The 57,671-nt window shown below is 43.0% G+C and carries 56 protein-coding genes, 6 tRNA genes and 1 pseudogene (2 of these 63 only partly in view); 43 read left to right on the top strand and 20 right to left on the bottom strand.

Translation table 11 applies throughout. The features are described from left to right. The 5 genes from EFA47_RS13240 to EFA47_RS13220 form a co-directional block, all read left to right on the top strand. Window positions 1-745 carry the 3' portion of a glycosyltransferase gene (locus EFA47_RS13240; RefSeq protein ID WP_122643710.1) on the top strand. Its footprint begins 617 nt before the window's first position, so only the last 745 of its 1,362 coding nucleotides appear in the window; its start codon lies beyond the left edge, outside the window; it ends in the stop codon at window positions 743-745. Continuing rightward, window positions 678-1,307, top strand: coding sequence for a lysophospholipid acyltransferase family protein (locus EFA47_RS13235; RefSeq protein WP_206215531.1), 630 nt, complete (start codon window positions 678-680; stop codon window positions 1,305-1,307). The genes EFA47_RS13240 and EFA47_RS13235 overlap by 68 nt, the downstream gene beginning before the upstream one ends. Window positions 1,308-1,430: 123 nt before the next feature. Beyond that, window positions 1,431-2,129 (top strand): response regulator transcription factor, encoded by a 699-nt coding sequence (locus tag EFA47_RS13230; protein WP_122643709.1) that lies wholly within the window; start codon window positions 1,431-1,433, stop codon window positions 2,127-2,129. After that, window positions 2,101-4,608, top strand: a complete 2,508-nt coding sequence (locus EFA47_RS13225; RefSeq protein ID WP_122643708.1) for a sensor histidine kinase — start codon at window positions 2,101-2,103, stop codon at window positions 4,606-4,608. The genes EFA47_RS13230 and EFA47_RS13225 overlap by 29 nt, the downstream gene beginning before the upstream one ends. Before the next feature lie 314 nt (window positions 4,609-4,922). Beyond that, the gene (locus tag EFA47_RS13220) at window positions 4,923-5,855 is read left to right on the top strand and encodes a type II CAAX endopeptidase family protein (RefSeq protein ID WP_122643707.1); all 933 of its coding nucleotides are present in this window, start codon (window positions 4,923-4,925) and stop codon (window positions 5,853-5,855) included. A gap of 114 nt (window positions 5,856-5,969) precedes the next feature. On the opposite strand, the gene hydF is transcribed toward EFA47_RS13220, so the two are convergent. The 4 genes from hydF to EFA47_RS13200 form a co-directional block, all read right to left on the bottom strand. Next, window positions 5,970-7,211: a [FeFe] hydrogenase H-cluster maturation GTPase HydF gene (gene hydF, locus EFA47_RS13215; protein WP_122643706.1), complete on the bottom strand. Its 1,242-nt coding sequence runs from the start codon at window positions 7,209-7,211 to the stop codon at window positions 5,970-5,972. 16 nt (window positions 7,212-7,227) lie between these two features. Beyond that, window positions 7,228-8,649 (bottom strand): [FeFe] hydrogenase H-cluster radical SAM maturase HydG, encoded by a 1,422-nt coding sequence (gene hydG / locus EFA47_RS13210; RefSeq protein WP_122643705.1) that lies wholly within the window; start codon window positions 8,647-8,649, stop codon window positions 7,228-7,230. Window positions 8,650-8,811: 162 nt separating this feature from the next. Next, on the bottom strand, window positions 8,812-9,864 hold the full coding sequence (gene hydE / locus EFA47_RS13205; protein ID WP_122643704.1) for a [FeFe] hydrogenase H-cluster radical SAM maturase HydE: 1,053 nt from the start codon (window positions 9,862-9,864) through the stop codon (window positions 8,812-8,814). A gap of 67 nt (window positions 9,865-9,931) precedes the next feature. After that, on the bottom strand, window positions 9,932-10,192 hold the full coding sequence (locus EFA47_RS13200; protein ID WP_122643703.1) for a TM1266 family iron-only hydrogenase system putative regulator: 261 nt from the start codon (window positions 10,190-10,192) through the stop codon (window positions 9,932-9,934). 622 nt (window positions 10,193-10,814) lie between these two features. Between EFA47_RS13200 and EFA47_RS13195 the strand changes: the two genes are divergently transcribed. The 4 genes from EFA47_RS13195 to EFA47_RS20075 all read left to right on the top strand — a co-directional run bounded on the left by EFA47_RS13195 (window position 10,815) and on the right by EFA47_RS20075 (window position 16,635). Then, the gene (locus EFA47_RS13195) at window positions 10,815-11,723 is read left to right on the top strand and encodes a trans-4-hydroxy-L-proline dehydratase activase (protein ID WP_122643702.1); all 909 of its coding nucleotides are present in this window, start codon (window positions 10,815-10,817) and stop codon (window positions 11,721-11,723) included. A gap of 4 nt (window positions 11,724-11,727) precedes the next feature. Next, complete coding sequence (hypD, locus tag EFA47_RS13190) at window positions 11,728-14,103, top strand: trans-4-hydroxy-L-proline dehydratase (protein WP_122643701.1); 2,376 nt, start codon at window positions 11,728-11,730, stop codon at window positions 14,101-14,103. A 461-nt stretch (window positions 14,104-14,564) separates the two neighbouring features. Next, complete coding sequence (locus EFA47_RS13185; RefSeq protein WP_122642273.1) at window positions 14,565-15,866, top strand: IS110 family RNA-guided transposase; 1,302 nt, start codon at window positions 14,565-14,567, stop codon at window positions 15,864-15,866. Window positions 15,867-16,152: 286 nt separating this feature from the next. Next, window positions 16,153-16,635 (top strand): ureidoglycolate lyase, encoded by a 483-nt coding sequence (locus tag EFA47_RS20075; RefSeq protein WP_122643700.1) that lies wholly within the window; start codon window positions 16,153-16,155, stop codon window positions 16,633-16,635. A gap of 25 nt (window positions 16,636-16,660) precedes the next feature. Here EFA47_RS20075 and EFA47_RS13175 read toward each other — a convergent pair whose 3' ends face one another. Beyond that, window positions 16,661-17,296, bottom strand: a complete 636-nt coding sequence (locus EFA47_RS13175; RefSeq protein WP_122643699.1) for a GntR family transcriptional regulator — start codon at window positions 17,294-17,296, stop codon at window positions 16,661-16,663. A gap of 404 nt (window positions 17,297-17,700) precedes the next feature. Here EFA47_RS13175 and EFA47_RS13170 point away from each other — a divergent pair, with 404 nt between their 5' ends. From EFA47_RS13170 to trxB, 6 genes are all read left to right on the top strand, one after another. After that, on the top strand, window positions 17,701-17,970 hold the full coding sequence (locus EFA47_RS13170; protein ID WP_122643698.1) for an acylphosphatase: 270 nt from the start codon (window positions 17,701-17,703) through the stop codon (window positions 17,968-17,970). Between the two features lie 183 nt (window positions 17,971-18,153). After that, window positions 18,154-18,948 carry a pyrroline-5-carboxylate reductase gene (gene proC / locus EFA47_RS13165; protein WP_122643697.1) on the top strand — a complete coding sequence of 265 codons (795 nt, stop codon included), beginning with the start codon at window positions 18,154-18,156 and terminating at the stop codon, window positions 18,946-18,948. 500 nt (window positions 18,949-19,448) lie between these two features. Further along, window positions 19,449-20,039 (top strand): TetR/AcrR family transcriptional regulator, encoded by a 591-nt coding sequence (locus EFA47_RS13160; RefSeq protein ID WP_122643696.1) that lies wholly within the window; start codon window positions 19,449-19,451, stop codon window positions 20,037-20,039. Between the two features lie 67 nt (window positions 20,040-20,106). Then, a complete protein-coding gene (locus tag EFA47_RS13155; RefSeq protein ID WP_122643695.1) occupies window positions 20,107-20,802 on the top strand; it encodes an anaerobic ribonucleoside-triphosphate reductase activating protein in 696 nt (231 codons plus the stop codon). 271 nt (window positions 20,803-21,073) lie between these two features. Continuing rightward, window positions 21,074-23,440 (top strand): ribonucleoside triphosphate reductase, encoded by a 2,367-nt coding sequence (locus tag EFA47_RS13150; protein ID WP_122644538.1) that lies wholly within the window; start codon window positions 21,074-21,076, stop codon window positions 23,438-23,440. Between the two features lie 62 nt (window positions 23,441-23,502). Continuing rightward, window positions 23,503-24,411 carry a thioredoxin-disulfide reductase gene (gene trxB / locus EFA47_RS13145; RefSeq protein WP_122643694.1) on the top strand — a complete coding sequence of 303 codons (909 nt, stop codon included), beginning with the start codon at window positions 23,503-23,505 and terminating at the stop codon, window positions 24,409-24,411. Window positions 24,412-24,548: 137 nt separating this feature from the next. Here trxB and EFA47_RS13140 read toward each other — a convergent pair whose 3' ends face one another. The 3 genes from EFA47_RS13140 to EFA47_RS13130 all read right to left on the bottom strand — a co-directional run bounded on the left by EFA47_RS13140 (window position 24,549) and on the right by EFA47_RS13130 (window position 27,153). Further along, entirely contained in the window at window positions 24,549-25,049 is a 501-nt protein-coding gene (locus tag EFA47_RS13140; protein WP_122643693.1) for a DUF6106 family protein, read from the bottom strand. Window position 25,050: 1 nt separating this feature from the next. Further along, window positions 25,051-25,959 (bottom strand): PucR family transcriptional regulator, encoded by a 909-nt coding sequence (locus EFA47_RS13135; protein WP_122643692.1) that lies wholly within the window; start codon window positions 25,957-25,959, stop codon window positions 25,051-25,053. A gap of 81 nt (window positions 25,960-26,040) precedes the next feature. Beyond that, window positions 26,041-27,153: an ABC transporter ATP-binding protein gene (locus EFA47_RS13130; RefSeq protein WP_122643691.1), complete on the bottom strand. Its 1,113-nt coding sequence runs from the start codon at window positions 27,151-27,153 to the stop codon at window positions 26,041-26,043. A 382-nt stretch (window positions 27,154-27,535) separates the two neighbouring features. Here EFA47_RS13130 and EFA47_RS13125 point away from each other — a divergent pair, with 382 nt between their 5' ends. The 17 genes from EFA47_RS13125 to EFA47_RS13045 all read left to right on the top strand — a co-directional run bounded on the left by EFA47_RS13125 (window position 27,536) and on the right by EFA47_RS13045 (window position 43,322). Beyond that, the gene (locus tag EFA47_RS13125) at window positions 27,536-28,402 is read left to right on the top strand and encodes a DMT family transporter (RefSeq protein WP_122643690.1); all 867 of its coding nucleotides are present in this window, start codon (window positions 27,536-27,538) and stop codon (window positions 28,400-28,402) included. A 23-nt stretch (window positions 28,403-28,425) separates the two neighbouring features. Then, window positions 28,426-29,028: a hypothetical protein gene (locus EFA47_RS13120; RefSeq protein WP_122643689.1), complete on the top strand. Its 603-nt coding sequence runs from the start codon at window positions 28,426-28,428 to the stop codon at window positions 29,026-29,028. A gap of 116 nt (window positions 29,029-29,144) precedes the next feature. Next, a complete protein-coding gene (locus tag EFA47_RS13115) occupies window positions 29,145-29,663 on the top strand; it encodes a peptidylprolyl isomerase (RefSeq protein WP_122643688.1) in 519 nt (172 codons plus the stop codon). A 5-nt stretch (window positions 29,664-29,668) separates the two neighbouring features. Continuing rightward, window positions 29,669-30,616 carry a DMT family transporter gene (locus EFA47_RS13110; protein ID WP_122643687.1) on the top strand — a complete coding sequence of 316 codons (948 nt, stop codon included), beginning with the start codon at window positions 29,669-29,671 and terminating at the stop codon, window positions 30,614-30,616. A gap of 37 nt (window positions 30,617-30,653) precedes the next feature. Next, complete coding sequence (locus tag EFA47_RS13105; RefSeq protein ID WP_122644537.1) at window positions 30,654-31,505, top strand: energy-coupling factor transporter ATPase; 852 nt, start codon at window positions 30,654-30,656, stop codon at window positions 31,503-31,505. Continuing rightward, complete coding sequence (locus EFA47_RS13100) at window positions 31,490-32,338, top strand: energy-coupling factor transporter ATPase (protein WP_122643686.1); 849 nt, start codon at window positions 31,490-31,492, stop codon at window positions 32,336-32,338. Before EFA47_RS13105 ends, EFA47_RS13100 begins: the two co-directional genes overlap by 16 nt. After that, window positions 32,331-33,155 carry an energy-coupling factor transporter transmembrane component T family protein gene (locus EFA47_RS13095; protein WP_122643685.1) on the top strand — a complete coding sequence of 275 codons (825 nt, stop codon included), beginning with the start codon at window positions 32,331-32,333 and terminating at the stop codon, window positions 33,153-33,155. The genes EFA47_RS13100 and EFA47_RS13095 overlap by 8 nt, the downstream gene beginning before the upstream one ends. 9 nt (window positions 33,156-33,164) lie before the next feature. Beyond that, the gene (gene truA, locus EFA47_RS13090) at window positions 33,165-33,923 is read left to right on the top strand and encodes a tRNA pseudouridine(38-40) synthase TruA (protein WP_122643684.1); all 759 of its coding nucleotides are present in this window, start codon (window positions 33,165-33,167) and stop codon (window positions 33,921-33,923) included. Window positions 33,924-33,996: 73 nt separating this feature from the next. Next, on the top strand, window positions 33,997-34,728 hold the full coding sequence (gene nagB, locus EFA47_RS13085; RefSeq protein ID WP_122643683.1) for a glucosamine-6-phosphate deaminase: 732 nt from the start codon (window positions 33,997-33,999) through the stop codon (window positions 34,726-34,728). 48 nt (window positions 34,729-34,776) lie between these two features. Next, window positions 34,777-35,895 carry an N-acetylglucosamine-6-phosphate deacetylase gene (gene nagA, locus EFA47_RS13080; protein ID WP_122643682.1) on the top strand — a complete coding sequence of 373 codons (1,119 nt, stop codon included), beginning with the start codon at window positions 34,777-34,779 and terminating at the stop codon, window positions 35,893-35,895. Beyond that, window positions 35,892-36,932, top strand: coding sequence for a hypothetical protein (locus EFA47_RS13075; protein WP_122643681.1), 1,041 nt, complete (start codon window positions 35,892-35,894; stop codon window positions 36,930-36,932). Before nagA ends, EFA47_RS13075 begins: the two co-directional genes overlap by 4 nt. A 390-nt stretch (window positions 36,933-37,322) precedes the next feature. Beyond that, complete coding sequence (licT, locus tag EFA47_RS13070) at window positions 37,323-38,159, top strand: BglG family transcription antiterminator LicT (protein ID WP_122643680.1); 837 nt, start codon at window positions 37,323-37,325, stop codon at window positions 38,157-38,159. 18 nt (window positions 38,160-38,177) lie between these two features. Then, entirely contained in the window at window positions 38,178-38,666 is a 489-nt protein-coding gene (locus tag EFA47_RS13065; protein ID WP_122643679.1) for a PTS sugar transporter subunit IIA, read from the top strand. A 96-nt stretch (window positions 38,667-38,762) separates the two neighbouring features. Further along, on the top strand, window positions 38,763-40,199 hold the full coding sequence (nagE, locus tag EFA47_RS13060; RefSeq protein ID WP_122643678.1) for an N-acetylglucosamine-specific PTS transporter subunit IIBC: 1,437 nt from the start codon (window positions 38,763-38,765) through the stop codon (window positions 40,197-40,199). Between the two features lie 200 nt (window positions 40,200-40,399). After that, window positions 40,400-41,152, top strand: a complete 753-nt coding sequence (locus EFA47_RS13055; RefSeq protein ID WP_122643677.1) for a copper homeostasis protein CutC — start codon at window positions 40,400-40,402, stop codon at window positions 41,150-41,152. A 395-nt stretch (window positions 41,153-41,547) separates the two neighbouring features. After that, complete coding sequence (gene tyrS / locus EFA47_RS13050; RefSeq protein ID WP_122643676.1) at window positions 41,548-42,771, top strand: tyrosine--tRNA ligase; 1,224 nt, start codon at window positions 41,548-41,550, stop codon at window positions 42,769-42,771. Window positions 42,772-42,815: 44 nt separating this feature from the next. Beyond that, entirely contained in the window at window positions 42,816-43,322 is a 507-nt protein-coding gene (locus EFA47_RS13045) for a flavin reductase (RefSeq protein ID WP_122643675.1), read from the top strand. A gap of 64 nt (window positions 43,323-43,386) precedes the next feature. Here the strand turns inward: EFA47_RS13045 and EFA47_RS13040 are convergent, their stop codons facing one another. Beyond that, window positions 43,387-44,697: an alpha-amylase family glycosyl hydrolase gene (locus tag EFA47_RS13040; protein WP_122643674.1), complete on the bottom strand. Its 1,311-nt coding sequence runs from the start codon at window positions 44,695-44,697 to the stop codon at window positions 43,387-43,389. 159 nt (window positions 44,698-44,856) lie between these two features. Here EFA47_RS13040 and EFA47_RS13035 point away from each other — a divergent pair, with 159 nt between their 5' ends. After that, window positions 44,857-45,585, top strand: a complete 729-nt coding sequence (locus tag EFA47_RS13035) for a hypothetical protein (protein WP_164690000.1) — start codon at window positions 44,857-44,859, stop codon at window positions 45,583-45,585. 148 nt (window positions 45,586-45,733) lie between these two features. Continuing rightward, on the top strand, window positions 45,734-46,936 hold the full coding sequence (locus EFA47_RS13030; RefSeq protein WP_330512233.1) for an IS256 family transposase: 1,203 nt from the start codon (window positions 45,734-45,736) through the stop codon (window positions 46,934-46,936). A gap of 372 nt (window positions 46,937-47,308) precedes the next feature. Here EFA47_RS13030 and EFA47_RS13025 read toward each other — a convergent pair whose 3' ends face one another. Together EFA47_RS13025 and EFA47_RS13020 are read right to left on the bottom strand one after the other, a co-directional pair. After that, window positions 47,309-48,286 carry a hypothetical protein gene (locus tag EFA47_RS13025; RefSeq protein ID WP_122643671.1) on the bottom strand — a complete coding sequence of 326 codons (978 nt, stop codon included), beginning with the start codon at window positions 48,284-48,286 and terminating at the stop codon, window positions 47,309-47,311. Between the two features lie 5 nt (window positions 48,287-48,291). Beyond that, window positions 48,292-49,077: a hypothetical protein gene (locus EFA47_RS13020; protein WP_122643670.1), complete on the bottom strand. Its 786-nt coding sequence runs from the start codon at window positions 49,075-49,077 to the stop codon at window positions 48,292-48,294. A 480-nt stretch (window positions 49,078-49,557) separates the two neighbouring features. On the opposite strand from EFA47_RS13020, the gene EFA47_RS13015 reads away from it, so the two are divergent. The 9 genes and pseudogenes from EFA47_RS13015 to EFA47_RS12970 all read left to right on the top strand — a co-directional run bounded on the left by EFA47_RS13015 (window position 49,558) and on the right by EFA47_RS12970 (window position 55,636). After that, on the top strand, window positions 49,558-49,821 hold the full coding sequence (locus EFA47_RS13015) for a CD3324 family protein (protein ID WP_206215530.1): 264 nt from the start codon (window positions 49,558-49,560) through the stop codon (window positions 49,819-49,821). Between the two features lie 129 nt (window positions 49,822-49,950). After that, a pseudogene (locus EFA47_RS20500) lies at window positions 49,951-50,580 on the top strand (CatB-related O-acetyltransferase). A gap of 11 nt (window positions 50,581-50,591) precedes the next feature. After that, the gene (locus EFA47_RS13005) at window positions 50,592-51,323 is read left to right on the top strand and encodes an alpha/beta hydrolase (RefSeq protein ID WP_122643668.1); all 732 of its coding nucleotides are present in this window, start codon (window positions 50,592-50,594) and stop codon (window positions 51,321-51,323) included. A gap of 40 nt (window positions 51,324-51,363) precedes the next feature. After that, window positions 51,364-51,552, top strand: a complete 189-nt coding sequence (locus tag EFA47_RS13000; protein WP_122643667.1) for a cysteine-rich KTR domain-containing protein — start codon at window positions 51,364-51,366, stop codon at window positions 51,550-51,552. Window positions 51,553-52,005: 453 nt separating this feature from the next. Continuing rightward, window positions 52,006-52,428, top strand: coding sequence for a sigma-70 family RNA polymerase sigma factor (locus EFA47_RS12990; RefSeq protein ID WP_122643665.1), 423 nt, complete (start codon window positions 52,006-52,008; stop codon window positions 52,426-52,428). Window positions 52,429-52,527: 99 nt separating this feature from the next. Continuing rightward, entirely contained in the window at window positions 52,528-52,995 is a 468-nt protein-coding gene (locus EFA47_RS20070; RefSeq protein ID WP_330512232.1) for an RNA polymerase sigma factor, read from the top strand. A gap of 17 nt (window positions 52,996-53,012) precedes the next feature. Next, window positions 53,013-53,267: a hypothetical protein gene (locus EFA47_RS12980; protein ID WP_122643664.1), complete on the top strand. Its 255-nt coding sequence runs from the start codon at window positions 53,013-53,015 to the stop codon at window positions 53,265-53,267. 97 nt (window positions 53,268-53,364) lie between these two features. Continuing rightward, window positions 53,365-55,038 (top strand): recombinase family protein, encoded by a 1,674-nt coding sequence (locus EFA47_RS12975; protein ID WP_122643663.1) that lies wholly within the window; start codon window positions 53,365-53,367, stop codon window positions 55,036-55,038. A 97-nt stretch (window positions 55,039-55,135) separates the two neighbouring features. Further along, entirely contained in the window at window positions 55,136-55,636 is a 501-nt protein-coding gene (locus EFA47_RS12970; protein WP_122643662.1) for a hypothetical protein, read from the top strand. An 86-nt stretch (window positions 55,637-55,722) separates the two neighbouring features. Here EFA47_RS12970 and EFA47_RS12965 read toward each other — a convergent pair. The 9 genes from EFA47_RS12965 to EFA47_RS12925 all read right to left on the bottom strand — a co-directional run. Continuing rightward, a tRNA-Lys gene (locus EFA47_RS12965) sits at window positions 55,723-55,795 on the bottom strand. A gap of 36 nt (window positions 55,796-55,831) precedes the next feature. Beyond that, window positions 55,832-55,903 (bottom strand) — tRNA-Gln (locus tag EFA47_RS12960). Window positions 55,904-55,951: 48 nt separating this feature from the next. Beyond that, window positions 55,952-56,025, bottom strand: a tRNA-His gene (locus tag EFA47_RS12955). 5 nt (window positions 56,026-56,030) lie between these two features. Beyond that, window positions 56,031-56,104: transfer RNA gene (locus tag EFA47_RS12950), tRNA-Arg, on the bottom strand. A gap of 50 nt (window positions 56,105-56,154) precedes the next feature. Further along, window positions 56,155-56,225 (bottom strand) — tRNA-Gly (locus EFA47_RS12945). 3 nt (window positions 56,226-56,228) lie between these two features. Then, a tRNA-Pro gene (locus EFA47_RS12940) sits at window positions 56,229-56,303 on the bottom strand. A gap of 213 nt (window positions 56,304-56,516) precedes the next feature. Next, on the bottom strand, window positions 56,517-56,843 hold the full coding sequence (locus EFA47_RS12935) for a helix-turn-helix transcriptional regulator (protein WP_122643661.1): 327 nt from the start codon (window positions 56,841-56,843) through the stop codon (window positions 56,517-56,519). Between the two features lie 238 nt (window positions 56,844-57,081). Then, window positions 57,082-57,426 (bottom strand): DUF2116 family Zn-ribbon domain-containing protein, encoded by a 345-nt coding sequence (locus EFA47_RS12930; RefSeq protein WP_122643660.1) that lies wholly within the window; start codon window positions 57,424-57,426, stop codon window positions 57,082-57,084. After that, window positions 57,380-57,671, bottom strand: the 3' portion of a protein-coding gene (locus EFA47_RS12925; protein WP_206215528.1) for a hypothetical protein. It continues 218 nt past the right edge of the window; only the last 292 of its 510 coding nucleotides appear in the window; its start codon lies off the right edge, out of view — the gene reads right to left on this strand; its stop codon occupies window positions 57,380-57,382. Before EFA47_RS12925 ends, EFA47_RS12930 begins: the two co-directional genes overlap by 47 nt.

Genomic DNA, 57,671 nt, shown 5'->3' with positions numbered 1-57,671 from the left:
AAAGAAGAACGGTACTAAAACTAGAACCGCTGTATTTCCGACGGGGTTGGAAGATTCCTTTTTTATAAAAGAAGAAGAGAAAATAAAAGAATTGAGGGAACGGTTCGGGAGTAGATGCCAATATTTGTTTTGTACGGTTTCACGTTTAGAGGAAGAAAAGAATCCAGATTTTCTATTAAAAGGAATTGCATGTCTTAAAGAAAAAATAGGGGGAGTATTTCGGGTCTTATTTATAGGGGAAGGCAGTATGCACAGCCAGCTGGAAAAGATGGCTGGAGACCTGGGGATTTCTAAAGAGGTTTTGTTTATGGGTAATGTGGATAATCAAGAACTAAAGAACTATCTTGCCGCGTGTGACCTGTTTTTATTTGCTTCCACATCGGAGACCCAGGGGATTGTCCTGGCTGAAGCTCTTGCATCAGGCGTACCGGTTGTTGCAGTACAGGGCACAGGGGTAGAGGACATAATTGTAGATGGAAAAAACGGTTATGCTACAAGAGAAAATGTAGAAGAATGGACAGAGAAAATTCTGGAAGCCATAGAGGAGAATAACCATAAAAAGTTAAAAATACAGGCCGAAGCCACAGCATCGGGGTTACATTCATCCAGGCTGGCTTTGTATGAAGAGTTGTTGTATACCCAGTGTATCAGCGAAAAGGAGAAAGTGGGGACGGAATATGAGAGTGAGAAAAATCGGACAGTGCGTTTTGATGAATTTATTCAGGGGATATTTAAGGCTTCTTGAAAAGACAGTGACAATACAGTGGGTGGAAAATACAATGTGCTGCGGGAACCAAGTATTCGGATTTTGGCACGAGGATAGTTTCTTTATGAATCTTGTTCTGGCGGACCTCTCAAAACAGACAAATCCTGTGGATGTAATTATCACTGCCGATAAAAGGGGAGATTATATTCAAGATATGGTAGAGTTTTGCGGCGGCCATGCATTAAGAGTACCAGACGGGTTTGCGGCATTTGGGGTCCTAAAAACAATTCTTCAGAATTCCTACGAACGGGCACGCTCTATCGCTGTGGCTCTGGACGGCCCTCTGGGCCCCAGGCATGAACCTAAAAAACTTGCATTTTATATGTCAGAACAGGCCTGTGAAGATTTTGTTGGAATTGCAGTTTCCTACTCATCAAAACTCCGCCTTGTCTGGAGGTGGGACAGATATGTGGTACCCCTGCCATTTTCTACAGTCACAGTTGCAGTCCATAATTACGGGGAAGTAGACAAAAAGCATATTCCAGAACTTCCTTCCAATGCAAATATAAAGGAATGTGGTATACTGGTAAAGGAAATTTAAAAAGGGGACAGAGCAAATTGCAAAAGGGACAGACCCCTATGCAAAAGGGACAGACCCCTATGCAAAAGGGACAGAGCAGTTTGCAAAGGGGACAGACCCCTATCAACAAATCAGGAGGAAACTATGGATACGAATCATATATTAATTGTGGAGGATGACAAGGAGATCAGGGAGGGGGTGCAGATATATCTTCAGAGCCAGGGATATGAAGTGTATCAGGCTTCTGACGGGGTGGAAGGACTAGAGGTCATGGAGAAGGTAGAAATCCATCTGGCCATTGTAGATGTGATGATGCCGCGGATGGATGGGATCCGTATGACAATGAAGCTGAGGGAAAAGTACGAGTTTCCTGTTATTATGCTCTCCGCCAAATCTGAGGAAGTAGATAAGATTATGGGACTGAATATTGGGGCCGATGATTATGTGACGAAACCTTTTACACCTATGGAGCTGATGGCCAGGGTAAATTCACAACTCAGGCGTTACCGGAGGTTTCTGGAGAAACTGGAACCCAGGGAGAATGTGCACGTGATTGGAGGCCTTGAGATCAATGAGGATACAGTAGAGGTTTCCGTAGATGGAAATCCGGTAAAAATGACACCTATTGAATATAAAATCTTACTGCTTCTTGCCAAAAACCCGGGCCGCGTATTTTCCGCGGAGGAGATCTATGAGAGGGTCTGGCAGGAGAAGGCAATTAGCACAGATACAATTATGGTTCATGTGCGGAACATTCGTGAAAAAATAGAGGTGGATTCTAAAAATCCAAAATATTTAAAGGTGGTGTGGGGTGTTGGGTATAAAATTGAAAAACAGTCATAAGAAAGCGGTTATATTTGTGCTATTGGTCCTTCTGCTCTGTTCCGTAGGCATGGTACTGTCGTATTCCATATATTACCATGACATGAAGGAGCAGTTGGAGGGGAAAAGCATCAGTGAAGATGTGTTTTATGGGATATCCAGTGCACTTGTGGAAGGGAATTATATACTGAACAATGAAGTGTTTGAAGAGACCGACCGGGCTTATGTCCTGCAGGAGTACAGTGGAGACCAGTTTGACCTGCTTAGGAAATATATGGACTATGAGGTCTTTGACTGGGAGGGGAATCCTCTGCTTGGAAGAAATGAAAGGTCTACTATTACTAAATTGAACAGGCAGGAGGATACTCCTTATGTATTTAGGGCATCATTTACTTTTCAGGAAGATGGAGAGCTTTCAGATATCCAAGTAAGCGGTATGAAACTGGACGAGAGGACGCAGTACAGGCTGGAACAGGATTTGCTGCAGATTCAATTGTCTGATACGCAGTGGAGGTCTATTTCCTCCCCAAAGGAGGTGCAGGTTGTATACGGGATGACAGAGGAGAGCCTGGATGAGTATATTGGAGGAGATGGATCTACAAATTATCTTTCCGTACATGAGCTGATGGAGAACTCTGCGTTCTGTGGAATTGTGGCAGCTTTCACTGCAATTACTGCGCTGGCGGCAATCTTTATATCTATGCGTTTAGATTATAGTATTGGAGAATATCGGCTGTTTAAAGTCCCCTTTGAGGGAGTGCTCTGTGTATTTTTACTGTTGCTGAGCCTTGCATATTATCCTGCAAAGATTGTGTGGCTGACCATTGGCCAGGGACTCATCCCAGATAGCAGTCTTTATAATAATATCATTTCTGGAGCAGTAAATATCCTCATGTGGTTTATCATATTTGCCGTTGTTTTCTGGGGAGTTGTCTGCCTCACTGCCATATTTAAAATGAAAAAGGAATATTGGAAGCAGCGTACTCTCTGTGCAAGGGGGATTCGGTGGTTCAAAAGTGGGGGGAATGAATATGGAGAAAAAGTAAAAAGAGGAGCCGGTGGAATTTGGAGTAAGCTGAAGGGTTTTTGCAAAAAGCAGTATAATGGACTAACCCATATGGATTTTACAGATAAGACAAACAAAATGCTCATAAAAATAACAGCGGCGAATTTTGTAATCCTGGTGGGCCTGTGCACTCTCTGGTTCTATGGTATTCTGGGACTTATTATCTATTCAATTATACTGTTCGTATTTATGAAAAAACTTGCAGACGATATCAGGGGTAAATATAAACTTCTCATCCATGAGGCGAACCAGCTTGCTAAGGGCGATCTGGACACACCGCTAACTTATGACATGGGTATTTTTAACCCAGTCCAGGAAGAATTAAAAAAAATACAGAGCGGATTTAAGAGAGCTGTGGAGGAGGAGGTCAAAAGTGAAAGAATGAAGACAGAGTTGGTCACGAATGTCTCACACGATTTAAAAACTCCACTTACCGCAATTATAACATACATTGATTTGCTGAAGAATGAGAGGGACGAAAACAAAAGGAAGGAATACACAGAGATTCTGGAGCGTAAATCACTGCGGCTGAAGGTACTAATAGAAGATTTGTTTGAAATTAGTAAGGCGGCAAGCAAAACAGTGACATTAGATTTTATGCAGGTGGATATTTCCGGCCTGTTGAAGCAGGTGGAGTTAGAGTGTGACAGTAAAATAAAGGAGACAGATCTTGATTTTCGGTGGAAACTCCCGGAACAAAAAGTAGTACTTTGGCTTGACAGCCAGAAAACATACCGTATTTTTGAGAATCTGATTGTCAACATTACTAAATACGCAATGCCCCATACAAGAGTATATATTGAGGTGTATGACAGCGGGCAGCAGGTAACTATTACAATGAAAAATATATCAGCTTCAGAACTAAACTTTAATACAGATGAGATCACGGACCGGTTTGTCAGAGGAGATTCTGCCAGGAATACGGAGGGTTCTGGATTGGGACTTGCGATAGCTAAGAGTTTTACAGAGCTTCAGCATGGGGAACTGAAAATATCTACGGAGGCAGATTTGTTTAAAGCAGAAATTACTTTCCGAAAACGGGGAGAATATGCGGCGGGCGGGGATACACCAGATATGGCTGTACAAGAAGAGAAGATGCCAAAGTCTGGCCAGACACAGGATGATTTATGGGATGGCCAGCCTGGAAAGGAAAATGTTACTGTGCCAGACAAGGGGATAACAGACGCCTGGGATATGGAAAATCGAAAATCGTCAGGCATAGATAAATATGTTGTGGAAAACCATTCTTCACAGATGCCGTATCCGGCTGCTTTAGAGGAACCCGTCCCTTCGGGGGATGGGAGCGGGGGAATGGACTCCATGCTAAATCGTGACAGTCCCCTTAAAGGAGGTTCCCATTCCTCAGGGCCAGAAACGGGGGAGGATATCTCAGGAAAATGGGGGTATCATCTTGTGAAACAAGAAGATAAGTAAAAATATCAGCCTTTACTGTGCAGGCAGGGGCATAAGGGGAGGGTATCCTTTAAAAGGATATGCTTCCCTTTTTTGCACCTGCCACTTTAAATGATAGTGATATGCCATTTCAATAAATTTAGTGTAGAGTTTTCCCCCTATAAATGATAGAATAAATAGAACCTTAATTCAAGGCGTTAGCAGCGGATTTGCAGGGAAAGGTATGTGTTAGGGATAGCAGGGAATTATAATTAGATATGTCTACCCGATAGCTGGAAGCCTCAGTGAAAAACAGGCGGTTGGCGGGCAAAAAATGAAAATAGCAGGAGAATGTTATGGGTGAGAATGATAAGCAATTTAGAGTATGGCATGGGATAGCGGCACTTATATTGGCTGCAGCTGTAATTTTTGTGGTTTCACCAATACTTGCGGGGAGGATTGGGTTGTACGGTACTTTGATTGGGGAGTGGCTGATGCTGGCTGCGGTGGTACTGCTGGCCGTATTTTCAAAGAGAAACCCCCAAATTATATTTCCCTTTAGAAAGCCTACAGGAGCAGGGATTTTCGGAACAGTTTTAATGTGGGTAGGATCCTTTCTCGTTGAGATGACGCTGGTTCTGTGTATCAGTATCTTTTTTCCAGAAAAAGTGATAGGTGGAAATGCGGGACTGAGCTTTGTTATGCTAAGCGTGCCCTTTTGGGCAGCAGTCCTGATTATTGCAGTAACACCAGCTGTTTGCGAGGAGGCTGTGTTTAGGGGAGTATTTTTCCAAAGTCTGAACCCAAAGAAAAATAAATGGGCCGCGATTCTGATCTCCGGGGCCATATTTGGGGCATTCCATGGAGATGCGGTCCGGTTTGTGCCTACAGCTATAGGAGGCGTGGTTATGGCGTATATTATGCTTGAGACCGGCAGTATGTTCTATAACTGTCTCTTTCATTTTATTAATAACCTTTTACCTCTTGTGCTGCTTTTTGGCATGAAGGATATGTATACCCAGATGGGAGGGTATGATGTAGGATCGGTCCAGATGGGTTCCATGTCTGTCGCCAGTGCAGGAATTTATATGGCCATGTGCGCCATTGCTCCGGCCTGCCTGTATATAGGGAATTATTTGCTGCATAGCAATATTCCTGGCTATAGAGATACGTTGTTCCCCAGCGGCAGGCCGGGGACAGTGATTGCATTGATTACTGTATCCGCATTCTTATTCATTGCCGGGATCGTGTTAGCAGCCGTGGGCCTGGTTGGTACGATCCAAGGTTAAGGCACATAGGATAAGCAGCGGTACTTCCTTGTGGACCCTTATATTTCATAACTTCTGCTGAAAAACGGCATCAGTAAAGGGCGGCTGTCTGGGCAGGTCAATGGCCGCCCAAGCTTAGCAATAACTGGTTAATTCAGGAAATATCTGGATGCTTCTTTTCAGGATTCCCTGCATATAGGCGATTGCGGTTCCATAATTTGTGATAGGGACATTCTGATCCTGTGCACATTTTATACGGTATTTCATTTCTCTGTCATTGAGCATACAACCGCCGCAGTGTATGATAAGTCTGTACTGGGACAGATCCAGGGGGAATTCAGTCCCGCTGGTAAATTCGAAGTCCAGTTCTTTGCCGGTGTGCCTGTTTATCAATTGGGGAAGCTTTACGGTGCCTATATCTCCGCATTGCCGATGGTGTGTACAACCTTCGGAAATAAGGAGCTTATCCCCGGATTCCAGCAGATCCAGGGCGGCTGCGCCATGAACTACTGTTTCCAGGCTCCCTTTATATCTGGCAAATAGTATGGAAAAGGAAGTCAAGGGAATTTCATGGGGCACTTCTTTGTCTGCTTTATCAAATACCTGGCTGTCAGTAATTACAAGAGCCGGTTTTTTACCTAGGTTCTGCAAGGTGGCCTTTAATTCAGTTTCTTTTGTGACGATTGAAACTGCGCCAGTATCTAAAATATCCCTGATAGTCTGCTGCTGAGGGAGGATAAGCCTGCCTTTTGGGGCAGCTTTGTCGATAGGCACTACGAGAACAATAAAGTCGGATGGCTGGATAAGGTCACCGACAATTTTTTTGTTATTGTCTCTGGATGGAAGCTGCCGGGTAATCAGCTCTTTTAATTGGCGGATATTTTTTCCGGTTTTGGTACTTACTGCGATCATCTGGCTTGGCGGAACCTGTGGGAATATACTGGAAACTTCCGGTGGTATTTCCGCCTCCCCAGAAATAGCAGACAGGTCTGATTTATTCCATACAATTACATATGGGATTTGTTTTTTTTGGATTTGGCCTAATATGGTTATATCTTCCTGTGTCACTCCGGCAGAGCCATCCACCACAAGGACGGCAATGTCGGTTTTATTTAGGGTTTGATAAGCCTTTTTAACACGGAGGTCACCCAGAGGCCCTTCGTCATCCAGGCCAGGGGTGTCAATGAGGACAACCGGGCCCAAGGGGAGGAGTTCCATGGCTTTTAGGACGGGATCAGTGGTAGTGCCTTTTATATCAGAGACAATAGCCAGGCTCTGCCCGGTCATAGCATTAATGATGCTGGATTTTCCTGCATTGCGTTTCCCAAAAATACCGATGTGTATCCTGTCTGCAGATGGTACGGCGTTTAGACTCATTTCATTCCTCCTAGTTTTAGAAACGAAAATCTCTGCGGTTATTTTGTTCTATCAGGCGGAGATTTTCTATTACGACTGCACGGGCCTTTTCATTTGGCACATTTAATACTTCTTTTTCAATCAATTGGTCCCCCAGGGTTTTTGTTTCTGGGGAAGCGTAATCCATAAGATATTCTTTTAAGGTCATCAGAGCATTAGGATGGCAGCAGTTTTGGATTTGGCCGCTTTTACATAAAGACATGAAACGGTCTCCCGTGCGGCCTTCACGATAACAGGCTGTGCAGAAGCTGGGTATGTACTCCATTTCCATCAGCCACCGCACAACCTCGTCAAGAGTTCTAGTATCACTGACATCAAATTGCTCGGATTTGGCGTCATCTGGTTCAGGTTCACAGTAGCCGCCCACACTCGTGCGGGATCCGCCGCTGATTTGGGATATTCCCAGGTGCAGGACTCTCTCACGGCATTTTTGGCTTTCCCGAGTGGAGATAATCATACCAGTGTACGGCACGGCAATCCGTATACAGGCAACAATTTTTGCAAAAGTATCATCATCAATACCATTATCAAAGGCGTCGGCGTTGATATCGTCTGCGTGGCGAAGGCGTGGAACGCTGATTGTATGCGGGCCTACCCCGAAGGCTGCCTCCAAGTGTTCTGCATGCATGAGAAGTCCTGCAAATTCATAACGGTATTTGTCCAAGCCAAACAGAACGCCTACTCCCACATCGTCAATGCCCCCTTCCATGGCACGGTCCATAGCCTCAGTATGGTAATTGTAGTCGTGCTTTGGCCCGGTGGGATGAAGGGTGAGGTAGCTTTCCTTATGGTAAGTTTCTTGGAATAAAATATATGTGCCTATGCCAGCTTCTTTGAGAAGGCGGTAATTATCTACAGTTGTAGCTGCTATATTAATATTTACCCGGCGGATAGCTCCGTTTTTGTGTTTAATGCTGTAAATTGTTTTGATGGATTCCAGATAGTATTCCATGGTATTACGGATCGGATCTTCCCCAGCTTCCAGAGCGAGACGTTTATGCCCCATATCCTGGAGGGCAATAACCTCCCGGCGGATTTCCTCCTGGGAAAGTTGTTTTCTGGCAATGTGTTTGTTTTTACTGTGGTATGGACAGTAAGTACATCCATTAATACAATAATTGGACAGATAAAGAGGGGCGAACATAACAATACGGTTGCCGTAAAAGTCCTTTTTTATCTGTTCTGCAAGTTTGTAGATTTCCTGATTTTTTTCTTCAATAGAACAGGCGAGCAAAACTGAGGCCTCCCGGTGTGAAAGGCCCTTTCTTTTTTTAGCCTTTTCAATCAGGGAATCAATGAGGGCAACATTGTCCTTGTTCTCATCTGCATAGGAGAGGGTCTCTAGAATCTCCTCGTGGCTGATAAATTCATCAGCGCATTTTGAATTTACATCATACATTTTCTTTTCCTCCATTTCATTTGTAGAATTTGATAAACAAATTGCAATATAGTTTCATGTCCCAGGACTACTTAAAATATATATCCCATGAGCGGACAGTGGCCTGTTTGAGTAAAATACAACAAGAGCCTCTTCTAATTTGCATTCTGCAAGGCCTTGCAGTTAGAGTGGCGGATCTATATTCAGGGAGTCTCCCCGTAAAGATACAAGATGGTAACCAATAGAATCCATGCGGCGCTCCAGGCAGCCTCTGCATTCGGCGGCCTCATCTCCGGTACAGATTTTGTTGTCATAAAGAAGATAATTTTTTCTTACATCTGTGGGGGAAAGATTCGGCATGACTACATTTGCCCCTGCCAGAATCCCCTGCTCTCTGCCGTCAGGCGCTATAGTACCCAGTGCTGTTGTGGCAGGAAGTAAAACCTTAGGGAGCATAAGGCGGATTAATCCCAGCATGAACAGTGTAAGCTCCAGTGTTCCTGCCGGATATTCGGCAAAAGGAGTATCATGATGGGGAATAAAGGGGCCGATTCCTACCATCTGTGGATTAAGCTCTCCCAAAAATAACATATCATCTGCCAGATTCTCTGCTGTCTGCCAGGGCGAGCCAACCATAAAGCCTGTGCCCACCTGATATCCAATCTTTTTCAGATCCCAGAGACATTGCTGTCGGTTCAGGGCGGACAAGGGTTTGGGATGCAGGGCGGCATAGTGGCCGGAGTCAAAAGTTTCATGCCTGAGCAGATATCTGTCGGCGCCAGCTTCAAATAAAAGCAGATAACTCTCAAAAGAACGCTCGCCTAAAGATAAGGTGATGGCACAATCGGGATACAGGCTATGTATGGTACTTACAATATCCGCCATAATCTCATCCGTGAAATATCCATCCTCTCCTCCTTGGAGGACAAATGTACGAAATCCCAGGGAATACCCCTGGCTGCAGCAATCCAAAATTTGCTCCTTTGTTAGCCTGTACCGCTGCACTATACGGTTACTCCTGCGTATACCACAATAAAAACAGTCATTTTTACAATAATTTGTAAATTCAATCAATCCACGGGTATAAACATCATGATGATAATGCCTGTGCCGGATTTCCCGTGCCCGTTCAAATAAATATTCCGCATCTCCCAGGGAATGGCCCGCGATTAAAGCAGTCCACTCATTTTGAGTAAGCGTGTGTTCCTGTTCCAGTTTATCAATAATATTTTTCATAAAATACCCCTTGAGGACGTAACAAAATGCAAAAGGGTTACGTCCCTAATTTAAATCAGACCTGTACCTATTTTGTCTTAGCATAAATTGTTTTGCTGTTTACCCCGGGCAGCATACCCAGCTTCCCGGAGAGTGCGCTGATAATATCGTTCGGTGCATCTAGTGCAATACTGATGATAGAAATGTTTTTTTTGCGGTAGGGTATACCCATGCGTCCTACGATATATTGGCCATATTGGCTCAGTAAATGGTTAAGTTCGTCGACGGACTCTGTCGTATCCAGGACTATGCCGACGAGGGCGATTCGTGTGTTGGTTTCTGTATTCATAAAACCTCCTATTAGAATAGATTTAATACGGCAGGGGACTGGGTGTGGGTATATCCCACAAAAAAACCTGCACCGATGGGCGCAGGCTGAAATATAGAAGCATAATGTCCCCTTTTGCTTAAGGAAATGCTTCCCAATATTAGTGCTTTTCGTATCTGTGCGCCTTTTTACTCAGGTGTGGCCCTTTGTAATCAGAACAAATCTGATTTATATCATAGCATAGTAATGTGAATTTAACAATAAGCCGGAGTAAATGTTTTAATTTTAACATTGATGCTTTCGGATACAGTCAGTAAAAGCCGGTTATTTAGCTTCTATTGGGAAATGTGCCCCTAAAAAAATAAAGTATTCATATTTAGAGAAAGTGGCCTGCAAATATATTTCCACAGAACAAAAATAAAAAGCCGTTAGTTCGAGTGGAAATAGAGGCCTATTATATTGATAAATTCTTGACAGTAAGAAGAGAATATGATAAATTAGACTATAGTACAAACGGTGGTCTAAAGGGGCACCCGGCTAAAAGATTGTATCTTTTGCAGAAGCAGGAATCCTTATATTAGAGAACTGAAAAATTTGCAGAGAATGGCAAAATGTTTTATAAATTTTAACGGAGAATAGAGTCATGAGTCTGATAACTGATATCCAGAAATATTCCATCCATGATGGGGATGGGATCCGTACAACAGTATTTTTCAAAGGCTGCCATTTAAGGTGTACATGGTGCCATAATCCAGAGACTCAGAGTTATACAAAAGAATTGTCCTGTGATGAGGAGAAATGTACAGGCTGCGGGAACTGTGCGGGAGCCTGTCCCCTGGGCGCTGTTTCTATCAGGGCGGGCAAGGCTTTCACAGACAGGGATAAATGTATGGTATGTGGAAAATGCACAGATGCATGTAACCTAAACCTGAGGGAGGTCACCGGCAGGGAATATTCTGTTGATGAGCTTGTAAAGGAACTTAAGAAAGACGAAATGTTTTATGAGGAATCTGGCGGGGGCGTGACACTGTCAGGCGGAGAGGTTATGACTGCAGATATGGACTTTGTGGAAGCACTGGTCAAAAAACTGCACCGCCTGGGTATTTCTGTCACAATTGACACGTGTGGGCAGGCTCCATATGAGAACTATGAACGGATTCTGCCATATATAGAGACGTTTCTGTATGATATAAAGACCATTGACCAGGCAGTCCACAGGCAGTATATGGGGGCAGGAAACGGGCAGATCCTGGAGAATTTAGAGAAGTTAAGCAGGGCAGGGGCCCATATATACATCCGTATTCCTGTGGTTAAGGAAGTAAATGGAAGCCAGAGGGCTATGCAGGAGATTATAAAGTGGTTGCAGGAGAAGCAGATATGTGCAGCAAGAGTGAATCTGCTTCCTTATCATAATACTGGTTCAGGCAAATACCCTAAAATTGGGAGATGTTATGAGGGCGCTGATTTACATGCACCTGATAAAGAAGAAATGGAACACTTTGTAGAGCTTTTCCAGAAAGCAGGATTCCAGAATGTCAAAATAGGAGGTTAAAACAATGGAAGAAAGAGGAATGAATGCCCGTGTTAAGAAGCTGAGGAAATTAAGTCTGGATACTCCGGCCCATATTGATTTGGAGCGTGCGGTAAGCGAGACTGAGACGTACAAAAAATACGAGGGAGAATTGTCCATACCCGAATTAAGAGGGCAGGTACTGAAAGATTATTTTTCTACAAAAACCTTGTATATTGGTGAAGGAGAGCTGATTGTGGGAGAAAAAGGGGATTCCCCCCAGGCGTCTCCTACATTTCCAGAGCTTTGCTGCCATACTGTAGAGGATATGCATGTCATGAATGACAGGGAGCTTATCAGCTTCAAGGTGAAAGAAGAGGACTATAAAGTTCAGGAAGAAGTGATGATACCTTACTGGGAAAAGCGTTCTATACGTAGCAAAATTCTGCGCCAGATGACAGCAGAATGGAGAGAGGCATATGAGGCAGGGATTTTCACGGAATTTATGGAGCAGAGAGGGCCGGGGCATACGGTAGGATCTGTTAAGATTTATGAGAAAGGATTTTTAGATTATAAGGAGGATATCCAGAAATCCATTGATAGCCTTGATTTTATGAGTGACCCTGAGGCCCTGGATAAGAAAAATGAGTTGGAAGGCATGAAGCTTGCCTGTGATGCGATTATGGTTCTTGGGGAAAGATATGCCGCGTATGCTCGGGAGTTGGCAGAGAGAGAGACAGATCCGAAGAGAAAAGAGGAACTGCTTCAGATCGCTGCTAATTGCGATGTGGTGCCGGCCCATAAGCCGGAGACTTATTGGCAGGCGATTCAGATGTATTGGTTTGTACATCTTGGAGTAACCAGTGAGCTGAATCCATGGGACGCATACAGTCCGGGGCGTTTTGACCAGCATCTGAACCCATTTTATGAAAAAGACGTGGAGGATGGGATACTGGACGATGAAAAGGCCCTGGAATTACTGGAATGTCTGTGGGTAAAATTTAATAATCAGCCTGCTCCTCCGAAAGTAGGTATTACCCTGAAAGAAAGCAGTACCTATACTGACTTTGCAAATCTTAACACCGGGGGAATTACTCCATCCGGGGAAAACGGCGTAAATAATGTCAGCTATTTGATTCTGGACTGCATGGATGAGATGAAGCTCCTTCAGCCAAGCTCTAATGTACAGATAAGCAGAAAGACACCTCAGAAGTTTTTGAAGCGTGCCTGTGAGATTTCCAGGAAGGGATGGGGCCAGCCTGCATTTTATAATACAGAGGCGGTTATCCAGGAACTCCTCAATGCAGGGAAATCATTAGAGGATGCCAGACGCGGCGGAACAAGCGGATGTGTTGAGACTGGGGCGTTTGGAAATGAGGCATATATACTGACTGGCTATTTTAATATTCCAAAGGTGTTTGAGCTGACATTAAATAATGGGTTTGATAAAATGACTGGCAAGCAGCTTGGGTTAAAGCTTGGGCATGCTGCTGATTTTGGGACTTATGATGAACTGTTTGATGCATTTAAAAAGCAGATGAAACATTTTATCGATATTAAAATCCAGGGAAGCAATGTGATCGAGAAAATATATGCTGAATACATGCCGGTGCCATTCCTCTCTGTGATTACAAACGACTGTATTTCTAAAGGAAAAGACTACAACAGCGGCGGCGCCAGATATAATACAAAATATCTCCAGGGGGTAGGTATTGGAACCATTACAGACTGTCTCTCTGCGGTGAAATATAATGTATATGATAAAAAAACATTTACAATGGAAGAGCTGATGCAGGCTCTGGATGATAATTTCGAGGGGCATGACAGAATATTAAACCTTGTGCGTAATAAGACGCCTAAATATGGCAATGATGATGATTATGCTGATGATATCATGAAGTCTGTATTTGAATATTACAGAAGCCAGGTGACAGGGCGGCCCAATATGGTGGGGGGGACATACAGAATCAACATGCTTCCAACTACGTGCCATGTATATTTTGGGGATGTGATGATGGCAAGTGCAAATGGCCGTCTGGCACATAAGCCTGTTTCAGAAGGCATTTCTCCTGAGAAAGGGGCAGATGTAAACGGCCCCACGGCGGTTGTTAAATCCTGCGCTAAAATGGACCACCTTCAGACGGGCGGCACACTTCTGAATCAGAAGTTCACTCCAAACGTTGTGGCAGGGGAGGAAGGCCTTGACCATATGGCAAATTTGGTGAGGACGTATTTTAATATGGATGGACACCATATCCAGTTTAATGTTATTGACAGAGAGACATTGATAAAAGCACAGCAGAATCCAGATGACTACAAAGATCTGATCGTGCGTGTGGCAGGTTACAGTGACCATTTCAGAAATTTAAGCAAAGCTTTGCAGGATGAGATTATCAACCGTACAGAGCAGAATTTTAACTAAATAATAAGTGGCTGCTGATAAATGAACTTTCTTGCAGCAGTTGTATATATGGGAGTGTCCCGGAGTCATTTTATTTCTCGGGTAAGACGCAGTAACCAAGGCAGGCATGTCTGGAGACTCATTGTGTTTTGCGGATGGGGATATCTGGCCGGGCGCTCTCCTTTATTCCCGCAGGCAACGAACCAAGGGGGCATGTTTATATGTCCATTTGGTGACTGCTGCGAAGGTCAAATACCCCGATGCCTGTATCGGGGTATTTGACTAATACAAAGCAGTCCAAATAAAGTGACAGATAGTTGAAAAAAGGGGCAATATGCAGTACCATAAAAGAAAATAAAACTATTTATTACAGCATTCCTATAGAGAATGAAATTTGAACTTTGACAAAATAAAATCTCCCCGTATGATGTATATGAGTTTAGCGACTTAATACATCAGAATACAAAGGAGATTTTATAACAATGAAAGTAAAGTATGAAGACCGCCTGAAACAGAAACTACTCGCAATCAAAACAAATACCCTTATAGTTGGCGTGGATATCGCCAAAAACTATCAGTGGGCAAGGTTTGTTGATTTCAGAGGCATTGAGTATAGCCATGCCTTGAAATTCAAAAACAGTAAAAGCGGCTTTGAGACTATATTAACAAGGATCCGCCAGATATGCAAGGAGGAAAATTTTGCAGAGGCTGTCGTTGGAATGGAACCCACCGGACATTACTGGAAAGCATTCGCGAACTGGCTTAATAAGCAGGAGGGGATCAGGGTCGTCCTCGTCAATCCGTATGCGACAAAACAGGCAAAGGAGCTTGATGATAACAGCCAGACAAAGTCGGATAAGAAGGATGCGCTGACGATTGGGAAGCTGGTGAAGGACGGGAGATATTTTGAACTGTACCTGCCCCATGATATTTATGCCGAACTGAGAGTGCTGTCCACGACCAGAACCGGATTAAATAAGCGTAAAAGTGCATTGAAGAATACAGTTACGGCGGTACTGGATGAGTTTTTCCCGGAGTATACAGAAGTGTTCAAATGCCCGCTTACGGGGAAAGCATCGAGGCAGATATTAAAGGTATGCCCATTTCCTAAATTCATTCTTGAGCTAAGTGTAGACGGGGTTACAGCAGAGATAAAGAAAGCGGTAAAGAAAACCGTTGGACGCAGGAAAGCAGAACAGCTTGTAGAAGCCGCAAAAGATTCCATCGGCGTAGATTATGGGGAAGAAGCTGCCATGCTGAAACTGAGCCTGACGCTGGAAGAACTGGGGCTTTTGGAGAAACAGACAGAAGAACTGGAAGGAAAAATGGCAGAAATGTTAGAGAAGACCGAGTATGCAGGATTCTTATTAAGTATAAAGGGAATCGGCGTGGTAACACTGGCGGCGTGTCTTGGGGAGCTTGGCGACCCGACTCGTTTTGAAAACCCGCGTCAGATGAGCCGTATGGCAGGGTATAACCTTGTGGAGGACAGCTCAGGAAAGAACAAGAGCGGGACAAAGATATCCAAACGAGGGAGGAAAAACCTGCGGAGTGTGCTGTATCAGATGGCACTGACAATGGTTGCTGCAAATGATGAGATGAAACAGTTATACCATTACCTGAAAACGAGGGAGAAAGATCCGCTGAAAAAGATGCAGGCATTGATCGTAGTCAGCAAAAAGATACTGACGCTGATCCACACGCTTGCCAAGAAAAAGGAAAACTACGACCCGAAAAAAGTATTCGGATATGTCCGCAGGGAACAGCTTAAAGCAGCTGCCTGAGAAGAAAGAGAGCCGGTAATGGCACGGGGACAAGGAGGGATCCTCCATCAGCCCAAAGAGGCAGCATGATAGCACAAGTCTGCCCCGTGCCTTTATCCATAAAGCAGAAGGAAGGAATGTCAGGGCAAAGACCCAGCGAGAACTGGTAGGGTAAGTGTATGGATATAGATCGGCAGAAGAAAGAACATCAGTCATTCCATCCATTTATGGATGATGATATAAAACTTTAAAATATATCGGGAGATATATTGACAAATTTCAAATATTGAGGTAGGAGGATAATTCTATGAGAACAATTAAAGCACAGATGCTGACTGCAGAGGCATTCTCGCAGTACGGAATGTTCTATAATCTGACGGAACCTACAGGAAATTGTCTTGGAGCATTTTATAATGATAAAGTGGCGCTTCCTGTTTCAGGAGAAGTACCTGTTACTTTTTCCAGTCTTGTGACAGAAAAGGCAGACAGGATGATTGTGGATTCTGCAGAGTACCATAATTATACAGGAGAGGGGATTCTGCCGCTTGACGGGGATGTGGTAATTCACGTTGCCCCAGCCACGAAAGAGCCTGTTCCGGATAAGACAGAGGCATTTATAGTTCCCAAGGGTACTGTAGTGAAGCTTAATACGGGAGTATGGCATCTGGCTCCAATGCCTGTTAAAGAGGATGTGGTACATGTGCTTATTGTTCTGCCGGAGAGAGTCTATGCCAATGACTGCTATGTAGTAGATTATCCAGAAGAGGATTGGATGGAAATTGTGTTATAAGGGCAGATAAAAAGAGACTGGCTGGCTATCCCAGTGCAGTCTCTTTTCCTATTGTAAAATGATCTTGACGAAGAATCTCAAAGGCATTTGCATAGTCATTGACACGCATATACTGGATCATCTTCTTCAGGTTCAGGTTTGTCTTTGCGATATCCATGCCGTTTTTGACAGAACGTTGTCCCATACGGATTAACTCTGAAAGATTATTTTCATAAATCCGGTTAATACGGCTATTGTCATAAATACTGATAATTTCCATATGCATATGGGTATCGGCCACCTCCCAGCGGAATATGTCGGAGGCAGAAGCGCACATGCGGACAACCTTTTCTTCAATCCTGTAAGAGTATTCCTCCCAACGTCCGGTGGTGAAGATGAGACGGAATGCATCTCCTTCCAGCAGTTCCCTGAGCTGATATATTTCCTGGATATCCTTTGCTGTAATTTCTTTCACTGTCATTGATTTATAATAGTCGGATATAATCAGGCCTTCAGCCTGCAGCATTTTAATTGCAGTTCGCACAGGGTTCCTGCTCATATTCAGATCCTCGGAAAGGCGTTTTTCTGTTAGCTGCATTCCGGGCGGATATGTGAGGTTTAATATATTTGTACGTATAGTTTCATATGCCTGGTCGGCCAGAGAAATATGTCTTTCTGCCATGACAATACCTCCAAAGTTGTAATTTTTAAATAGGTTTGAATGTGGTTGTATAATTTAGGGGAGTGCCCCTGGATAAATCTTGATGTACGAAATCTGACTGACTGTATGAAAGGATGTCTTAATGGACCCAATCCGTCTGTCCGAAGGGCATGTATTATGGGGCGCCCTTGGGGTATACAAATTTAGATTCTGTATACAGATTATAAGGTAAAAGGTATTGATTTGCAACTTTGATTGGAAAATAAGACTGGGTATTGCTGAGATAAATAGGGGAGGTAACTATAACAGTGCTGCTGCAAATTAAGGAATGCCCCCAGGCAAACCTTATTGGAGGAGGCCTGTCTGCCTTTGAAGGTATGAAAGGATACTTTTGGTAAGAACATCAAAAGGAGGTAAATAAGAAAATGGCTGAAGTGAGGAAACGTATTATATTCCATGGCCGAGTACAGGGAGTGGGTTTCAGGTATACGGCTAAATATCTTGCACAGTCGCTGAATCTGACCGGCTGGGTAAAAAATGAGTGGGATGGTACAGTGAGCATGGAGGTGCAGGGCAGAGAAAAACTGATTCAAAAATTGCTTGTAGGACTAAATCAGGGACACTTTATATCCATAGAATGGATGGATACAGAAGAGATTCCTCTTGAAAACGAACATAGCTTTTCAGTAAAGTAGAAAAGTATTGAAGTAAGGATTGACAGGATATTATTGAAATGCTATATTGTATTCAAAGATTTAATTTGTATACAAATATAAGGGGTGTATACTTGGAAATGCAAAGGGGACAGACCCTTTTGCAAAAGGGACAGACCCCTTTGAAATTGAACCAAAAATTTACACAAATGGAGGATAGGTGTTATGAAGTTAGGTTTTATTGGCACAGGCAATATGGCTGGCGCTATTATGGGCGGAATTATTAAAGAAGGCATTTTTAAAGCAGACGAAATTATTGGGTCAGATATTTTTGAGCCCGGAAGAGAGAAGGTGAAAGAAACATATGGTATCCATGTCACTGCAGATAACAGAGAAGTAGTTGAGAAGGCGGAGATAGTTGTGCTTTCAGTTAAACCACAGTTTTATGCATCTACGATTGCAGAGATTAAAGATTTTGTCAGGAAGGGGCAGATTATTATTACAATTGCTCCAGGCAAAACACTTGCATGGCTGGAAGAGCAGTTTGGGAAAGCGGTAAAAATTATACGCACTATGCCCAATACTCCTGCCATGGTAGGGGAGGGGATGACAGCCGCCTGCCCCAATAAATATGTCACAGAGGAAGAGGTAAAGTATGCAGTCGGCATACTGAGTGCTTTTGGCAAGGTAGAAGTAATTCCGGAGAGGTTAATGGATGTGGTGGTTTCCACAAGCGGCAGTTCCCCGGCATATGTTTTTATGTTTATTGAGGCAATGGCAGATGCTGCTGTGGCAGATGGAATGCCCAGGGCCCAGGCATATAAATTTGCAGCCCAGGCAGTATATGGAAGTGCAAAGATGGTTCTTGAGACAGGCAGGCACCCCGGAGAATTAAAAGATATGGTCTGCTCCCCAGGAGGAACCACAATTGAGGCTGTCCGTGTGCTCGAGGAAAAGGGTCTTAGAAGTGCAGTGATTGAAGCAATGAAGGCATGTACAGAAATTTCTAAAAATATGTAGTGCTGTCAGGTACAGAGGCTTACAATCGATTTCTGGCAGATCTATAAAGTAAAGGAGGCATCTAACAGATTCATGTGAATCTGTAGGACGCCTTTTTTATTACAGTGTGTCCAGCAAAGCCGAACCATACTTGCCGCTGTGAGTCCAGTCACAGTAACTGCCAGTGGGGTGTGCAGCTAAACCCGGTGCGCTGCAGTAATGCAGGGTGCCAGGCGGATGGGTAAAGTAACTTTAGATAAAGAGTGCGGGCAAACATGCAGACTAATAACTCCAAAGAAAAAGTTCGGCAACTTCAAAACAAACTATATCTGGCGGCCGAGAAATAAAAAAGCTCTTTGATAACCCAAGCCAAGATAAACTGATGATACTGGTAGAACAAGAAAGTGGCTATTGCATGATACTGAAGGGGTCTGTCCCTTTTGCAAAAGGGTCTGTCCCCTTTGCATATCCAGTAATTTATGTTAAAATAAAATAAATTTATCGGAGGAAAGGCTGGAGATATGAACGCACTAACAGAAAATAAGGGGGTCAAGGCCAGGATTGTCTCGGCGGCCTGGCAGTTATTCCATGATAAGGGATACGACCATACGACAGTAGATGACATTATTGAATTATCAGGTACGTCTAAAGGCTCTTTTTATTATTATTTTAATACTAAGGATGAATTGCTCAGCACGCTGTCAACGGTTCTGGACGATTATTATGAGGAGCTGTATGCAGAGATGGATCAGGAGATGAATAATTATGATAAGCTTCTGTATCTGAATTATAAGGTTCACTCTATGATTGAAGAGAAAATCAGCATTGACTTGCTGGCTTCTTTATATTCTACACAATTGATATCAAAGGGGCAGAGGCATCTTTTAGATCAGAATAGGGTATACTACCGCCTCATATCGGGGATAGTGGAGTCTGGTCAGAAAAAGGGACAGATCCGTTCAGATAAATCTATTAGTGAAATCACCAAGTACTATTCACTCTGTGAAAGGGCGTTAATTTCGGACTGGTGCCTAAGCAGGGGTGATTATTCCCTGGGAGAGTACAGCAGAGAATATATGCCTGTTATGATTGAGCACTTTAAAGGTTATTAAGCTCATAGTTTATGCCGGGGAAAGGGATGGACAGTATAGTTGGTGTTGATAGGAGGAAATGGGGTATATGAACATTCAGGGACTGCAGAAACTAACTCTTTTAGATTACCCGGAAAAAGTAGCCTGTACTATATTTACTGCCGGATGCAATTTCCGCTGTCCATTCTGCCATAATGCATCCCTGGTGACACATATTCATGAAGAGAATCAGATCCCTGAAGAAGAAATATTTGCGTTTCTTAGAAAAAGACAGGGGATTTTGGACGGAGTGTGCATTACAGGGGGCGAACCTCTGCTTCAGCGGGATATTATAGATTTTGTCAGAAAGGTTAAAGAGATAGGGTATGCAGTTAAGCTGGATACCAACGGCAGCAGCTTTGAAAAACTCAGGCAGATGACAGAACAGGGGTTATTGGATTATATAGCCATGGATATTAAAAATGCACCAGATAAATATGGGAAGACGGTAGGGATTGAGGATTATAATATAGAAAATATTTTAAGGACTGCGGATTATCTCTTGTCAGATAAGGTATCCTACGAATTTCGTACTACTGTGGTTAGGGAATTACATAAGAGAGAAGACTTTGCCGCTATTGGGCGCTGGATCAGTGGGGCCAGGCGGTATTATCTGCAGGGGTTTAAAGATTCGGGAGACTTAATTGTCCCGGGACTTAGAGGTTATACAAGGGAGATTATGGAGCAGGCGCTGGAAATTGTCCGGAGGAATGTACCGCATGCGGAGCTCAGGGGGGTAGAATAGTGTTAAGAGGATATATGAAAAAATCCTGTGCCTCTGCATGTCAGCGCCATACTGTCACTCAAACGAAGAACCGTAGGGGCAGCGTTTGGGTGACTTTTTGTATCCTATCATGCACAAGATATTGGTGTAAACTTAAAAGTTGCACACAAGATATTGTTGTATGGTTATTGACAAGAAAAAACCATGGTGATAGAATTATTTCAGATGCCCAACTAAGATGAGTTGGGCAAAAATTATCTGGCTGGGCAAAAGAAAGGGGAGACTGTATAATATGTATCAGGTTGTAAAACGGGATGGAAAAATAGCTGCATTTAATATATCAAAAATAAGCGACGCGATAAAAAAGGCATTTGAGGCTCAGGAAAAGGAATATAATCAGGATATTATTGACTTACTGGCATTAAAGGTGACAGCAGATTTTGAGCCTAAGGTAAATAAAAGCCTGGTATCTGTGGAAGATATTCAGGATAGTGTGGAGGCTGTGCTTATTAAGACCGGGTATGCGGATGTGGCAAAGGGGTACATCTTGTACAGGAAGCAGAGAGAAAAGATCCGCAATTTGAACTCTACATTGCTGGATTACAAAGAGATAGTGGACAGTTATGTAAAGATTACTGATTGGAGAGTGAAAGAAAATTCTACTGTGACATATTCCGTGGGGGGATTGATTCTGAGTAATTCAGGAGCTATTACGGCAAATTACTGGTTGTCTGAAATTTATGATGATGAGATAGGCAAGGCACACAAAAATGCAGATATCCATATTCATGATTTGTCCATGCTCACAGGGTATTGTGCGGGGTGGTCGTTGAAACAATTGATACAAGAAGGCCTGGGCGGAATACCAGGCAGAATTCAAGCGGCACCTGCAAAGCACTTAAGTGTGCTTTGTAACCAGATGGTGAATTTTCTAGGGATTATGCAGAACGAATGGGCAGGCGCCCAGGCTTTCTCTTCCTTTGACACGTATTTAGCTCCTTTTGTAAAAACAGACCATCTGACATATCCAGAGGTAAAGAAATGTATTGAATCCTTTATTTATGGGGTGAATATCCCATCCCGTTGGGGAACCCAGGCTCCTTTTTCTAATATTACCCTGGACTGGACAGTGCCCAATGACTTGTCCTGCCTTCCAGCCATAGTCGGCGGGGAGGAGCAGGGATTTACATACGGGGAATGCCAGCAAGAGATGGATATGATTAATAAAGCATTTATTGAGATTATGATTGAGGGGGATGCAGACGGAAGAGGATTCCAGTACCCTATTCCCACGTATTCTATCACAAATGATTTTGACTGGAGCGACACTGAGAATAACAGGCTCCTGTTTGAGATGACAGCCAAGTATGGTACGCCCTATTTTTCTAATTATATTAACAGCGATATGGAACCCAGTGATGTCAGGAGTATGTGCTGCCGCCTGCGCCTGGATCTGCGTGAACTCCGCAAGAAATCAGGAGGTTTCTTTGGAAGCGGTGAGAGCACAGGGTCTGTTGGAGTTGTAACAATTAATATGCCCAGAATCGCATATTTATCGGAGAATGAGGAAGAATTTTATAAAAGGCTGGATAAAATGATGGATATTTCCGCCAGGTCTCTTCATACAAAGCGTGTTGTAATATCGAAACTCATGGATGAAGGACTGTATCCTTATACAAAGAGATATCTGGGTTCTTTTGACAATCATTTTTCTACAATCGGCCTGATAGGCATGAATGAAGCTGGGCTGAATGCAAAATGGATCAGAGAAGACATGGCCCATGCAGAGACACAGCAGTTTACGAAGGATGTATTGAAGCATATGAGGGAGCGCCTGTCAGATTACCAGGAGATGTATGGCGACTTATATAATCTGGAGGCTACCCCTGCAGAGTCAACAACCTACCGTCTGGCTAAGCACGATGTGGCGCAGTTTGCGGATATTATTACTGCAGCAGAGGGGGATGGCACACCCTACTATACTAACAGTTCCCATCTTCCGGTGGGATACACGGAGGATGTGTTTGAAGCTCTGGATATCCAGGATGAGCTGCAGACATTGTATACCTCTGGGACGGTATTCCACACCTTTTTAGGAGAAAAACTTCCAGGATGGAAGGCGGCGGCTTCCCTGGTAAAGAAGATAGCTGAGAACTACAAGCTTCCCTATTATACCATGTCCCCCACCTATTCAATCTGTAAGAACCACGGCTATTTAAACGGAGAACAGTATCAATGCCCACATTGTGGTGGGGAGACAGAGGTTTACAGCCGCATTACAGGTTATTACAGGCCAGTCAAGAACTGGAATGATGGAAAGAGCCAGGAATTTAAAGACCGCAAAGTATATGATATTAAAAATTCACATCTCCATAAAGGAGGCAGGGCAGAAGAGAGAAGAAAGACGGAGTCAGACAAGGGCGGGGCGGCGCCCAGAACTCTGTTATTTACAACTAAGACCTGCCCAAATTGTAAAATAGCAGCGGGTTCTCTGGAAAAGGCCAGAATATCCTATGAACTAATAGATGCGGAAGAAAATGCTGAGCTTGTGAGGCAATATGGAGTTATGCAGGCTCCCACCCTGGTAGTTATTGGCCGGGAAGGGATTCAGAAGATGGCAAATGCCTCAAATATTAAGGCATATGCAGAGGGCAAATAGAGTAAGCTTGATTGTAGTAAAGCGGTATTCTGGAGTTTGGGCAAGAAAGCGGAGGAGTTAATATGTATGATATTGGTATAATTGGAGGCGGCACGGCAGGGATGACGGCTGCCATTTACGGACAAAGGGCGGGGAAACGTACTGTGGTTCTGGAGGGGATGAATTTCGGAGGGCAGATAGCTTCCACCCATAAGGTAGAGAATTATCCAGGGATTGCAAGCGTTAGCGGAAGCGAATTTTCTATGAATCTCTTAGATCAGGCGATGGGACTTGGGGCCGAGACAGCTATGGAGAAGGTGACAGGGATCAGGCCTGGTGACGGGGGGCAGATTATCGAGACAACGGGGAAGGAATACCCATGCCGCACAGTGATTTTAGCTACAGGTGTAACGCACAGACATTTGGGAGTGGAAAAGGAGGAGCGGTTTATAGGAGCAGGTGTTTCCTACTGTGCGACCTGTGACGGCGCATTTTTCCGGGGGCAGGATGTAGCAGTTGTAGGAGGGGGGAATACGGCCCTGCAGGATGCTGAATTTCTTTCTAATTATTGCCGTAAGGTATATTTGATACACAGAAGAGATGAATTCAGGGGCGACAGCAGTATGGTAGAAGTGCTGAAGGGCAAGGACAACGTGGAGTTTGTGCTCAGCGCCACAGTGAAGGGGATTCTGGGTGATACAGTCGTAGAAGGCCTTATATTGAATAACAAGAAAACAGGAGAGGACTTTAATCTTACTGTTGCAGGAGTATTTGTTGCAATTGGCCAGATCCCGCAGAATGAGATATTTGCAGAGTATATCAAACTGGATCACGCTGGATTTATCCTTGCATCTGAAGATTGCCTGACATCCCGGCCAGGCGTATTTGCAGCAGGAGACTGCCGCACCAAGGAAGTAAGGCAGCTCACAACGGCGGCAGCAGACGGCGCTGTGGCAGCGCTGGCTGCAAGTAAGTATTTAGCTGGCAGGTAAAAAGCAATAGGGCACAGAGGTGATAAGCGGTGATGCTCTCATGTCCAGTTAGCGACTGCTGCCAGGGTCAAATACCCCGATACTTGTATCGGGGTATTTGACTTACACAAAATAACAGGCCAATAAGGGCGGCACCTTTAATCGGTGTACAGTTTCATTCCCATCCAGGATTTCATATGGGACAGCATTTTATCATCGGGTTCTATAAGAATGCGGGTATTCTTCTGCCCAAGAGGGACCATGACAGCATAAATTTTATGGGACCCATCCCCGGAGGAAAAATCCAGGGTCTTATCTGCGTGGTAGGAATGGAGGCGCGGAGAATCTTTGGGGGCAATAATCTCCGCCTGCTGGATATCAAAACTATGCAGGCTTTTTCTTTTGGATTTACTATAGATTGCGTCAATCTGCATGTCGTGGTTTAGTATGGTATACTCGTACTCCACATTTAATTTCGGGAAAATCAAGTAATAGGCCCCAAAAGCGAGCACAACGGTGATCATAATACCTATAAAACCAATCAGAGGCATAGTAAAAATCAGGATCGCAGCTAATATTGCAATGGTAAGTATGCGAATTACAGTATCAGTGGCTCGGGTTTTTCGGGGTACAATCTGTTCATAAAAAGCGTCATTCATATCATGAAGTCCTTTCTGTCTGTAAATAATTAGTAACCATAATAGCTATCTTATAAGTCATGGCATCTTCAAACCTGCGGATATCCAGGCCTGTTTTCTTTTCGATCTGTTCCAGCCGGTATATCAGGGTGTTACGGTGCATGTGAAGCTGACGTGAAGTCTCAGCTATATTAAGGTTATTTTGGAAAAACTTATTAATGGTAGCTGTAAGATCCTCATCAAAGGAGCCAGGGATATCTTCACCGAATATTTCCCCCAGGAACTGTTCACAGACCGTGGAGGGCAGCCGATAAATCAATCGTCCTATCCCGAGCTGGTTATAAGGGAATATTTTCTGGTCTGAATAAAAAAGCCTGCCGACCTGAAGAGCCAGGCTTGTCTCCCTGAATGCGCCGGACAAATCAAGAAGTGTGTCAATTGTGCCGCTGTATGCGATCCTGACCTGGGCCAGCGCCTCTGTGTTGAGCGTGTCAATGAGCATAAGGGCCAGCCGCTGTATGTCATCAGTTGATTCTGAAGCCTTGAGGGGACGGAGGATGACAAGTGTTTTTTCAGTAATTCCTACCAGATATGTTTTTGTCTGGGAGGGGAAGAGATTCTTTAGAATCTCTGTGACAGTATCATCAAGGGGGTTCCTGGTTTCCAGAAGAAATAAGATTCTTGGTATTTCTGGATCTATGTGCAGGCGGGCTGCACGTTCAAAAATATCATACGACGGTATGCTGTCGGTCATCAGGCTTGACAGAAAATGGTTCTTGTTGTATTTCTCCTTATAGGCTGTAATCAGACAACGTATTTGTGCTAGTGCAAATTCTATTTCATCTGGAGTACTGGCTTTGGCATCCAATGTGATACCGGTTATTCTCTTCAGTTCAGATAAAGCTTTGTCAAGTTCCTGTGTGTGGCCCATGTCTGCTCCTTGTGTATACAGAAGAGGCTGCACTTAATAGCACAGCCCCTCTCTTATTAATTGTAATATTATTTTAAAGCATTAGTTTGTAATCGTCAACTCTGTTTCTTTGTCGAAAAGATGAATTTTCTCCATGTCAAGAGCAAATACAGCATCATCCCCTGTCCTTAATGTGGTGCGTGGGTTTACACGGGCTGTCAGCTGAGTACCTTCTACATCAAAGTACAGGTATACTTCTGCACCAAGCAATTCGTAAACTTTGATCTTAGAAGAAATAACGCTGTCAGGCGAGTTGCTGATAAATGCTTCTGAATCATGCACGTCTTCAGGACGGATACCAAGAACAATAGTTTTTCCATTATAGCCGCCGTCAATTAATGCTTTTTTCTTGGAAGCCGGTACCTTTAATTCATGCTTGCCGATCTGTAAAATTGCGTCATTCCCGTTAACCTTTACAACAGCATCCATGAAGTTCATCTGGGGAGAACCGATAAAGCCGGCAACAAACAGATTGCATGGGGTATTGTACAGATTCTGAGGAGTATCTACCTGCTGAACAACACCGTCTTTCATAACAACAATTCTTGTTCCCAAAGTCATGGCCTCTGTCTGGTCATGTGTTACGTAGATGATAGTAGCATTGAGATTTTCGTGCAGTTTAGAAATCTCTATACGCATCTGCACTCTCAGCTTTGCGTCAAGGTTAGAAAGAGGCTCATCCATAAGGAATACTTTTGGGTTACGTACAATGGCACGTCCCATAGCGACACGCTGTCTCTGTCCACCAGAAAGAGCTTTTGGCTTACGGTCAAGTAATTTCTCCAGGTCAAGGATTCTTGCAGCCTCACGGACCTTTTTATCAATCTCGTCTTTTGGCACTTTACGCAGTTTCAGGCCGAACGCCATATTATCAAATACTGTCATATGAGGATACAGAGCATAGTTCTGGAATACCATCGCAATATCGCGGTCTTTTGGCTCAACATCATTCATTACCTTGCCGTCGATTTCCAATGTTCCGCCGGAGATGTCTTCCAATCCTGCAATCATACGAAGAGTTGTAGATTTTCCACATCCAGATGGTCCTACGAAAATAATAAATTCTCTATCTTCAATATCGAGATTAAAATCTTTTACTGCATGAAAACCGTTAGAATAAATTTTTTGGATACCTTTAAGTGATAAGCTTGCCATTTGTACAGCCTCCTTGAATATAGTTGTTTCGTTGTTTTCTAAAATCAAGTATAGTAAAAATCCCGGTCTTGGACAATATCATGAGTAACCAAAAAAATGAGTGAAAAATGTACATTTCGACCAGAAGGTACGTGATAGATTATAAAATAGGCCATGGATTCTGAGTAGCAGTGTACATTGGCAGAAGTTATAATATGCATGTAACTGCCATGGCATTACAAGTTAGTGGGGCCACAGTGCTAAATGTATACCTGGAAAGAATAGGAGAAATGGACTGATAGACTATAGATAAAACAGAGGGGGCATATATTTGACAATTGGAAGATAGAACGTATTGTGATATACTGAAATTCGAAATGGATAGTCAGGGAGGTTACAAAAGATGAGGAGAAGCAAACAGGGCCTTATATGGTTACATATTGCAGTGCTTTTATTTGGGCTGGCTGGATTGTTTGCGAAATGGGTGAGCCTTCCATCTGTGATTATTGTGCTGGGCCGGGTCGTGTTCTCATCTCTGTTTTTATTTATACTGCTTAAAATAAAACAGGAGCCAATGGGCCTTAATAGTTTTAAGGATTATGTGCTGATGATTACGGCCGGAATTGTACTTGCAGTGCACTGGACGACTTTTATGCAGTCTATCCAGTCATCTACCGTGGCCGTGGGGACACTGACCTTCTCTACATTTCCGCTGTTTGTTACCTTTCTTGAACCACTTCTGTTTCGTGAAAAGCTGCGGGTATCCAGCATCATGTCTGCTTTTATCATGCTGGCAGGGGTTTTGTTTATCGTGCCGGAGTTTGAGATAGGGAATAGGATGACCCAGGGGGTGCTTTGGGGGATGGCCGGGAGTCTGTCATATGCGGTTCTTTCGTTGATGAACAGGCTTTTCATGGAAAGGTATACGAGCAGTAAAACAGCCTTTTATGAGCAGGCTACGGCTAGTATTGTGCTTCTTCCAACGGTATTTATTCTTCAGCCGACCGCCGAGGCAAGGGATATCCTGGTTTTGCTGCTGCTCGGAGTAGTATTTACTGCGGTGGCGCATACTATGTATATAGAAAGTCTCAAATATGTAAAGGTGCAGACAGCCGGGATTGTATCAGGACTAGAATCAGTGTATGGTATTTGCGCAGCATTTCTATTTCTGGGTGAGAAGCCGGGAATAAAAGAGCTGGCAGGCGGGATGATTATACTTGGCGTAGTATTCTATACAACTTTGGCATCTTCTGGAAAAATAAAAGATTGATAGGCGTTACTTGGGAGGATGACATGAAAAATATATTAGACTATTTTACAATAGAAGGAGAAATAGGGGGCAACCAGGAGTGGTTCCGCAATGTGGTGATGCATGTAGGGGGATGCGGGGCGGCGACAGCCTGTGACTCCTGTATTTATTTTGCACTTCACAGAGGCATGGAGAAACTCTATCCTTTTGATGTGGAACAGTTGTCAAAGGAAGACTATATTCGGTTTTCCATGAAAATGAAACCATATATCAGGCCGCGGGCAGGGGGAGTAAAAAAACTATCGATGTATATAGACGGATTTTCCAAATACTTAGAGGATATAGGGGAAACGGAACTGTCGATGAAAGGTTTTTCCGGGAACCATAGCTTCGTGGAGGCGGCAGTATTCATAAAAAAACAAATTGATCTGGGAATGCCAGTCCCCTATCTTATGCTCAAGCACATAAATCCAAAATATAAAGACTTCGTATGGCATTGGTTTCTGTGCTTTGGATATCAGGAAGAGGCAGAAGACCTGCTGATAACCGTAGCGACCTATGGGGAGGCAAGCACATTCTCATTGCGGGAACTGTGGGAGACAGGATACCAGGAGAAAGGCGGGTTGATTGAGTATTTGAGGACGTAACCTTTTGCGCTTTTGTTACGTCCCAAATTGGCTGCAGTGGTGTACCTGATTGACGAACCGGGGTTTATCCGCTACAATAGGGATATTGATTATTTAAAGAAGAGGAGTTTTTGATTATGGCGAATCCAATTGTTACGTTTGAGATGGAGAATGGAGATATTATGAAGGCTGAACTGTACCCTGAGGTGGCGCCTAATTCGGTTCGGAACTTTGTTTCGTTAGTAGGGCAGGGGTTTTATGACGGGTTGATTTTCCACCGTGTGATCAGTGGTTTTATGATTCAGGGAGGCTGCCCCGACGGTACGGGGATGGGGGGCCCGGGTTATACGATCCCAGGTGAGTTTTCACAGAATGGGTTTGCCAATGACCTGGCCCATGATGAGGGGGTACTCTCCATGGCTAGGGCCATGCATCCCGATTCTGCAGGTTCCCAATTCTTTATTATGCACAAAAAGTCCCCTCATCTTGACGGGGCATACGCTGCATTTGGAAAGATTACAGAGGGGATGGATATTGTAAATAAAATAGCCGGCATAGATACGGACTACAGTGACAGGCCACTGGAGCCGCAAGTGATGAAGAAGGTAACGGTGGAGACATTCGGTGAAGAGTACGGCGAGCCTGAGAAGGCCTGAATGCCATGGAAAGAAAACTACAGAATCCGGCGGTTGTCTGTATGCTGGCATTGCTCTGCTGTGGTTTGTGGGGAAGTGCATTCCCTTGTATCAAAGTCGGATATGAGTGGTTGGGAATAGAGGGAACCGGGAGCCAGATAGTATTTGCTGGCTACCGGTTTTTCCTCTCTGGCGTGCTGACGTTTATATTTGGGTGTTTGTTGGAGAGGCGTATTTTGACCATGCAACGTTCTTCCATCCCCTACATTTTGAGGCAGGGTATACTCCAGACTATGATACAATATGTCTGCTTTTACATAGGTTTGGCAAACACAACCGGAACGAAAGGTTCTATTATAAATGCTTCTAATGGGTTTGTGTCAATTGTAGCGGCGCATTTCATGCTGCAGTCTGAGAAAATGACCTGGAAAAAAGGAATTGGCTGTATTTTCGGCCTGGCAGGCATCATAGTTATAAATCTGGCCCCCGGCACCTGGGGAGAAGGCTTTTCTGTACAGGGGGAAGGGATGATCCTTGTGTGTACAGTAGCCTATGGTGTCAGCACAGTCATATTAAAAATGATTTCAGGTAAGGAGAGTCCTATGACCATTACCTCCTATCAGATTTTGTTTGGCAGTATATTTTTAATTATAATCGGATTTATAATGGGAGGGAAGGTAGAAGGATTTACTCTGAAATCGTCTTTGCTCCTACTGTATATGGCATTGCTGACAACAGTTGCATTTAGCATATGGACTATTTTGTTAAAATATAACCCTGTGGGCAGGGTAGCTGTATATGGTTTTACAATTCCCATTTTTGGAGTGGCGCTTTCTGCTGTTTTTCTTGGAGAAAAAATCATATCAGTCAGAAACCTTTCGGCTCTTTTGCTGGTAAGCCTGGGGATTCTTATTGTTAATGGGAAGTCACCCGCCCTTTCGGGCAAAAATAGAGAAGCTCAGGGAGATAAATAGAACGGATATAGGCTAAATAATGGAGGGACATGCCTGTATGGAGATGATTCACGCAGAAAAATTGATATACGAATATGAGAAGCGGGATGAAGAGGGGAATGTAACTGGGGTGAACCGTGCTGTAGATGCGGTGGATATGGATATAGCCCCAGGAGATTTTATTGCTGTTCTGGGGCACAATGGTTCAGGCAAGTCTACTCTGGCCAAGCACATAAACGCCATTTTGCTGCCAACAGGGGGGACTATTTGGGTAAATGGCAGGGACACAAGGATACCGGAGAATCTGTGGGATATCCGCCAGTCCGCTGGGATGGTATTCCAGAATCCAGATAATCAGATTATTGGCACTGTTGTGGAAGAGGATGTTGGATTTGGCCCGGAAAACCTTGGCATACCTACAGATGAAATATGGAAGCGGGTGGAAAAAAGCCTAAAGTCTGTGGGGATGCTAAAATACCGTTACCAATCACCCAATAAACTGTCAGGAGGCCAGAAACAGCGGGTGGCCATAGCGGGAGTAATAGCAATGGAACCGCAGTGTATTGTGTTGGATGAACCTACGGCCATGCTTGACCCTAATGGAAGAAAAGAGGTCATCCGTACAGTACAAAATCTGCGCAGGGAAAAAAAGGTGACAGTTATCCTGATTACACATTATATGGAAGAGGTAATAGATGCAGACCGGGTATATGTAATGGACAGCGGGCGAATTGTGATGCAAGGATCCCCCAGAGATATTTTCAGCAGGGTGGATGAGCTGAAGCGCTTTCATCTGGATGTCCCGCAGGTTACAATGCTGGCTGAAGAATTGAGGAAAAGAGGAATGAAACTTCCGGCAGGGATTTTAAGGATGGAGGAGTTGGTGGAGGAATTATGTCAATTAAGTTAGAGCACATTAACTATACGTATAGTCCAAAAACAGCATATGAAAAACAGGCTCTCATAGACATAAATTTGGAAATTTCCCAGGGAGAATTCGTGGGAATTATCGGCCATACAGGTTCAGGAAAATCTACTTTGATCCAGCACTTTAATGGACTGCTCAAAGCCAGCTCTGGCGCCTTATATTATGAGGGGGTAAATATTTATAGTAAGGATTATGATATGAAGAAGCTGCGCAGTAAGGTTGGCCTTGTATTCCAGTATCCTGAACATCAGCTTTTTGAGTCGGAAGTGCTCTCAGATGTCTGTTTTGGCCCTAAAAATCTTGGGTTTTCCCCTGAAGAATGTGAGATAAGGGCGAAAGAAGCACTAGAATTAGTGGGTTTTCCCAAAAAGTATTATCATCAGTCTCCCTTTGAACTGTCAGGCGGGCAAAAAAGACGGGCCGCTATAGCAGGCGTCCTGGCAATGCATCCAGGCGTCCTAGTACTAGACGAGCCGACTGCGGGGTTAGATCCCCAGGGGCGGGATGAGATACTGGATCAAATAAGCAGGCTGCACAAGGCGACAGGCATGACAGTCATACTTGTTTCCCATAGCATGGAAGATATTGCGAGATATGTGGGGCGTATTGTTGTGATGAACAAAGGCGAAATCATGTATGACGGACAGCCTGGAGAGGTGTTCGCACACTACAGAGAACTGGAGAAGGTTGGCCTGGCGGCGCCCCAGGTGACTTATATTATGCATGCGTTAAAACTGAGAGGAATGCCTGTTAGGACAGATGTAACAACTGTGGAAGAGGCGGCAGAAGACATTATAAGGAGTTTCCATGATTAGAGATATTACAATTGGCCAGTACTATCCTGCAGAGAGTATTATACACAAACTGGATCCTAGAGTGAAAATTATCTGTACGCTGCTGTTTTTAGTATCACTTTTTGTGCAGAGCAGCATATGTGGTTATATGATAGCAACCTTGTTCCTGGGGGGAGTCATATGGGCAGGGAAAGTACCTGCCAGGTATATAGTCAAGGGACTAAAGCCGATTGTGATGCTTCTTCTGATTACTGTGCTGTTTAATTTGTTTCTTACAAGAGAGGGAAGGGAACTGGCACAGTTCTGGGTTTTTCGCATTACAGACCGTGGGCTGAGGATATCGGTGTATACAGCTATCCGGCTGATATATCTGATCCTGGGATCTTCAATTATGACATTCACAACTACGCCGAACGCACTGACAGATGGGATAGAAAAGCTGCTCCGCCCTCTGAATAAAATAAGAGTGCCGGTACACGAGGTTGCCATGATGATGTCTATCGCCCTGCGTTTCATTCCTATATTGCTGGAGGAAACCGACAAAATTATGAAAGCTCAGATTGCCAGGGGAGCTGATCTGGAGAGCGGGAATATTGTACAGAGGGCAAAGGCCATGATCCCCATACTTGTCCCCCTCTTTGTATCTGCTTTTAGAAGGGCAAATGATTTGGCTATGGCAATGGAGGCCCGGTGTTACAGAGGCGGGGACGGGAGAACCAAAATGAAACCTCTTTTTTATGGGAAGAGGGATTATCTGGCCTATTTTATAGCCGTCCTATATTTGGCCCTAGTGTTTTTTGCTGGCCGCTATGTGCCGCTTGAGATATGGATTTTTTAGGGGGTATGTATGAGACGGATTAAATTGACAGTAGCTTACGATGGGACAAATTACTGCGGCTGGCAGGTGCAGCCCAATGGCATCACAGTTGAGGAGGTTCTCAACCGCCACTTGTCCCAGCTGACAGGGGAGGACATCCGGGTGATTGGCGCGAGCCGTACAGATTCAGGAGTGCACGCCCTGGGAAATGTAGCTGTATTTGACTCGGATACTTCTATTCCGCCTGGACGCCTGGCTTATGCGCTGAACCGGCGGCTTCCTGAGGATATTGTGGCTGTGGCGTCCCAGGAGGTGCCAAAGGGATGGCACCCCAGACATTGCGAATGCACTAAGACTTATGAATACCATATTTTGAACCGGCCGGTGCCTGACCCCACCAGGCGGCTCACCACATATTTTGTATCCTATGGGTTGGATATAGAGAAAATGAGGAGTGGGGCACAATATCTTATTGGAGAACATGACTTTTCCAGCTTCTGTAATATACGTACAAATGTTGAAGATACAGTCCGCACCATCTACAAATTAGAAATTCTGAGAGCAGGGGACGAGATAACAATCCAAATGATAGGAAATGGATTTTTATATAATATGGTACGTATTATTACAGGCACTCTTTTAAGAGTTGGGCGTGGTTTTTATATGCCAGAACAAGTGGAGGAGATACTTAGGAAGAAGGATAGGACTGCAGCTGGTATAACAGTCCCGCCCCAGGGATTAGTGCTGAAAGAGATTCATTACAAGGATTCACCCGGCCTTTTCAGATAATCTGGTTGTGGAATGGGTAAGATACGGTATATAATGGAATAGTTAATCAATATAACTTATGGAGGGTAAAATTATGAGAATTTTAAAAGCAGAGAATTATGAAGATATGAGTAAAAAAGCGGCAAATATCATTGCCGCACAGGTGACATTGAAACCAGAGTGTGTGCTGGGACTGGCTACAGGGTCTACGCCTATCGGCACGTATGATGTACTGACAGAAAAATATAACCAGGGTGAACTGGATTTTGGAGGGGTATCTACGGTAAATCTGGATGAATATAAAGGGTTGGACAGGGAGAATGACCAGAGCTACTACTACTTTATGCATAAACATCTTTTTGACCGTGTGAATATTGATAAGAGCCGTACCAACGTGCCAAACGGAATGGAACCAGATGCAGATAAGGAATGCCGAAGATATGAGGAGCTGATTGCTTCTTTGGGAGGCGTAGATATGCAGCTTCTGGGCCTTGGGCATAATGGGCATATTGGATTTAATGAGCCGGCCGATGCTTTTGACAAAGAGACACACTGTGTGGATTTAACAGAAAGTACGATTGAAGCAAATAAGAGATTTTTTGCTTCAGCAGAGGATGTTCCCAGACAGGCATATACTATGGGGATTAAGACGATTATGCAGGCTAAAAGAATTCTTGTAGTCGTTAATGGAGAGGAGAAGGCTGACATTGTGGCAAAGGCATTTTTCGGCGAGGTTACTCCACAGGTTCCGGCATCTATCCTGCAGCTGCATCCTGATGTCACTGTTGTGGCCGATGCTGCAGCACTGTCAAAAATCCCTGAATAAGAGCGTGCCGCCTGCTTCAGTGGCGGAGAGAAAGAAGGTTGGAAGAATATGATTATTAAGAATGCACTGGTATTTAATGAGGACAAGAAGTTTGCCTTGGGAGAAGTTATTATGGAAAACGGCCTGTTTGCCGCTTCAGCAAGAGATAGTGAGGAAGCGGTGGATGCTGAAGGCTGCTATGCTATACCCGGCCTGGTGGACATTCATTTCCACGGCTGTGTGGGGGATGATTTTTGTGATGCTAGCTTGGAGGGGATTGCAAATATAGCTGCATATGAGGCCTCTGTGGGGGTTACTTCTATCTGTCCCGCCACGATGACACTGCCTGAGGAGGAACTGCACAAGATTATGCAGACAGCGGCAGAGTATAAAAGTGAGAATGGCGCCAAGCTTATTGGCATTAATATGGAAGGCCCTTTTATCAGCGCAAAGAAGAAAGGGGCCCAGGCTGCGGACCATATACGTATGTGCGATACAAAGCTGTTTAACAGCCTGCAGGAAGAATCAGGGAAATTAATAAAATTGGTTGATATTGCGCCGGAAAATGAGGGCGCGCTGGAATTTATCGAGAAAGTAAAGGGAGAAGTTGTTGTATCACTGGCCCATACAACTGCAGATTATGATACGGCCGCGCTGGCACTTGACAAGGGCGCAAGCCATATTACACATCTGTATAACGCCATGCCTCCATTTAACCACCGGGATCCTGGTGTCATCGGCGCTGCAAGAGATAGCCAGGACTGCCATGTGGAGCTGATATGCGATGGCGTTCATATTCACCCTTCTGTAGTGAGGGCGACCTTTGAAATGTTCGGTGCAGACAGGGTTATATTGATTAGTGACAGCATGAGGGCCACCGGCCTGACTGACGGTCAGTATACTCTCGGCGGCCAGGATGTATTTGTGAAGGGGGCCAGAGCCACGCTGGCGGATGGAACAATTGCGGGTTCTGCAACGAACCTGATGGCATGCCTGCGGGTTGCGGTACAGAAAATGGGTATCCCCCTCGAGGATGCAGTTGCCTGCGCTACGATAAACCCGGCCCGCGAGATTGGGGCTGATGATGTGTGCGGCAGTATTACACCGGGGAAGGCGGCGGATTTGGTTCTTTTGGATAAGGAACTAAATGTAAAGGCTGTATATATAAATGGGAGAAAACAAGTATGACTTTTATCCGGAAGCACCCAAGGGCAGTTTTCATTGTCGGATTAGTGGTTCTTGTATTGGGTTTATTGGCCTGGTGGCAGCGCCAGGCCACATTATCTAATGCGACAGCTACAAAATTAGAGGACGAACCTAGAAAAAGCGGTAAGGCAGTCTCAGATTTCTATTCCGGCCAGCTGACTGTCAAAGAAAAAGAGAATTATGATTTGATGAAGGAGAGGCTGGATGAACTGTCAGGAGGAGTGGTGGAATTTCCAGAACCGATGAATGGGGAGGAATATCTAAGAGTGACGGGCGCCCTGGAAGATGAAGGGTATAACTACTTTTATGGGTTCTATGATATACCTATGACTGAGGATAATATGTATGTAAAATATAAGACGTCAGATCTTACCACTGTCAGCGATAAGATTATCTCTAAAGCAATTTTATTTTTATCCTGCGCCGAGGGGATTAATGAGGCGGGGGAATACTCAGAGGAGGGGGAAGTCTTGAATCTGGATGAGATCCAGAAGGGACTTTCAGTTAATTCCAAGCAGGGGAAAGCCGCTATTGAGGATATGGATAGTAAGACAGAGGGGATTCTGGAGGAGATTCTGGATAATTTGCCGGACGACTATGGGGAGAAAAAGGCTGTTGACTATTTTCTGTCCTGGCTGGATGAACATATATCCCCGGCATCCCATGTAGGGGAGGACGCGCTGAACTTTTCGAGCATGGATGAGGTCTTTGAGGGGGTATATATCTATAACAATCTTTCTGCCCTTGTAAAAGAAAAAGCCACTGCACTTGGATCCGCTAAAATATTGTCTGAATTGTGCAGCCGTGCCGGAATGGAGTCGCATATTGTTCTTGGAGTGTGGGAGAAAAACCGTATCAGCCAGGAAGGGTATGTTTTTTGTGCAGTGGAAATGAACGGACAGACTATATATGTGGATGCCAGCGGTGAGAAAGGAATGGACCTGGGGGAACAGCGATATCTGACAGAGAAGGAAGCCATGAATCATATGAAATTTGTTGAATATTTTGATTATCAATGATTTGTGGATTTTATACGAAAATATTAAAAAAAAATAAACATTATAACTAAAATATAAATTAATTTTAGCAGTGCAGTTGACTTTTACCTACCATTTTGCTATATTAAGTTTACTAAATAAATCGCGATGGGTTGTTACTGTAAGGCAGGCAAAACCAGATTTTATGAACAAGGCGTGCGCCGTGTTTATAAAGTTTGGTTTTTTTTTGTAATATAGGAAATTTCATCTGTTTACACGATAAAATTTCCCGGGGGTATGCATTTTATATATTCTTTGTTTTAAAAAAGGATTTTCAAAAATTTACTAGATTATTTGCATATTGGATAGTAATCTGAAAAAACTGGCAATAATAGACAAGGGATTTTGTTTTAAAGGGATTAAGAATTAGTTATGGTAATTGAAAAAATTATAAACAATAATATTGTTTCTGCCCATGATGATGCTGGCAGGGAAGTGGTTATTATGGGACGCGGCATCGGATTTGGAACGAAACCGGGAAAGCAGGTGGCAGAGTCCAGAATCGAAAAGATATTCAGAATCAAAAGCCAGACTCTCGCCGGACAGTTTAAAGAACTTCTGGCAAATATGCCTTTGGAACACGCCCAAATATCTGATGATATTATCTCTTATGCAAAGGGCCATCTGAAATTAAAGCTGAACCAGAGTATTTATGTGACTCTGACAGACCATATTAATTTTGCGATTGAGCGCTGCAGCCAAGGGATACCATTGGAAAATGCTCTTTTATGGGAGATAAAAAGATTCTATCCACAGGAATATCAGTTGGGGAGATATGCAGTAAATATGATCGAAAACCGGCTGCACATATCTTTGCCTGAGGACGAAGCGGGGTTTATTGCACTGCATTTTGTAAATGCCGAGTATGGAACTGACATCAAAGATACACTCAATTTCCCTAATTTAATGAAAGATATTCTGGAGCTTGTCAAAAAGGAGTTAGGGATTGAGTTTGATGAGAACTCACTGCATTATGAGAGGTTCGTCACCCATGTGAAGTTTTTGCTCCAGAGGGTATACAGGAAGGAACTGCTTCCCAATGAAGAAAATGAACTGGCAGAGATGATGCGGATTAAATATCCAAAGGAATACAGGTGTAGTAAAATAGTTGCGGAATATATAGAAAAGGCGACAAACAGCAAAATATCTGGAGAGGAAATTATGTATTTATCTATCCACATCCGGAGAGTAACAATGGCAGAAGATTAAATATAAGGAGGATAAAAAATGTTTGATTTTTTGAAAAAAAAGAAGGAGACGAAGCATTTGCTGGGGGCCCCTGCCAGAGGCAAGGCAGTACCGCTGAAGGAGGTAAACGACCCTACCTTTGCCGATGAACTGCTTGGAAAGGGAATTGCAGTCATCCCGGCAGAGGGAAAGATTTGTGCGCCGGCAGACGGTAGAATTGGGATGGTCTTTGATACTCTCCACGCCCTAAGCATGACAACAGAGTATGGGGCGGAAGTGCTGATCCATGTAGGCCTTGACACTGTAAAACTGAAAGGCGACGGTTTTGAGGGCCATGTGGCTGCCGGTGACTCAGTAAAGAAAGGAGACCTTCTCCTGACAGTGGATTTGGAGAAAGTAAAGGCGGCTGGCTACGATATAATTACTCCTATGCTGATTTGCAATACAGCAGATTATGCCTCGGTGGAGGGTGTTGCAGCAGGGAATGTGGAACTTGGAGATGATATTTTGTCTGTGGAAGAAAAATAACAGAGAATCACAAGTGTATTTTATCCGGCAGGGCGCCGGTTTAAAATAAAGCAAAGGGATTAGCAACAATGAAAGGATTTGAGAAGGAGGAAAAGTATGAAATATTTACAGAGATTAGGTAAGTCTTTGATGCTCCCGGTGGCATGTCTGCCGGTAGCGGCTATTCTGCAGGGAATCGGCTACTGGATTGACCCAACTGGCTGGGGGGCGAATAATGTAATTGCTGCGTTTTTACTTAAGGCAGGCGGCGTCCTGATCGACCAGATGGCAATCTTATTTGCTATCGGTGTTGCAGTTGGTATGTCCGATGATAATGATGGTACGGCAGGGTTGGCAGGCCTTGTTTCCTGGCTGATTACCACCACTGTATTGTCACCTGCATCCGTATCCATGCTGACAAAAGTGGAGGAAGCAGCAGTGGATCCTGCATTTTCCAAAATTCAGACACAGTTCATCGGTATACTTTGCGGTCTGATTGCAGCCGCATGTTACAATAAATTTAAAAATACAAAGCTGCCTGATGCATTTTCATTTTTCAGTGGGAGAAGATGTGTTGCTATCGTAACTGCAGGAGCATCATTGATTGCTGTATTAATTCTGTTTTTCGCATGGCCTGTTATCTATGGTGCCTTGGTTGCATTTGGTGAATTTATTATGGGACTTGGGGCAGCAGGCGCTGGATTATACGGCTTCTTCAACAGATTACTTATACCATTTGGATTGCATCATGCTTTGAATTCTGTATTCTGGTTTGATATTGCAGGAATAAATGATATCGGGAAGTTCTGGGGAACTATGGAAGGCGGCGTGCTGGGCCAGACAGGTATGTATATGTCAGGTTTCTTCCCTGTTATGATGTTCGGCCTTCCGGCAGGAGCGCTGGCAATGTACCACACGGCAAAGGACAACAAGAAGAAAATTGCAATGGGACTTTTGTTCTCGGCGGCTCTTGCGTCCTTCTTTAACGGCGTTACAGAACCATTGGAATTCTCATTTATGTTCTTGGCTCCGCTTTTGTATGGTATCCATGCAGTGCTGACTGGTATTTCTATGGCAGTTGTAGCTCTGCTTCCGGTACGCGCAGGTTTCAATTTCAGTGCAGGCTTTGTCGACTGGTTCCTGAGCTTTAAGGCGCCATTCGCTATGAACCCACTTCTTCTGATTCCGATTGGCATCGTAGTAGGTATTATCTATTATATTATCTTCAGAATTGTTATTGTGAAGTTTAACCTGAAAACACCAGGGAGAGAAGACGATGATGACGATTCCGCAGCACAGCTTGCAAATGATGATTTTACTGAAGTTGCCAGAATTGTCTTAGAAGGCGTAGGCGGCAAAGAGAATGTGACAAGTGTGGACAATTGTATCACAAGGTTGCGCCTTGAAATCAAGGACTATACTGCAGTAGACGAGAAGGTGATTAAGTCAGCGGGAGTTGCCGGTGTCATCAGGCCTAGCAAAAATGCGGTTCAGGTTATTATCGGAACTAAGGTACAGTTTGTTGCTGATGAATTTAAGAAGCTCTGTAAATAATCAGAGGCGTCTTACTTGTAGTTCTTGCTATAACCCGCTTGTTGGGGTATAATCTACCTGGTATTGGCGGGTATAACATAATCCCTTTTTCAAAAAGACCGCAAAAAGCGGTCTTTTTGGATTTTAATTAGATTTATATTATCGGTAAGCATAGGAGGCGGATCGCAAGTATCTGCCTGAGCAGAAAGGCGGGATGAAAAGTGAAGTATATATTGGAAGCGTGCGTGGACAGTGTCCAGTCTGCCATTGAGGCGGAGAAAGGGGGTGCTGCCCGTGTGGAACTTTGCAGTAATCTTATCATTGGGGGGACCTCCCCTGGCAGAGCATTATTTTCCCAGGTAAGAGAGAATACAGATTTAGAAATCCGGGTCCTTCTGCGGCCCAGGTTTGGAGATTTCTGTTATGACGAGTATGAGTTTGCAGTTATGAAAGAAGATATACAGATGTACAGGGAATTGGGAGCGGACGGGATTGTTACAGGTATTTTAGCGCCAGACGGGACACTGAATATGGGGCAGATGAAAGAACTGATTGCTGAAGCGGGCAATATGGATATGGCGCTGCACCGGGCATTTGACGTGAGCTGGGATCCTTTTGTGACGCTTGAGCAGGCGGTTTCACTGGGAATGAAGACCATACTGACAAGTGGGCAGCGAAATACAGCATGGGAGGGGAGAGAGCTGCTTGCCAGGCTCGCAGAACAGAGTGAAGGGCGGATTGAGATTCTGGCAGGTGCGGGTATCAGTCCTGAGACAATAGAAAAGCTGCTGGCTTATACGAAGGTTACGGCTTATCACATGTCAGGAAAGGTGACAAAGGATAGCAGGATGCAGTTCAGGCGGAACGGGGTCAGTATGGGGTTCCCTGGGTTCAGTGAATATGAAATATGGCAGACTGACGCAGAGAACATACGCAAGGCAGTGGAAGTCCTGGAAAGTAATTTAATGCCTTGACAAATGTGGGGGAATAAGATAAGATTTCAACATATATAGAAAAGCTAAGAAGAGAACAAGTAGCGGCTGACGCGGATAATACAGAAAGCTGCCGGGTGATGAGAGGCGCGTGACCGGTCTGCTGCGAATACATCTTGGAGCTTCACACCCAAAGCAGTGCCAGAGAAAGAAGGAGGGTATGTTGTGAGTAGGCTGTGACGGTTTGGTGCACGTTACCGCACTGAGTGATTAAGCAAGGGAGGCTATCCCCTGTGAGATCTACTCACTGAGGCAGATGGCGGGAGCCGTCTGTGAATGAAGGTGGTACCACGAGCTTAAGAGCCCTCGTCCTTTATAGACGGGGCTCTTCTTTTATATTAAATGAAAATCTACTGATAAGAAAAGGAGAAATGAAGATGACATTATATGAAGAGCTTCAGGCAAGGGGATTGATTGCCCAGGTGACGGATGAGAAATTAATTGCAGATTTAATTAACAATGGGAAAGCTACATTCTATATAGGGTTTGACCCCACAGCAGACAGCCTGCATGTAGGACATTTTATGGCACTTTGTTTTATGAAGCGTCTGCAGATGGCGGGAAATAAACCCATTGCCCTAATAGGCGGGGGGACAGGGATGATCGGGGATCCATCCGGAAGGTCTGATATGAGGCAGATGATGACAGTTGAAACTGTCAAGCATAATTGTGACCGATTTAAGGAACAGATGAGTAAATTCATCGATTTTTCTGAAGGAAAAGCCCTGATGATAAATAATGTGGACTGGCTGGCAGACTTAAATTATATAGAAGTACTGCGTGAGGTAGGATCACATTTCAGCGTAAACCGTATGCTTGCTGCAGAATGTTACAAGCAGAGAATGGAAAAAGGATTGACTTTCCTGGAGTTTAACTACATGATTATGCAGGCCTATGACTTTTATGAGTTATTTGAGAGATTCGGCTGCAACTTACAATTTGGGGGAGATGACCAGTGGGGCAATATGTTGGCTGGGACAGAACTGATACGCCGCAAATTGGGGAAAGATGCAAGTGCCATGACGATTACGCTTCTCTTGAATTCAGAGGGTAAAAAGATGGGGAAAACACAGTTAGGCGCTGTGTGGCTTGATCCTAATAAAACAACTCCTTTTGATTTTTATCAGTATTGGAGAAATATTGCAGATGCAGATGTATTAAAGTGTATCCGTATGCTTACCTTCCTGCCTCTCGAGGAGATCAATGAGATGGATTCCTGGGAGGGGAGCCAGCTGAACAGGGCAAAGGAAATTTTGGCCTATGAGCTGACGAAAATGGTCCACAGCGAGGAGGAGGCCGTTAAGGCCCAGGAAAGCGCCAGAGCGCTGTTCAGCCAGGGAAATGCGGCAGAGATGCCTACTGCTGAACTGTCAGGGGCGGAATTTGCCGAAGGGCCGGTGGATATTCTGACTTTACTCCATAAAAGTGGTCTTGTGGCTTCAAAATCTGAGGCGAGACGCGCTGTAGAGCAGGGAGGAGTCTCTGCCGGAGGGGAAAAGGTGACAGATATACATGCTTCCTATCCAGCAGATATATTTGCCGGAGAAGGGTTGATTTTGAAAAAAGGCAAAAAAAACTTCCGGAGAATTGTTATAAAATAGAGTCTTTTAAAGTAACATTAGCATAGAGACAGGAGGTAATGAATATGGCATTTAAAGAAATATTGATTGAAGAGTTACAGTTTAATCCGTTCACGAAGATAGGGAAAGAGTGGATGCTGGTGACAGCGGGAGATGAAAAGAACCATAATACGATGACTGCCAGTTGGGGCGGCATGGGCGTTATGTGGAGTAAAAACGTAGTGAGTGTTTATATCCGTCCCCAAAGATACACAAAAGAATTTGTGGACTCCAATGACACGTTCACACTTTCTTTCTTTGATGAAAAGTACAGGAGTGCATTAACCATATGTGGTACAAAATCCGGCCGCACGTGTGACAAAGAAAAAGAAGCAGGGCTGACCCCCTATTATGTGGAGGGGACGACGGCATTTGAGGAAGCAGAACTCATACTGGTGTGCAGGAAACAGTATCATCAGGATATGAGGCCAGAGAATTTTGATGTGCCGGAGAATGATGCCAAGTGCTACCCACAGAAAGACTACCACACGATGTATATGGCAGAAGTAGAAAAGGTACTCGTGAGAGCCTAGATGGCAGGGGTATAAAGGGGACAGTCCCTTTTGCAAAAGGGACTGTCCCCTTTGACCTCCATTGTCAGAATTGTTTTAAAAATTGGACACTGTAGGGGGGCATGTCGACATATCCGTTCAAGGTATGTTCCTTCTGGGTGAGAAGATCAATATAATTTCCATGAAGTTCTCCATTGTCTGCCCTAAATTCTGAATTTGATGCGTTGACGGCTACCAGTACTCTTTCTATGTCTGTTTTCCGTTCAAAAATCAACTGGTGGTTTGTAATTAAAATATTGTGGTATCCTCCATTGCAGAGGGCATCACTGGCTCTGCGCAGAGATATTAGTTTTATTATAAATTCTGTCAATTCATTTGGTTTAGGCTGCTCAAATGATGGCCGGAGGGCGTAATCGTTGTCAGGCGCCTTGACACCTTCTTCTCCCCATTCACTTCCATAGTAGATACAAGGAATCCCGGGCATTCCGAAAAGAATGCCGTAGGCTAAAGGAAGGTGGTTTTTGTCTGTGAGTATGCTGGCAATTCGGGTGACATCGTGGTTGTCTACAAAATTCATTAAATGTTTGCCACGGTAAATACACCATTGCTCAGGGCCGTATTGGCGGTTCAGTGAATGGGCGATTTCAAACAAATTCATACTATTGAGGCTGGAATAAATTCCCTTATAACATTCATAATTCGTACAGCTGTGGAGCATGCTGTCGTTGACAATCAAATTGTAATCGCCAAACAGCACTTCTCCGATTAATGCAAAGCCTGGTTTGAGCTCTTCACAAAATGTACGGAGCTTTCTCATAAAATTATGGTCAAGGCTGTAGGCGACATCCAGGCGCAGTCCATCAATACCAAATTCATCTATCCAGAACCGTACACAATCCAATAGGTAGTCAACAACAGCGGGGTTTTGCAGGTTCAGTTTTACAAGCTCGAAATGGCCTTCCCAACCCTCATACCAGAAACCGTCATTGTAGCCGCTGTTCCCATCAAAGTTAATGCAGAACCAGTCTTTATAAGGAGAATCCCATTTCTTATCCTGCACGTCACGAAATGCCCAAAATCCCCGTCCTACATGATTAAAGACTCCATCCAGCATGATTTTGACATCAAATTCATGAAGTGTATCGCATACATATTTGAAATCTTCATTTGTTCCAAGGCGGCAGTCTATTTTCCGAAAATCCCGGGTGTCATAGCCATGGTTATCCGATTCGAAAATAGGATTCAAAATAATAGAGCCTATTCCCAGTTTTTGAAGATATGGCGCCCAATCTGCAATCTTTCGTATCCGCGGGGCGCTCTGACCGTCATTATGGACGGGAGCACCACAGAAACCGATGGGATATATTTGATAAAAAGTTTCGTTATATGCCCACATAAAATTACACCTGCTTTCTAAAAAAGTAGTACTTTTTATAATGAAAAAGTACTATGTTAGTATACCATGATTCTAAGTAAAAGTAATGCTTTTCAATTGTTTTTTATGTATAAGGAATGTATACTATTAGCAGGAATTATGTACATGGAGGATAAAGGGTTGAGGAAAAACAAAAGATATGTTTTGATATGGGCGGCAGTCCTGATTTTGATAAGCTTGGCCGCAACAGGATGCACATTTGCAAAGAAAACAGCCGAGAAGAAAAGTGAGGTTAAGGCTGCCCAAGAGCAGAAAAAAGAAGAGCCGGACGAAGAGGAAAAAGAAGAGGAGAAAACTGAGGAATATAAAAAAGGGACAGTAAATGGGAGCCACTTCGAAAGTGAATGGATGAACATTCGCATAGATTTACCAGAATCTTTAACAATGGCCTCTGATGAGGATATTGCCGATGCAGTTGATGTGGGGAAGGCATATACGACTGAAGAGAGGGCAGATTTGATTGAGGAAACCTATGAGCAGGGAACAGTGATTTATGAAATGATGGCTGCGGCAGCGCCAGGGATACCCAATATTAATATCGTAGTCCAGAATACGGGCATGAAAAATATTACTTCTAAGCAGCTGGCCGAGTATGCCAAACAAAATTTGGAAAGCTCCCTGGAGGAAGGAGCGGCCTACACACCGGTAGAGGATATCCATACAGTGGAAATTGCCGGTGAAAGCTATGAATGCCTCAAAGCAAAATTGTCAGCCAATGGAGTACAGATAAATTCAGAGCTTTATGTAAGGGTAAAAAGTGAGTATTCAATAGAAATGACGGTCACTTATACAGATGATACAGCCGGATTAAAAGATGAGCTGCTGGCTTCGGTTAAGCCTTATGTGTAAAGCGCTCATACACCGCAAAGGCCGTATTTAGAGAGTATCCCAAAGATTGTGTAAACCTTCAAACTGATGTAAGATAAAATTACTCAGTTTGGAGGTTTATTTTATGGCAAGAAAAAAAGATTCACCACAAAAAGCAGCACTCAGAGAGATGATGGGGGCTTACCTAAAGGAAAACAATGTAAAAGTCAAAGATGGTACGGATGTAAATTCCATCATGCGGGATATGATGTCTGTCATTTTTGAAGGTGCCCTGGATGAAGAACTGAATGAAGAACTCGGCTATTCCAAATATGACTACAGAAATAAAGAGACGGATAACAGCCGGAATGGATACTCCCAGAAGACGGTGCACACCAGTTACGGAGACATGGAGTTAGATATTCCCCGTGACCGTAAAGGGGATTTTGAACCACAGGCAATCAAGAATTACCAGAATACAGTGACGCAGGACATGGAGGAAAAGATCATCTCTATGTATGCAAAGGGAATGACCACTGCGGATATAGAAAGCCATATGAAGGGCTTATACGATATCGGTATCTCAGACAGTACCATCAGCCGGATCACAGATAAAATACTTCCTATCGTAAAGGAGTGGCAGGAACGTCCACTGGAAGATATTTATGCCGTTGTCTTTATGGATGCGGTCCATTATCATGTACGAAATGAGGGACGGATCGTAAAAAGAGCGGTCTATATCGCGATAGGGATTGATATGGACGGACATAAGGATGTGCTTGGTATGTATGTGGGGCAGAATGAAAGCGCGAAATTCTGGCTGTCAATTTTAAACGGTTTAAAAAACCGTGGCGTACAGGATATCCTGATCGCCTGCGTAGATGGTCTTACCGGATTTCCACAGGCAATCGAAGCTGTCTACCCGGAAACAGAGGTTCAGCAGTGTATCATTCATCAGATCCGGAATACCACAAAGTTTGTCTCTTACAAGGAAATCAAACCATTAATGGCTGACTTGAAACGCGTATACGCTGCACCAACGGAAGAAATCGCTTTATCTGAACTGGACAGTTTTGATGAGAAATGGAGCGGAAAATACCCTAAGATAGTGAAATCCTGGAAGGATAACTGGGCGAACCTGTCGACTTATTTCAAGTACCCGGAAGCAGTCAGACGCCTTATTTATACTACAAATGCTATCGAAGGTTTCAACCGCCAACTTCGGAAAGTCACAAAATCCAAGACGATCTTTCCATCAGATGGCAGCCTTCTAAAAATGCTGTATCTGGCAATGATGGATATCACGAAAAAATGGACAGGGCACCGCCAGGACTGGGGCCAGATCCACTCCCAGTTGGAGATCTTCTTTGAAGAACGCCTGTCAGGATTATAACCAGAGCCTTAATATCATAGGGCTGCCGCGGCAGTCCTGCTTGACATGCATGAAATCTGGATTATAATACAGGAAAGGGACAAAGCCTAAGAAATGGCTTTGCCCCTTAGAAACTAATAACATATCTTATATCAGTTTTTTCTGTTTACACAAAATTTGAAACTCTCTCAGACTCCCTGAATAGGCTCGAAAGGCTCGAAAAAACAGGCGGAAAAACCGCCTGCTCTTGACATGCCTTTTAATAACTGCTATATATAAAATGAGGGTGAAAGTTCTCTTTTCGTAGCCTTTCACCCTTCATTATCATAGAAGAATCTTATTTACAGACTTTTCTTCACAGTCTCGTTGGATATGATGAATTTGTAGGAATGATTAAAATATATAGTATGAATGCTGAACATATTCATGAATGCTTTTAATAGTTGATAAGGTAAGTTCGATATACATTTTGGCACTGTGTGATGATAAATCCCATCTTTCCATTGTGCGTGCTTCCAAACTATGTCCTGCCATATTTCTTATATCCCCAATAGCAGCACCTATACTTGCCTGTTTGTTGTGAAGTTTATTATCTAATAAACCAAGATTATTTCTATAATTATATAAAGCATTTATAACTTGTCCAATCCCATTTTTCCCACTTACATTCACACCAACTATCATCGATATTCTTCTTAAGAAATCTTCAAATGCTCTTCCAACGCATTCAATTGCACCTCGAGCATCTTCTTCACATTTTTTATATCCATTTACCAATTCTTCGATTTCAACTGATGAAAGAGCAGAAAATGCCTCTCCTCCCAAAATATTGGAAATATATATTCTTATAGCCATATCATCATCTAAAGAAAATGATATTGGATTAATATCCACTAATTGATTTCTTATTGATTCAGTAATGAGAAATCCGTCATCACTCTTAGTAAAGATACCTACAGTTATCCCCCATGTCATAAATAGGTCTTTCAAAAACACATCATTTTTTCCCTCGAAACGATATAGTGAATATACTTTTCGCGATGATTCTTCAATGGATTCATCATTTAAATGATACTGAATAAATGTTATAAAAGGTTCATATTCCTGTATAAATTTTCTTATTACATTAAGTCTTGAAGCTTTGTCTGGGGTTTTCCCCAACTCATTTATGTACGGAGTTATTGTTCCATCTTCATAAATAATATTTAACATTCTACATATTGCTATACTACTTCTTATGTATGCTTCGCTTTTATTTGTAAATTGTTTCAATTCTCCAATCTCTATTGCACCATTATTACTTGCCACAAAGCAGGCTACATCTGCAACAAGTAATAGCGGCACATTATGACTTGGAAGTTTTTTAAACATAAAATTTAATCCTCCTCAAATTTCCCATAAGCGTACTTAAAGAAAATTTCTATCTTTTCATCACTCCATTCACTCATATCTACATTTATTGTTATATGAGGACTTCTCACGACATTAATTTTCTCATTTCCGTTAGCATTAGTTGTTAATTGAATTGGTATTTCGCCCTGAATATCATCCATAAGATTATTTTCAGTAAATACTGCATCCTTAATATCCTCTTGCTCATTATGAGATGTACATGTATCACAGCTACCTTGGGAATCTATTAATCTTTGTATTCGTTCTTTAGTATCACTTTCCCACTCAATGCGCGTAGAATTGCTACCTCTGCCTATCACATATTTTCCTAGTTCTAGGTAATCCAAAATACTCATAAACAACTTCGCACCATCTTCACGATTTCTTTCAGTAGAACCATAATTTGCTTTTCCCCAGAAATTAACAATTTCATCCACTTCAGTTTCATTTAGATTATCTTTTTGCAGTAAACTCATCAAAAACACTTCATACGGCGGATAGGTTACTAGCATTTTAACCATTTCATTTTTTCTATCTTCGTCTTGAGAATATACTACTTTCCGTCCTTTATCAGTAAACTCAAGCGAGTCAATCTCTACAAATCCTAATGTTCTCAATGCCGACTTTGTATTTGTGTACGCCGAACCACCTTTTCCGAAGATAGCTTTTACTTCATCTTCTTTTTTCTTTCTCTTAAGGGTATCAAGAAGAAGTAGCATATTATCAATTGTAGAATATGCAGGTAAATTATTTCCATTTGTTTTTGCCATTTTTTTGCCTCCAGAATTTTTCTTTAACTATACACCTATAATATATGTTTTTCAAGTACTTACAGGCACTTAAGTGTTTGTATTTTTTATACAAACACTATCATTCGGTTAAAATGTGTTTTATTTAGTCATATGAGTACAAATTTTATTTTCCAATATTCTTTTAAATCCCCAATGCAAATCGTCTTACCAAGCACTGAATTTGGCTAACCAAGTTCGCTTGTTAGGGACGTTCGTCCCTAAAACCCTTTATTAGCTTGAAGTATTCAAAATTTAATGATATACTTATAAACATTAAAGAACGATTCATTTATATTGGTGGTGAAAAATCATGTGCATAAATAAGAAAAGGAAAAACAAAGTATGGCTCCATGCAAAGCCAGTATAATGAGCGACATTTGCATGGAGTAATTATAAGTCGCTAATATAATATTGCTGGCTTTGCTACTTGACTTTATTAATCAAGGAGGAAGCTTGCATATGAAATACATCAATGCAAATACAATTCTCCCTGATATGTTGGTCGAGGAACTGCAAAAATATGTGCAAGCGGGTTATATCTATATACCCGCCAAAGACGAACAACATAAATCTTGGGGTGAATTATCTGGTTACCGAAAAGAACTTTATAAACGCAACAAAATCATCATAAAGAAATATCAGAACGGTGTTTCGATTGAGGAACTTGCGGAGCAATACTATCTTTCGGTATATGCCATAAGGAAAATAATATATCAGAAATGATTACAGGGAGCTGCTGAAAAAGCAGCTCTCTTTTTCTACTGATTGTTTCTGCATTGTTTGGTGTATTGAGAATCGCTCTGTTGATGTGTACAATTATGATATAGCATTTTCAACAGGAGGACTACAAAAATGGCGAACTCTAAAATTTTATATCCACGGACAGCTGATACGCAGACTATTTATCTAAAAAATGCAATTACCGATACAAACATTACTGTGGGAGATTATACCATGTATAACGATTTTGTAAATAACCCTATGGATTTTGAAAAGAACAATATTCTTTATCACTATCCGATTAACCACGACAAACTCATTATAGGAAAGTTTTGTTCAATTGCCTGCGGTGCAAAGTTTCTTTTTAATAGCGCAAATCATACAATGGCTTCTCTGTCCACATATCCATTTTCCCTATTTTTCGATGAGTGGGAACTTGAGAAAAAGAATGTTACAGAGGCGTGGGATAACAAAGGGGATATTATTGTTGGCAATGATGTCTGAATTGGATATGAAGCAGTCATTTTGGCAGGTGTTACGATTGGCGATGGTGCAATTATAGGGACTCGTGCTGTTGTCACGAAAGATGTCCCGCCTTATACAATTGTAGGAGGAGTGCCAGCAAAACCTATCAGAAAACGGTTTGATGATGAAACAATCGCAAAGTTGCTTAAATTGAAATGGTGGGATTGGTCAGAAGAAAAAATAGTTCAGAACATCCAATCGATTAAGTCTGGTCATATAGAGCAATTAAGATATTGAGGTGTGTGAAAATGGCTATTACAAAGAAAATAACTACAATAGATGGAATTCCTGCAATTATTTTTGGAGTACCGTCAAGAAAGATATATTTATATATTCACGGTCAAGGCGGAAATAAAGAGGAAGCACAGAGTATCACCAAAGTTATTTGTAGATATGATTATCAGGTTTTAAGTATAGATTTGCCAGAGCATGGAGAAAGAAAAGACGAGATTGATTCGTTTGACCCGTGGCATATTGTGCCAGAGTTGACTGGTGTTATGGGATTTGTAAAGATGCATTGGGAACGAGTGTCTTTATTTGCAAACAGCATAGGGGCTTGGTTTAGTATACTTAGTTTCGGCAATGAATGTTTGGATAATTGCCTGTTTGTTTCGCCCGTTCTGGATATGAAGCAACTCATATTAAAAATGATGGGTTGGACGAATGTTACAGAGGAACAGTTGAAGAAAGAGCTTATTATACCTACCACATTCGGTCAAACCCTTTCTTGGAGGTATTGGGAATATGCGCTATCCCATCCGATTACAAAGTGGGAAGTTCCTACTAAAATACTATATGGCGGAAGGGATAATTTAATTGACCGTGATATAGTGGAACATTTTGCACATAAATTTCATTGTGGCTTAGATGTGATGGAGAGTGGCGAGCATTGGTTTCATACGGAAGAACAATTAAAAGCTATACGTAAATGGCTAATTACAAATCTAAAAAGCAAAGAATTATCAAAAGATGAAAGGTAAATATTGTTAAGAGATTATTTCAAAAGTGAGGAAAGGCAGAATGAGTGAAATAAAATGGGTGCGCTGTCCTGTCTGTAGCAGTAAAACCCGTGATAGACTTAGAGAGGATACTATTTTGATAAACTATCCTCTTTACTGTCCGAAATGTAAACAGGAAACTTTGATTGAAGCAAAGGACTTGCAGATAACAATCATCAAAGAGCCAGACGCAATGACTCAGAGCCGATAAACTTGTGAGCAATCACAGTTTGTCGGCTCTTTTCTTTATAGAACATAGGTAGGACAAGTCCACCAAATAAAAAAACAGTGTTTTGGTGGACTGTATCTTCATGCCCAAATGAAAATAGTTTTACCCTACAGACCTGTTTGAGTTTGGAGGGATTTTTTTGCTTGCAAGCGATGACTTTCGTTTACATATATACTACCAAAGAATAGCAGGTAATCTGTTAAAAAAATTCTCATCAATACACAGGGGTTTTGCACCTCAAAAGTAGAAGTCAAATCTCTACATAATAGAAATAAATTCTCCCTAAACCGTAAAGGTATGACAGTCCTTGCGGTTTTTCTTTTGTCATTTTTTGCAGGAATACGCCGTAAGGCTGTTTCTGGCGTTGGCTGTCGCTCCCCGCCCCTCAATCTGGATTTTTAGTATTTCAAAAATTCAGATTGGGGGAAAATTCAAATGGCATACAACCACGGACGGGAAGAAAGGAAATGGCGTATCTGGAAAGAAGCCGAGGAAACGATTTTACGGAAATACGGTGTTGATGAGGATACCATTGAAGAAATCCGCACCTATGACCGAGCAGAGTTTAATTCTAATAGGCGGTTTTACCGTCGGACAAGCGATTTTGGAGAATACCTTGAGGGAATGGCAGAGGTAGAGCCTTTTGTAGATGTAAAGACCGTTACGGATTTACTGAATGAGATTGATAACGAAAATCTGTATCAAGCATTACTTACGTTGGACAAGCGTACCCTGCAAATCGTCCTGCTGAAAATGCAGGGTTATTCTACAAAGGAAATCTCGGCAATCGTAAACCTATCTATAAAGTCCATTTACAAGCGGATAGAAAGGCTGCGTAATAAGCTAAAGCAATTTTAAAGGCTAAAGGGAAATTTCTATCTTCCTGCGGGTTATTGGGTGAGAGGCTTAAAAACCTCTCGCCCATTTTTTTAGCAGGAGGAAAGACAAGTGACTTTTATGAACAGGGTTTACACGCTCCGAGAGGGAAGCTGCGCCGATGGAGTGATGAAATATTTTATCAGCTTTAAGGACAGCACGGGAGTGTTTCAGAGTTTGGATGTATTGAAAGAATTGTACTTTGCGTTTCGGCAGTTGGAACGGAAAAACCGCACTCTCCAACAGTCCGACCAACACCACAAGGAATTTAACGAGGTCTACGAAGAAACACTGAACAGACGGGCAAGATACATTCCCAAAAGCGTTGAAGAAATCATTATTGAAACAGAACGCTCGGAATTGCTGTATAAGGCGATTAACAGCCTGCCCGAAATTCAAAGGCGGCGTTTCCTGCTTTATTATGAGTACGACTATAGCAATTACGAAATCGCCGCTATGGAGAACTGCACGGCACAGGCGGTACGACGGTCTGTAATTATCGCTAAAGAAAAGGTAAAGGCGCAGATGAAGCAATATCTCTGTGCTTGATACTGAGAAAGGATTGAATGATGAACGAGCAGAATGAAATTATTGAAGATATCACTATCCGAGAAGAAATCGACAGTATCTACGATATGCTTGCCGAATTACCAAAGGAAAAACGCCTTGCCTTTTTTGAACAAATCTCCAAGCCTAAAGAATTGGATTTTGTACAGGAATTTGACGGCATTTACTATGTTGTTTGCTCCCATTTTGACAATAGCAAAGCCGAGAATATGGTGGACAAGGTACGCAGGATAGTGTTAAAAAGCGAACAATAGAAAAGATTATCACTTTAAAGCATTGAAGTAAGACGGTAGATATGGTAAAATAGCATTACTACAAACATCATATCCGACTGTCGGAAAGGAGTTAATTTTGAACAGACAGTCAGATAAAATAACCGCTCTTTATTGCAGACTATCAAGAGATGATGAACTGCAAGGTGAGAGCAACAGTATTACCAATCAGAAATCAATCGTAGAAAAATACGCAAACGAAAACAGATTTAAGAATACTAAGTTCTTTGTAGACGACGGGTATTCGGGAGTAAGTTTTACAAGACCAGCTTTTATGGAACTGATGGAGCTTGCCGAAGCAGGACAGATTGAAACCATCATTGTCAAAGACCATTCAAGGCTCGGACGAAACCGCCTTGTTGTCGGTCAGCTTTTGGAGGAAGATTTTGTGCGTTTAGGCGTTTGGTATATCGCTATTATGGATAATATCGACACAAAAGATGGACTCAGCGATTTTCTTCCCGTGCAGGACTGGTTTTATGAAATGCATGCCAAGAATACATCAAAGAAGGTGCGTGCGGTATTTCAGAACAAAGGTATGTCGGGTAAACCGCTGACAACGGTAATTCCATACGGCTACAAGAAAAATGAAGCTAATCCCGATGAATGGCTTGTTGATGAGGAAGCCGCCGAAGTTGTGCGGAAAATATTCCGCTTATGCGTTGAGGGGTATGGACCGACACAGATAGCAAACATTCTATTTTCGGAGGGTATTCTAACGCCAACAGAGCATTGGCAAGCGAAGGGCAGAAAGACATCGGCACTTCCGGCTATCCCTCATAAATGGGCGGCAAGAACGGTCGCAGATATTCTTGAAAGGCAGGAATATATCGGTGATACGGTAATCTTCCGTTCCACTACACGTTCATTTAAGGGTAAAACGAAAATTGAGCGACCAAAGGAAGAATGGAAAGTCTTTGAGAATACCCACGAAGCCATTATTAATAGGGAAATTTGGGAACTTGTGCAGACGCTTCGTGCTAACAAACGCAGACCAAACCGCACAGGCGAGGTCAGTATGTTTTCGGGATTGCTTTACTGTAGGGACTGCGGCGAAAAACTGTATTACAGCGTAACAAATAATTACAGCCGAGAGCAGGCATATTTCTTCTGCTCTAACTACCGTAAAAATACGGCAAACTGCACCGCACATTATATTCGGGAAAAGGTCGTCTATGCCTTAGTGCTTGAAAGCTTGCGGCGTGTTCTGTTTTATGTACAAGCGTTTGAAAAACAGTTTGTGCAGGAACAGCTTGAGAAATCGAGTGAGGAGCAGAAAAAGGAGCTTGCCAAAAAACGCCGAGAGCTTGCAAAATCCGAAAAGCGTATTACAGAATTAGATGTATTATTTCAGCGGATATATGAGGACAATGTATCGGGCAAACTGAATGATGAGCGTTTTGCAGTCATGTCGGCAAATTATGAGGAGGAGCAGAAATCTCTAAAAGAAGCTCTTTCGCAGTTGAAAGCTGATGTTGAAGCACAAAATGACAAGACGGAAAATGTATCAGCGTTCATCCAAAAGGTCAAGCGATACACGGAAATCGAGGAGCTTACTCCTGCCATAGTCAATGAATTTATCGACTGCATTATGGTTTCAAAAAAGCAGGTCATAGATGGAAAAACCGTATATCCGATTGATATTTACTACAACGGCGTTGGTATCATAACAGCCCCGTCTGCTGAAGAATATGAAGCAATGTTCCAAGAACGCTTGAAACAGAAGCGTTCCCAAAAAGAAAAAACGGCATAGCCACGAATGACTATACCGTAATCTCTCAGAGCAGCCCTCGTCCCTTCACTTCCTTATGTGAAGGGGACGAAATGGGAGCCACTTTGAAAGTGAATGGATGAACATTCGCATAGATTTACCAGAATCTTTAACAATGGCCTCTGATGAGGATATTGCCGATGCAGTTGATGTGGGGAAGGCATATACGACTGAAGAGAGGGCAGATTTGATTGAGGAAACCTATGAGCAGGGAACAGTGATTTATGAAATGATGGCTGCGGCGGCGCCAGGGATACCCAATATTAATATCGTAGTCCAGAATACGGGCATGAAAAATATTACTTCTAAGCAGCTGGCCGAGTATGCCAAACAAAATTTGGAAAGCTCCCTGGAGGAAGGAGCGGCCTACACACCGGTAGAGGATATCCATACAGTGGAAATTGCCGGTGAAAGCTATGAATGCCTCAAAGCAAAATTGTCAGCCAATGGAGTACAGATAAATTCAGAGCTTTATGTAAGGGTAAAAAGTGAGTATTCAATAGAAATGACGGTCACTTATACAGATGATACAGCCGGATTAAAAGATGAGCTGCTGGCTTCGGTTAAGCCTTATGTGTAAAGCGCTCATACACCGCAAAGGCCGTATTTACAAGGCCTTTGAAAAAAATAACCGTGGAATCAGCTTCCACGGTTACTAAAAATTACTGAGCGTGCGGGGATTCGAACCCCGGACAACTTGATTAAAAGTCAAGTGCTCTACCACCTGAGCTACACGCCCCTACTATAAATATAATACCCTGCTTGTCCAGGTAAACTGGGCTAGCTGGATTCGAACCAGCGAATGCAGGAGTCAAAGTCCTGTGCCTTACCGCTTGGCGATAGCCCATTAAAGACTTATGTCTGACACTGCGTTGCCAGTACTATAAAAAGTAAAGGTGGGTGATGGGACTCGAACCCACGATATCCAGAACCACAATCTGGCGCGCTAACCAACTGCACCACACCCACCATAACGAGCCTGGGGGGATTCGAACCCTCGACCTACGGCTTAGAAGGCCGTTGCTCTATCCAGCTGAGCTACAGACTCATGAAATATATCCCCTAATCTGGCTCCTTACAACTTCTTGGCTGTAAGAAAGCGGGTGATGGGAATCGAACCCACGTATCCAGCTTGGAAGGCTGGTGTTCTACCATTGAACTACACCCGCATATCGGGGTGACAGGATTCGAACCTGCGACCTCCTGGTCCCAAACCAGGCGCTCTAGCCAAGCTGAGCCACACCCCGATGGTATTTTGTCAGTTTTACCGTGACACAAGGGTTATTATATAATAACACTATCATTATGTCAACAATTATTTTCCATTTTTCAGGGGTTTTTTAAAGAAATATGAAAAATTTGCCAATTAAATAGTTTTTTCGTCTCATAGCAGTGTGTTACGGCCATACAAGCAATACCCGGACCAATACTTGATTTTAGTGCAGGTTCAGGGGACACTTTTATGACTGTCCAGTATAGACTACTGCGAACTTTTGTTTTCGGTTTTGAGGCAATGCATTTGTCCAGTCTACCTTTTTTGAAACTGTCTCGTTTGTTTTGTCAATAGCCTCCTGTATTTCCTTGATATCTATATCAAATTCAATTAATTCATCCAGCGATAGGTTATACAATACGGCAAGTTTTTTTGATTGGCATATGTCTGGCAAGGTTTCGTCACGCTCCCATTTGCTGATTGCTTGTCTGGATACTCCTAACTGATAAGAGAGTTCCTCTTGAGATAGTCCAGCTTCCTTCCTCAATTTTTGTATTTTCTCTCCAAAGGTCATTCTGTGTTCCTCCTTTCGCTATCAGCATACGATTTTTGTCGATAGCACACCACCAAAATGTAGTTGCTTTTCCGCAACAAGGGGTTGCAACCACAGAAATCAGCAAATTTTTATCATTTTCAAAAACGGATTGCTCATTTTCGCACCTTACAAATTCCAGGTTTTCTAATCGTTCCATCTTCCTGAACTTTCGTTCAAAAAGTATCCCCGGCTCTGCTCGGTCAACTGGGATTTATCATTAGACAAAGCCTACCCATATCCCAACTACTATAAGTAATGTACCGAGTATTCTTCCCACAATTCTTGACTTCTGATAGCCTAAAAGAGCAACGGTTTCAGGCGTAGTAAATGGTAGCGCAACAGCAACTATACCCATTACTATAATTCCATCTCCAATAATGAAGTCACTGTTTGATATAACTCCATAAAACATAACTAGAAATCCTATAATTATTCCGATAATAAAATATTTAATTCTGCTTTCAGCCTTTTCAATATTTTTTGTATAGCTATTTTCACATTCATGGCAACAAAACTCAAAACTGCCACTTATTTTTTTGCCACAATATTTGCATTTTTTCATTTTTATCACCTCGACAACTTCTAAGTTGTCGTTCTGACATATATTTCTGTATTTCATCAGAGGTCAATTTTCTTATCTGCGTATTTGCATATTCTCTGTATTCTTCAATAATAAAAACTGGCTTCATATCTTTACAAATTTTCCCTTTGTTCTTTTTTAGATATAACTGTAAGTCCTCGATGTTCGCAAAGATTTTGTATGAAAGTCTGCCATTTTCACTTTTTAGTTCATAAATACCACATGGC

The sequence above is a fragment of the Luxibacter massiliensis genome, from assembly GCF_900604355.1.
In the GTDB taxonomy this organism is placed as follows: Bacteria; Bacillota; Clostridia; order Lachnospirales; family Lachnospiraceae; genus Luxibacter; species Luxibacter massiliensis.
This window is presented reverse-complemented; position numbering and strand designations above follow the sequence as displayed.

Bases quoted from the DNA above. Each gene is read 5' to 3' on its own strand.
- EFA47_RS13235 (WP_206215531.1), top strand. From the start codon at position 678: ATGAGAGTGAGAAAAATCGGACAGTGCGTTTTGATGAATTTATTCAGG.
- EFA47_RS13230 (WP_122643709.1), top strand. From the start codon at position 1,431: ATGGATACGAATCATATATTAATTGTGGAGGATGACAAGGAGATCAGG.
- EFA47_RS13220 (WP_122643707.1), top strand. From the start codon at position 4,923: ATGGGTGAGAATGATAAGCAATTTAGAGTATGGCATGGGATAGCGGCA.
- hydF (WP_122643706.1), bottom strand. From the start codon at position 7,211: ATGAGTCTAAACGCCGTACCATCTGCAGACAGGATACACATCGGTATT.
- hydG (WP_122643705.1), bottom strand. From the start codon at position 8,649: ATGTATGATGTAAATTCAAAATGCGCTGATGAATTTATCAGCCACGAG.
- hydE (WP_122643704.1), bottom strand. From the start codon at position 9,864: ATGAAAAATATTATTGATAAACTGGAACAGGAACACACGCTTACTCAA.
- EFA47_RS13200 (WP_122643703.1), bottom strand. From the start codon at position 10,192: ATGAATACAGAAACCAACACACGAATCGCCCTCGTCGGCATAGTCCTG.
- EFA47_RS13195 (WP_122643702.1), top strand. From the start codon at position 10,815: ATGAGTCTGATAACTGATATCCAGAAATATTCCATCCATGATGGGGAT.
- hypD (WP_122643701.1), top strand. From the start codon at position 11,728: ATGGAAGAAAGAGGAATGAATGCCCGTGTTAAGAAGCTGAGGAAATTA.
- EFA47_RS13185 (WP_122642273.1), top strand. From the start codon at position 14,565: ATGAAAGTAAAGTATGAAGACCGCCTGAAACAGAAACTACTCGCAATC.
- EFA47_RS20075 (WP_122643700.1), top strand. From the start codon at position 16,153: ATGAGAACAATTAAAGCACAGATGCTGACTGCAGAGGCATTCTCGCAG.
- EFA47_RS13175 (WP_122643699.1), bottom strand. From the start codon at position 17,296: ATGGCAGAAAGACATATTTCTCTGGCCGACCAGGCATATGAAACTATA.
- EFA47_RS13170 (WP_122643698.1), top strand. From the start codon at position 17,701: ATGGCTGAAGTGAGGAAACGTATTATATTCCATGGCCGAGTACAGGGA.
- proC (WP_122643697.1), top strand. From the start codon at position 18,154: ATGAAGTTAGGTTTTATTGGCACAGGCAATATGGCTGGCGCTATTATG.
- EFA47_RS13160 (WP_122643696.1), top strand. From the start codon at position 19,449: ATGAACGCACTAACAGAAAATAAGGGGGTCAAGGCCAGGATTGTCTCG.
- EFA47_RS13155 (WP_122643695.1), top strand. From the start codon at position 20,107: ATGAACATTCAGGGACTGCAGAAACTAACTCTTTTAGATTACCCGGAA.
- EFA47_RS13150 (WP_122644538.1), top strand. From the start codon at position 21,074: ATGTATCAGGTTGTAAAACGGGATGGAAAAATAGCTGCATTTAATATA.
- trxB (WP_122643694.1), top strand. From the start codon at position 23,503: ATGTATGATATTGGTATAATTGGAGGCGGCACGGCAGGGATGACGGCT.
- EFA47_RS13140 (WP_122643693.1), bottom strand. From the start codon at position 25,049: ATGAATGACGCTTTTTATGAACAGATTGTACCCCGAAAAACCCGAGCC.
- EFA47_RS13135 (WP_122643692.1), bottom strand. From the start codon at position 25,959: ATGGGCCACACACAGGAACTTGACAAAGCTTTATCTGAACTGAAGAGA.
- EFA47_RS13130 (WP_122643691.1), bottom strand. From the start codon at position 27,153: ATGGCAAGCTTATCACTTAAAGGTATCCAAAAAATTTATTCTAACGGT.
- EFA47_RS13125 (WP_122643690.1), top strand. From the start codon at position 27,536: ATGAGGAGAAGCAAACAGGGCCTTATATGGTTACATATTGCAGTGCTT.
- EFA47_RS13120 (WP_122643689.1), top strand. From the start codon at position 28,426: ATGAAAAATATATTAGACTATTTTACAATAGAAGGAGAAATAGGGGGC.
- EFA47_RS13115 (WP_122643688.1), top strand. From the start codon at position 29,145: ATGGCGAATCCAATTGTTACGTTTGAGATGGAGAATGGAGATATTATG.
- EFA47_RS13110 (WP_122643687.1), top strand. From the start codon at position 29,669: ATGGAAAGAAAACTACAGAATCCGGCGGTTGTCTGTATGCTGGCATTG.
- EFA47_RS13105 (WP_122644537.1), top strand. From the start codon at position 30,654: ATGGAGATGATTCACGCAGAAAAATTGATATACGAATATGAGAAGCGG.
- EFA47_RS13100 (WP_122643686.1), top strand. From the start codon at position 31,490: ATGTCAATTAAGTTAGAGCACATTAACTATACGTATAGTCCAAAAACA.
- EFA47_RS13095 (WP_122643685.1), top strand. From the start codon at position 32,331: ATGATTAGAGATATTACAATTGGCCAGTACTATCCTGCAGAGAGTATT.
- truA (WP_122643684.1), top strand. From the start codon at position 33,165: ATGAGACGGATTAAATTGACAGTAGCTTACGATGGGACAAATTACTGC.
- nagB (WP_122643683.1), top strand. From the start codon at position 33,997: ATGAGAATTTTAAAAGCAGAGAATTATGAAGATATGAGTAAAAAAGCG.
- nagA (WP_122643682.1), top strand. From the start codon at position 34,777: ATGATTATTAAGAATGCACTGGTATTTAATGAGGACAAGAAGTTTGCC.
- EFA47_RS13075 (WP_122643681.1), top strand. From the start codon at position 35,892: ATGACTTTTATCCGGAAGCACCCAAGGGCAGTTTTCATTGTCGGATTA.
- licT (WP_122643680.1), top strand. From the start codon at position 37,323: ATGGTAATTGAAAAAATTATAAACAATAATATTGTTTCTGCCCATGAT.
- EFA47_RS13065 (WP_122643679.1), top strand. From the start codon at position 38,178: ATGTTTGATTTTTTGAAAAAAAAGAAGGAGACGAAGCATTTGCTGGGG.
- nagE (WP_122643678.1), top strand. From the start codon at position 38,763: ATGAAATATTTACAGAGATTAGGTAAGTCTTTGATGCTCCCGGTGGCA.
- tyrS (WP_122643676.1), top strand. From the start codon at position 41,548: ATGACATTATATGAAGAGCTTCAGGCAAGGGGATTGATTGCCCAGGTG.
- EFA47_RS13045 (WP_122643675.1), top strand. From the start codon at position 42,816: ATGGCATTTAAAGAAATATTGATTGAAGAGTTACAGTTTAATCCGTTC.
- EFA47_RS13040 (WP_122643674.1), bottom strand. From the start codon at position 44,697: ATGTGGGCATATAACGAAACTTTTTATCAAATATATCCCATCGGTTTC.
- EFA47_RS13030 (WP_330512233.1), top strand. From the start codon at position 45,734: ATGATGGGGGCTTACCTAAAGGAAAACAATGTAAAAGTCAAAGATGGT.
- EFA47_RS13025 (WP_122643671.1), bottom strand. From the start codon at position 48,286: ATGTTTAAAAAACTTCCAAGTCATAATGTGCCGCTATTACTTGTTGCA.
- EFA47_RS13020 (WP_122643670.1), bottom strand. From the start codon at position 49,077: ATGGCAAAAACAAATGGAAATAATTTACCTGCATATTCTACAATTGAT.
- EFA47_RS13015 (WP_206215530.1), top strand. From the start codon at position 49,558: ATGAAATACATCAATGCAAATACAATTCTCCCTGATATGTTGGTCGAG.
- EFA47_RS13005 (WP_122643668.1), top strand. From the start codon at position 50,592: ATGGCTATTACAAAGAAAATAACTACAATAGATGGAATTCCTGCAATT.
- EFA47_RS13000 (WP_122643667.1), top strand. From the start codon at position 51,364: ATGAGTGAAATAAAATGGGTGCGCTGTCCTGTCTGTAGCAGTAAAACC.
- EFA47_RS12990 (WP_122643665.1), top strand. From the start codon at position 52,006: ATGGCATACAACCACGGACGGGAAGAAAGGAAATGGCGTATCTGGAAA.
- EFA47_RS20070 (WP_330512232.1), top strand. From the start codon at position 52,528: ATGAACAGGGTTTACACGCTCCGAGAGGGAAGCTGCGCCGATGGAGTG.
- EFA47_RS12980 (WP_122643664.1), top strand. From the start codon at position 53,013: ATGATGAACGAGCAGAATGAAATTATTGAAGATATCACTATCCGAGAA.
- EFA47_RS12970 (WP_122643662.1), top strand. From the start codon at position 55,136: ATGAACATTCGCATAGATTTACCAGAATCTTTAACAATGGCCTCTGAT.
- EFA47_RS12935 (WP_122643661.1), bottom strand. From the start codon at position 56,843: ATGACCTTTGGAGAGAAAATACAAAAATTGAGGAAGGAAGCTGGACTA.
- EFA47_RS12930 (WP_122643660.1), bottom strand. From the start codon at position 57,426: ATGAAAAAATGCAAATATTGTGGCAAAAAAATAAGTGGCAGTTTTGAG.